Source organism: Streptomyces sp. NRRL F-5122 (genome assembly GCF_001507435.1).
Taxonomy (GTDB): Bacteria; Actinomycetota; Actinomycetes; order Streptomycetales; family Streptomycetaceae; genus Streptomyces; species Streptomyces lannensis.
The window spans coordinates 56,779-110,060 of the sequence record NZ_LMWH01000217.1 but is presented as its reverse complement, the minus strand read 5'-3'; the positions used below and the strand labels follow the sequence as shown (position 1 = coordinate 110,060).

Here is a 53,282-nt window from a genome sequence, read left to right as displayed (position 1 = left end):
TCGGTGGGCTGCTGCTGTGCGGAGCCCTTGCCCATGTCGGACAGCCCCTCCAGCATCCACGCCCGCAGCCGGCTCGCGGGTGGTGGGTGTTCGGTGGTGGCCATCGGCGCGCTCTCCTGTGTACGGCTCGGTGCGGGAATCGGCCATCACACGGACGGCCGCACCAGCGTATGCAGAGAGTGACGCGCGGGCCCACGGATGGCGGGGCCGTAGGCGTCAAGCTTCCGTTAAGAACGATCGTGTCGGCATCAATGTCACATCAAACCGGCATCAATGGCCCATCAAAAGGCCAGGAAGCCGACGCACACAGGAGCAGAGCCGGTGAGCCCGGCCGCCCGACCCGAGGCGAACACACAGCGTCACACCGCGAAGCAGGGGCCCGCCTCCGGTGAGGAAGCGGGCCCCGGTCAGCGAGAGCCCCGTGCGGCTGCGGTCTCCCCGGAGGGTCGCCCGCCGGGCGTGGGGAGCCCGTTCCAGATGGGGCTTCCGGCCGCGTGATGCACGTATTCGCGTACCAGTCGGAAGCCGGCGGTCCAGGCCAGCAGTCTGCTGGCGCGGTTCAGCGTCGAGCAGTTCCAGCTCGGCTGGTGGCCGCGCGCGGTGATGTCCGCGCACAGGGCGGTGACACAGGCCAGGCCGAGGCGGAGGCGGCGGTGGTCGGAGCGGGTGAAGACGGACACGTCCTCGTAGCGGGTGCCGCGGAAGTGTGTGCTTGCGACCGCCAGCAGATCACCGGCGCGGTCCACCGCCGCCCAGCCGTGACCGGAGGAGGCGAGTCCCGCCGGGCCGCCCCAGGCGTCGTGGATCCACGACGCGTCCGGGTCGAGCGCCGCCAGGGCCGGGGCGTCGCGCGGCTCGAGACGACGGACGGTCAGGCCCCGCGGGGTCGGCGTGGGGTGAGGCTTGTCCTGCAGGGTCCACACCATGCGCTCCCAGGGCGTGAGCCGGTGGAAGGCCGAGTGCAGAGCGGGCAGGAACCGGGCGGGGGCGTCGATGTAGTGGTGCGCCAGGGGTGCCAGGGCCTCCGGGGTGAGCGCGTCCGGCGTTCCGCGCAGGACGGCGTATCCCGCGCAGGACACGGCCACCGCGCGTGGGTGGTCCGCTCTGTCCGCCCACCAGTGGCCGATGCCGGTGCCCAGTACGTGTTCGCCGACGACGGCGGGGCCCGGGGCGCCGGTGGGCAGCCAGCGGATGAGTGCCGGAAGCCGGTCGGGTGCGAGTTCGATCATTTTGACGCCTCCACGTCGGACGGTGAAGACGCTTCGACGGTCGCGGAGCCTTGACGGTGAAGACGCTTCGACGGTGAGTGAGAACAACGGGGACGGGGGAGCGTCCGTCGGGGGACGCCCGCCCCGCCCTCCGGCCGGCGTTACGCCTGGCCGGCCTTGGTGCCGTGGTTCGCCTTCTTCCTGCGACGGGCCCTCTTCTTGCGGGCACGCTTGGACATGCGGGTCAACTCCCTTTCTTCATGGGTGGTTCAGGCGGCCCGGCCGACCAGCAGGTCCGCCAGCTTGTTGAGTCGCTTGACGGTGCGCTCCTCCTGAGCGGCCGGCGCCGGGTCGACGCGCTCGGCGCGGTCGTAGTAGGCGCCGTTGACGATTTCCACCGCCGGGTCGCACAGCCGGACGATGTGGGCGGCGCCCTCGGCGGGTTCGGCACCCTCGAGCGCGTAGAGCGGCAGAAGAGCCGTGTCGCAGATGCCCGGGTGCACGGAGACCGCGGTGACGCGCGGGTCGGCCGCGAAGACGGTGAGGGCGAGCTGGGACTGGGCATAGGCGGCGAGCCGCGAGTAGCGGCGGGCCCGGTTGGGGTCCGCCCACTGGATCGACGCCGTGCGGTGCAGGGTGGACGAGACGTTGACGACACGGCCCCCGGGGTCGCTGGTGAGCGCCGGCTCCAGCAGACAGGTCAGCAGATAGTGCGCGAGGAAGTTGACCTGGAAGGCGATCTCGTTGCCGTCCGCGGTGACGGTGTGGCGTTCCGGTGCCGCCATCCCGGCGTTGTTCACCAGCACGTCCAGGTGCGGGTGTTCCCGCACGACGTGCTCCGCCAGGGCCTCGACCTCCTCGAGGCGGGTGAAGTCGGCGGCGCAGGGCCGCAGTCGGGACTCGTCGATCCCGCTCATGGCGACGAGACGGTCGACGGCCGCCCGCGTCTCCTCGGCGGTGCGGCCGTGCAGCAGCACGGTGGCGCCGCCATCGGCGAGCAGTCGCGCGGTCTCCAGTCCGATGCCGGAGGTGGCTCCGGTGACGAGGACGGTACGGGACGAAAGGTCGGGCATGGTCCATCCAGGGATGCGGGCACGCCGGCTCGGCCCGTGCAGGGCGGCCGGTGACGTGCGAATACGAGAAGGGGCGCCGGACGTGGGTCACGGCGCCCCGAGGGCTACGGAAGACGCGTCGACGTCAGAAGGCGGACGCGGGCGATTCCGGGCAGCGAGGCGCACGACGGGTCGCGCCGGGACTCGGCGGCCGGTCGAAGAGGAGCCATGCGCTGTTCACGTGGTCCATCGAAGTCGTTCCTCGGGCCCGGAACAAGACCGCCACACGATCCCATACGCCACTCTGACGTGCGCATACGTGTTCATGACGGTGTGTCGGGCCCGGCACGGGTGCGGTTCAGCCGAGGCCGGGCACCGCCGAGATCACCATGTCGATCAACTTGATGCCGACGAAGGGCAGGACCAGCCCACCGAGCCCGTACAGCAGCAGGTTGCGGCGCAGCAGGTCGTGGGCCGACGCAGGCGTGTAGCGCACGCCGCGCAGGGCCAACGGGATCAGCGCCACGATGATCAGCGCGTTGAAGACGATGGCCGAGGTGATCGCTGACTTCGGGCTGTGCAGGCCCATGATGTTCAGGGACTCCAGACCCGGGTACGCACCCGCGAACATCGCCGGGATGATCGCGAAGTACTTCGCCACGTCGTTGGTGATGGAGAACGTGGTGAGTGAGCCGCGGGTGATGAGGAGTTGTTTGCCGATCTCGACGATGTCGATGAGCTTGGTCGGGTTGGAGTCGAGGTCGACCATGTTGCCGGCCTCCTTGGCGGCCGATGTGCCCGTGTTCATCGCCACGCCGACGTCGGCCTGTGCCAGGGCGGGGGCGTCGTTGGTGCCGTCACCGGTCATCGCGACGAGCTTGCCGCCCGCCTGCTCCCGCTGGATCAGGGCGAGTTTGTCCTCCGGCGTCGCCTCGGCCAGATAGTCGTCGACGCCCGCCTCTTCGGCGATCGCCCGTGCGGTGAGCGGGTTGTCGCCGGTCACCATGACGGTGCGGATGCCCATCCGGCGCAGCTCGGCGAAGCGTTCGCGGATTCCGTCCTTGACGATGTCCTTGAGGTGGATCAGTCCGAGGACGCGTGGTCCGTCCCAGTCGTACACGGCCACCAGCAGCGGGGTGCCGCCCGAGGCGGCCACCGACTCCGCGAGGCTTCGGGCCTCGGGCGGGACCGTTCCTCCGTACATCCGCACCCATTCCAGGACCTGTGTCGCGGCGCCCTTGCGGATCGACTGCGCCGCTCCGTTGTCCCAGCGCAGATCGACGCCGCTCATCCGGGTCCGGGCGCTGAACGCGACCCATCGCGCCTGACTCAACTCGCCCTCGGCGGGGGCCCGCACACCGTGCCGCTCCTTGGCGAGGACGACCACCGAACGGCCTTCGGGCGTCTCGTCGGCGAGTGACGACAGTTGTGCTGCCCGGGCCAGGTGGCTCTCGGGGACACCGGGCAGCGGCACGAACTCCGTGGCCTCGCGGTTCCCCAGCGTGATGGTGCCGGTCTTGTCCAGCAGCAGCGTGTTCACATCGCCCGCGGCCTCGACGGCACGTCCCGACATGGCGAGGACGTTGCGCTGCACCAGCCGGTCCATGCCCGCGATGCCGATCGCGGACAGCAGGGCGCCGATCGTGGTCGGGATCAGCGTGACGAGCAGCGCGACCAGAACGGTCGTCGACTGGGCGGCCTTCGCATACTCGGCCATCGGCTGGAGGGTGACCACGACCAGAAGGAAGATGACGGTGAGCGAGGCCAGCAGGATGTTCAGGGCGATCTCGTTCGGCGTCTTCTGCCGGGACGCGCCCTCGACCAGCGCGATCATCCGGTCGAGGAAACTGTGCCCGGGGCGCGCGCTCACCCGTACGACGATCCGGTCGGAGAGCACGGTCGTACCGCCGGTGACGCCGCAGCGGTCGCCGCCCGACTCACGGACCACGGGCGCGGATTCACCGGTGACCGCGGACTCGTCGACCGCCGCGACCCCGTCGATCACATCGCCGTCGGACGGGATGGTCTCGCCCGCCCCGACCAGAACGACGTCGAGCGGCCGCAGAGCGGTGGCCGGGACGGGCTCCGTGCGTGCCAGGCGCGGGTCGGTGCCGTAGCGCCAATCGAGCAGCCGCATCGCCACCGTGTCCGTGCGCGACCTGCGCAACGAAGCGGCCTGTGCCTTGCCGCGGCCCTCGGCGACCGCCTCCGCGAGATTGGCGAACACCACCGTCAGCCACAGCCACACGCTGATGACCCAGGTGAAGACGGTCGGGTGCAGGACGGAGGAGAGGGTGGTGAGCGCCGCGCCGACCGAGACCACGAACATCACGGGGTTCCTGACCAGCACCCGGGGATGCAGCTTGCGCAGCGCGTCCGGGAACGAGCGGGCGAGCTGGGCCGGTTCGAACAGCCCGCTCGGGGCGCGACGCCCGGCGGGAGGTGCCGCTGCGCCCAGCGCGGAGCGGGAGGTCGGGACCTGCGGAGGAGCGGCGGGGAGCATGGCCACCTTCGTGCCTCGGTGGAAAGCGGAGTCCACGCACCTAGGCACGCGGACGTACCGTTCGGACTGACAGAAACGGGCTGGTCGCGGGGCCCGTGCGGGACCGGGGCCCCGGTCCCGCACGGTTGCGCGCAGGGCCGGACATGGGACGACGGGGCACGCGCGCTCGGCCGACCCGAGGCGCCTTGGAATGGAGCTTCCGCTGGAGGGACGTCATGCCAGTGACGTCCGCGGCCTCTTGGTCGGACCGCTGGTGACTCTAGCCGCGTCCCGCAGTCGAACTACCCGGATGTGCCGGGAATTTGCGGCACTCATACGGGGCGCGCGCGAGGGTCGTAAAGGTCCCGTCAATGCCGCCTGAGAACGCATCAGGGGCGCGTCAACGCAGACAGTGCGTGGCCGGAACCGGTCGCAGACTGAGCGGCAACGGGGGACGGGCGACCGTCCGTGGTCCGACGTTGGAGGGACCGTGACGATCACGGCCGGAACAACACGCGCCCCAGAGGGGGTGGGCGCGGAGCCACGGCAACCGGCGGTCGTCCCGCCCGAGGGGGACAACGGCTCGCGGCCGAGAGGGGGACCGCGGCCGGGTGGGCGGAGGCGTCACCTCCGCCGCGAGACCGTGGCCGCGCGGGCCGCTCTGCGCCGCCGCTACTGGGCCACGTTGCCCGCGCGTCTGCGCTTCCTGCGCGCGGTCACGGTCTCGCTCGCCGCCGCACTGGCGCTGCTGCTCCTGGTGGCCGGTCAGGCCGCCACCGGCACCTGGGACTCCGTCGCCGACCGCGACGCGCCGCGCACCACCAGCGCCGCCGATCTGAACCTCGCCCTGAACGACATGGACGCCCAGGCCGCCAACATGCTGCTGTCCAGCGGGAACGCGGGCCAGGGACGTCTGGTCACGCCGTACGAGAAGGCCGTCGGCTTCTACGGGGCCGCACGCCGCGAGATCGGCCACGATCTGCGCACCCTCGCCGTCGCGGCCCAAGGGGATCGGGCCGACGAGCGGACCGTCGAGTCGCTGACCGACGACTTCGCCGAGTACCAGGAGCTCCTCGGCCGCGCACTGGAGAACGACGGTCACGGCGGCGGCAAGACGGCAGCGCTGGCCGACTACCGCCGGGCCACGGATCTGCTCCAGCAGCATCTGCTGCCCGATGCGCGAGCCCTGGTGGAGTCCAACGACAGGGCGTTCGACGGGCAGTACGCCCGCGCCCGCTCGGGCCTGTCCGCGCAGCTCATCGCCGTACTCGCCCTCGGCGCGCTGCTCCTCGCCGTGCTGGGCCTGCTCCAGTGGTGTCTGGCCCGCCGCTTCCACCGGGTCCTCAATCCCGGTGTGCTCGCGGCCACCGTCTGCACCCTGGTGGCGGTGGTCCTCGGAGCGCAGATGCTCTCCTCCTCCGCCGCACATCTGCGGGTCGCCCGCCGGGACGCCTTCGACTCCGTCGTCGCCCTCTCCCGTGCCCGAGCCATCGCCTACGACGCCAACGCCGACGAGAGCCGCTATCTGCTCGACCCCGAGCGCCGCGACCGGTACGCGCGCTCGTTCCTCGCCAAGTCCCAGCAGCTGTACGGCATCGAGGGCGCTGCTCTGGCGACGTACGACGCCGGGCTCGCCGCCACCTGGAGGGCTTACCGTAATGACCGGAACGACCTGCGCTTCACGGGCGAGTTCCGGCGCGAACTGGACAACATCACCTTCCCCGGTGAACGGACCGCGGCCGAGCAGACCGTGGACGCCTACGCGGTCTACGAGCGCGACGACCGAACGATCCGCGCGCTGTTCGCGGCCGGCAAGGAGCACGAGGCGGCGGAGTTCTGCATGGGCTGGGAGCCCGGCACGTCCAACGCGCACTTCGGGCAGTGGATGGCCGCGCTGGACCAGGTGACGGGCATCAACCAGGCCCACTTCGAGTCCTCGGTGCGGGAAGGCCGCTCGGCCGTGGGCGTACTGCTGCCATGGGCGGGCGGACTGCTGGTCGCCGCGGCCGCCCTCACCGCCCTCGGGCTGCGGCCCCGGCTCGCCGAGTTCCGCTGAGCCCCGCGCTCACACGTCCGCCAGCCGGGCCTCTTCCAGGTCCAGGGAGCGCTGGAGGCGTCTGCGGGTCGTGTCGCTGATGGCATGGTCGTCGTACAGGCGCCGCAGCTCCGCCGACTCCACGGCTATCAGGTCGCGGCGCAACTGGCGGTAGACCAGGTCGGCGGATTCCTGTGGCATCCCGCCGTTGGTGTCCGTGAGCCGGTCGCGGGCGTCCTCGAGGCGGGCGTTCAGACCCCGGCGGAGCCGGTCGATGACCACGTCGGGCGCCGCCTCGAGTTCCGCCAGCTCGTCCAGACGCCGGATCCCGGCCCCCGCCAGGCTGCACCGGGCCGCGGCCTCCTCGCGCTCGGTGTGGTCGGGCTCCAGGGCGATGCCGGAGCGCCGGACGACCGGGGCCAGGGTGAAGCCCTGGACGACAAGGGTGACGACGACGACCGAGGTGGTCAGGACGAGCACGAGGGGCCGCTGTGTGAGCGCGGCGCCGTCCGCCGTGGCCACAGGGATCGACAGGGCCGCCGCCAGCGGGACGACCCCCCGGGTGCCCGCCCAGGTCAGCACCATCGGCACCCGCCAGTTCATCCGCTGGATCCCGCCCTTGCGCTGTACGACCGCGGACAGGGGTGCCAGCCACAGCAGGCGTACGGCGATCAGGGTCCCGGCGACGGCCAGGGCGTACAGCGGCCAGATCCGGTCACCGTCGGACAGCGCCCGCACCTGTGCGGGCAGGGCCAGGCCTATCAGGCTGAAGACGACGCTCTCGAGCAGGAACACCACTGTGCCGTACACCGCGTGCAACTGGAGCCTGATGCGGGCGTTGGTGAGCCGGTCGCCTCGCCCGCCGAGGACCACCCCGGCGACCACGACGGACGTGACGCCGGACGTGTGCGCGGCCTCTGCGAGGACGTAGGCGGCGTACGGCGTGACCAGGGCGATCACCGTCTCCAGGACCGGGTCCTCGGTACGCCGCCGGATGAGGGCGACCACTCCGGCCAGCGCGGCCCCGATGACCGTGCCACCGCCGGCCAGCACCATGAACTCGCTGCCCGCCGAGCCCCAGTCGGCGGCGGCGGAGGCCACGGCGACGCCCACCGCCACCCGGAACAGCACCAGGGAGGTCGCGTCGTTGAAAAGGCTCTCCGCCTGGACCAGCACCTGGACCTTGGGCGGCAGCGCGAGCCGCCGGCCGAGCGCCGTGACCGCCACGGGATCGGTGCTCGCCAGCACGGCGCCCAGTACGAGCGCCATCTGCCACGGCAGGGGCGTCACCAGTGAGGCCACCGCCGCGACCGCGGCCGCCGAGGCGAGCACCAGGCCGACGGCCAGTACCCCAACCGGCTTCCACACCGCGCGCAGCTCACGCCAGGACATCTCCTCGGCGCTCGCGTAGAGCAGCGGAGGCAACACGACGAGACCGATGACGTCCGGGCTGATCTGGATCTGCGGGGCTCCCGGCAGCAGCGCGACGGTGAGGCCTGCCACCACGAGCAGGGAGGGAGCAGGGATACGCCATCGGCGGGCGAAGGTCGCCACGACGGTGGCCAGTACGACGAGTGACAGAACCGTCCCTACGCTGCGCATGCCGTCCCCTGGGCTCGAACGGAGCCACCTTGGCTCCACGCCGACCAGACTTCCCGGCACACCGCGTTCACCCTATCGGTCCAGGACGCGTCAAGACAGTGTCAAGGTCCACGTGAGCGACGCCAAGGATCCGCTAACGGCCGTGCTGACGGCCTCGGGACGGGCTTCCGTTGGGAGCAGTGAGTGCGAGAAGTGACCCGTCCCCGTGTGGGAGTTGAGCCAGTGAGCGGAGCGCCTCGGCTGCGATGAATGACGTACGGCCCGGACGACTCAAGGTGTACCTCGGTGCCGCCCCCGGAGTGGGCAAGACTTTCCGGATGCTCGACGAAGGGCGGCGTCGGGCCGTCCGGGGCGCGGACGTGGTGGTCGGATTCGCGGAGTGCCACGGTCGTCGGCAGACCGAGACGATGCTGGAGGGGCTGGAGATCGTGCCCCGCGCGCGGTGCGAGTACCGCGAGGGGGTGTTCCCCGAGATGGACCTGGACGCGGTGCTGGCACGCCGGCCCGACGTGGCGCTGGTCGACGAGCTCGCTCATACGAACGTGCCCGGCGGCGGCCGCAACCCCAAGCGCTGGCAGGACATCGAACGGCTGCTCGCGGCCGGGATCGACGTCATCACCGCGGTCAACATCCAGCATCTGGAGTCCCTGAAGGACGTCGTCGAGAAGATCACCGGGGTGCCGCAGCACGAGACGGTGCCCGACGAGGTCGTACGGCGCGCCCATCAGATCGAACTGGTCGACATGCCGCCGGAGGGGCTGCGCCGGCGTATGGCGCACGGCAACATCTACGCACCCGAGAAGATCGACGCCGCCCTCGCCAACTACTTCCGGACCGGGAACCTGACCGCGCTGCGTCAGCTGGCGCTGCTGTGGGTGGCCGACCGGGTCGACGAGGCGCTCCACACGTACCGGGCCGAACACGCCATAGGCCGGGTGTGGGAGACACGTGAACGTGTGGTCGTCGCCCTGACCGGCGGGCCCGAGGGCGACACCCTGATCCGCCGGGCCGCGCGGATCGCCGCCCGGTCCGCCGGAGGCGATCTGCTCGCCGTGCACGTGGCCCGCAGCGACGGGCTCGCAGCGGGCGTGTCGCACGCCTCCCTCGCCCGGCAGCGCCGGCTGGTGGAGGACCTCGGCGGAAGCTACCACTCGGTCGTCGGCGACGACGTCGCCACCACTCTCGTGGAGTTCGCCCGTGCGGAGAACGCCACCCAGCTCGTCCTCGGAACCAGCCGCCGGGGCCACCTGGAGCGGTTCCTCACCGGTCCGGGCACCGGAGAGACCGTGACGGCACTCTCCGGTGACATCGACGTCCACCGGGTCACGCACGAGCGTGCCGGACGGGGGACGCTGCTGCCCTCACGTCGCCGCACCCTGTCGACGGCCCGGATGATCGCGGGACCGGTGGCCGGTCTGGTGCTGCCGGTGCTGCTCACCGTGGCCCTCGCCCAGGTGCGCGGCACCCTCAACCTCACCAGCGAGGCCCTGCTCTTCCTGCTCGCCGTGGTGGGCGTGGCGTGCATCGGCGGGGTCACGTCGGCGGTCATCGCCTCGGTGACGGCGTCCCTGCTGCTCAACTACTGGTTCATCCCGCCCATAGGGCAGTTCACCCTGAACGATCCGAACGCGCTCCTCGCCCTCGCCGTCTTCGCGGTGGTCGCCGCCATCGTGGCAGCAGCGGTGGACCGCTCCCTGCGTCTGTCCAGGCGCTCGGCGCGCGCTGCGGCCGAGGCGGAGACCATGTCCTCACTGGCGGGCAGCATCGTGCGCGGGGGCCAGACGATTCCCGCCCTGCTGGAGCGGACTCGGGAGACCTTCGGCATGGAGTCGGCCGAACTGGTGGACGAACCGCCGGATGCCGAGGGTGTCACCGCCGTCCCGGCGGGCCCGGGCGCCTTCCTGGCGCTGCGCGGCCGCAGCCTGTCGTCTTCCGAGCGGCGCGTGCTCGCCGCCTTCGCCGCGCATGTGGGATCCGCGGTCGAGCGGGCCAGGCTCGCCGAGGCCGCGGCCGAGGTCGAACCGGTCAAGGCCGCCGACCGGATGCGCACGGCGCTGCTGCGGGCCGTGGGCCACGACCTGCGCACCCCGCTCGCGGCCGGGTGGGCCGCCGTCACGTCGCTGCGCAGCCGCGATGTGCAGTTCTCGGCCGAGGACCGGGACGAACTGCTGGCGACCGCCGACGAGTCCATGGCGAAGCTGAACCGGCTGGTGGAGAACCTTCTCGACCTCAGCCGCCTGGAGGCGGGAGTCCTCACGCTGAAACTGCGGGCGACGGCGCTGGAGGAGGTGCTTCCGACGGCACTGGCGGACTTCCCGGAGGCCGAGGCGGGGAACCTGGAGGACATCCCGGTGGTGCTGGTGGATCCGCCTCTGCTCGAACGAGTGATCGCCAACCTGGTCGGCAACGCCGTCCGCCACACCCCGTCCGGCTCCAAGGTGCTGGTGACCGCCAGCGCGCTGGCCGGACGGGTCGAGGTACGTGTCGTGGACCGCGGCCCCGGTCTTCCGCCGACCGGCCGTGACCGGCTCTTCGAGCCGTTCCAGCGGCTCGGCGACACCGACAACACCACCGGTCTGGGCCTTGGTCTCGCCCTCTCCAAGGGACTGGCCGAAGCGATGAACGGAACCCTCACCCCGGAGGACACGCCCGGCGGCGGCCTGACCATGGTGCTCTCGCTGTCCGTCGCCGAGGCGGCCGAGCACGGGTGTCCGCAGAGTGCGCACAGCGTAGGAGGTGGGTCATGAGCACCGAGACCGGTATCCGGAGGCAGCACCATGTGGAGGGCCCCGGTGCCTCGATCGCAGCATGGTCCATGCGCGACGGGCCGGCGGCCGCCGCGGCTGCGACGGGACGGGAGCCTGACGCACGGCGGGCGCCGCCGTGACCTCGATGCGGACGGCTGGCCCGAGGGAGAGACCGAACTGCGCGTCTACGGCAACGGCCGTTATCAGGGGCGCTTCATACTCACCCCGGGTGAGGGGCCCGTACCCCCGCTCCTGGCCCGTCTGGTCGCGGTGACCCTGGCCGGCGAGACGGGGGCGGTACTCGACGCGGCGGGGCCGGCACGCGAGGGCTGACTCCGGTCGAGCGCCGTGGACATGACCGGCCACCGCGAGCCGGGTGCCGCATTGCGTACGAGGCGTTCCCGAGGAACGGGTGGAGGGTGCCTGCCGCCGCGGTGCGGGGGCAGGCGGCATGGGTGGGACACCTTCGCCGGACCCGGTCCGGAGCGGCCCGACTTCGACCGGCGTTCGCAGTGGGGGAGTGAGTGTCCTGCGAGCCGGGGACCGGGTGGCCCTGGCGGCACGCGGCGGGGCCGCGACAACGTGGCGCCCGCTTCAGCTTGAGGCAGGCGGCCCGAGGGACCGGGCTCGGCGGGGCTGTGGAGGCGTCATTCCATCCCGGACATCTTGAACACCGTGTGGGCGGTCTCGCGTTCGATCCGTTCCTGGATGCGGCGCAGCGCGGTCGCCCCGCACAGCAGGGAGCCGAGCTCGGCGGACTTCCGCACGTCCTCGTGGAGGCGGTACCAGAGGTCGGGGTTGTTCACCAGCACCTGGGGATCGAGCTCGACGCGGTCGCCGAACGCGTCCCGCAGCACCAGCCGCTGGGAGACGCCCTCCAGGCTGCGCAGCGACACGAGCATGTCGGTGCGGACCCGCTGTGTGCCGTTCAGTCCGCGCGAGGCCAGCCAGCCCTCGCCCGCCGACACCCGCCGTGGGTGGAGCACCAGGAAGAGCAGTACCGACAGCGCGAGCCACAGTGCGGTCCGCCACCACGTCCGGTGGCCGGAGCCCCAGTCGATCAGGAGTAGCATGCCGAAGAGCAGGGCCGCACAGCGAATCGAGCTGTGCAGGTCCCCGGTCCAGCGCCGGTCGTACACCGCGTGGCCGGCCTCCTGCGCGTGCGCGCCCGCAGTGTCGTCTCGCGCGTCGTTGCGGCGTCCCATACCGCTGACGATATGGACCGGGTGAGCCCGGGCAACGCACCTTGATGCGACTCTGACGAGGCATCGGCCGTTCTTGACGCCGTCGCAGCGAGGTGTGCCGGTTACTCACGTCACATGGGCGTCAAGGCGCTGTCAAGGTCGGCCGGTTCGGCGCGAAGAACGCGCAAGGAGCGGTCGGTCACGACGGGCCCCGCACACGACCATGGGTGCACCGCGCGGTCCCTGCGCGCGCGGACGTTCATCCAGCGCGAGGGAGTACCCGCCCATGCCCCTTCTCACCGCCGAACCGGGTGCCGTCCCCGCCGGCGAGGAGCCGCCCGATACCGGCGAGCGGCACCGGCTCACGGCCGTCACGGGTCTGGCCGCGCTGTCCCTGGACGCGATGGCGTCGGTGGCGTACGGCCCCGAGGCGATCGTCCTCGTGCTGGCCGCCGCCGGGGCGCACGGCCTGGGGTTCACGCTCCCCGTCACGTTGGCGATCGCGGGGCTGCTCGCGGTGCTCGTCGCCTCCTACCGGCAGGTGATCGCGGCCTTCCCGGACGGCGGCGGTTCGTACGCCGTCGCCAAGCGGCATCTGGGTGCGCGCACGAGTCTCGTGGCGGCCGCCTCACTCGTGCTGGACTACGTACTGAACGTCGCCGTCGCCGTCACCGCCGGTGTGGCCGCTCTGACGTCGGCCTTCCCGGCCCTGTACGGAGACCGCCTGTGGCTGTGCCTCGCGGTGCTCGCGCTGATCACGGCGGTGAACCTGCGCGGCATCGTGGAGTCGGCGAAGGCGTTCGTCGTGCCGACCGCGGTGTTCGTCGGATCGATCTTCGTGCTGATCCTGGTGGGCCTCTTCCGCTCCCACCCGGTGACCACGGTCACCGCGGCCGGTCATGCCTCGGTTCTCGCCGGCAACGCCTCCACCGTGGGCGCACTGCTCCTGCTGAAGGCCTTCGCGTCGGGCTGTGCCGCGCTGACCGGCGTCGAGGCCATCGCCAACGCCGTCCCCTCCTTCCGGGTCCCCCGCGTCAAGCGCGCCCAGCGCGCCGAGGTCGCCCTCGGCGCTGTGCTCGGCGTGATGCTCGTCGGCCTGTCGGTGCTGATCTCCCGCTTCCACCTCCAGCCGGTCGAGGGCGTCACCGTCCTCGCCCAGCTCGCGGACGCCTCCCTCGGCCACAACTGGGCGTTCTACGTCATCCAGTTCGCCACGATGATCCTGCTGGCGCTGTCCGCGAACACCTCCTTCGGCGGCCTCCCGGTGCTGTTGAAGCTGCTGGCCCGCGACAACTACATGCCACACGTCTTCACCCTGAAGGCCGACCGGCAGGTCCACCGGCACGGCGTGCTGGCCCTGGCCCTGGCCTCGGCCGCGCTGCTGGTGTTCTCCGGCGGCGATACCAACACCCTCGTGCCGCTCTTCGCCATCGGTGTTTTCGTCGGCTTCACCATCGCCCAGATCGGCATGGTCCGGCACTGGCACGAGGAACGGGGCCCCGGCTGGCGCGGCAGGGCGCTGCTCAACGGCTTGGGAGCCGTCCTCACCGGGGCGTCGACCGTCGTCGTCACGGCGAGCAAGTTCGCGAACGGCGCCTGGCTGATAGTGATCGCACTACCGCTGCTGGTGCTGGCCTTCGCGACGGTGCACCGTGCCTACGGCCGGATCGGCGCGCGCCTGCGCCTGGGCCTGATCCCCGAGCCCCCGCACCGCAACCGCTCGGTCGTGATCGTCCCCGTCTCCTCGCTGTCCCGGCTGACCTCCGAGGCGCTGACGGCCGCCGCCTCCCTCGGCGACGAGGTCCGTGCCGTCACCGTGTGTCACGCCGACCCCGAGGACCGCGCCCAGACGTACGCCCTGGAGCGTGCGTGGGCCGAATGGGACCCCGGTGTGCCGTTGGTCCGCCTCCCCGAGGAGCGGCGCTCCCTCGGCCGCCCCATCGCCGCCTACGTCCGTAACGTCAGCGTCAACGAGCCGGCCACACGCGTCACCGTCCTGATCCCGGAGACGGAACCCGAGCGGCTCTGGCAGCGCCTGCTGCAGAACCAGCGGGGAGCCGTCGTGGCGCGCGCGGTGCGGCGGGAGACCGATGCGGTGATCTGCAGACTGCGCTTCCGGCTGTTCTGACGAATATCCGGGCCAGACGGCCATGCCTCCCCGCAGGTCCTCCCGGGGGCCGTAAGAGTCCCGTCAAAGGGGCGCAGCGTGCCGTAAGGGAGCCGTCAACGAGCGTCGAATCCGGACAGGAAGGCTGTTTCTCTTAACCGTCCTTGTTCCAATCCGAACCTCATTCCAGGAGCTCACGATGGCCGATCTGGCCTTCGTCGTCACCACGATCGCGTGCTTCGCGCTGGTGATCTTCGTCGCCAAGGGGGTGACGAAGCTGTGACCGCCGAAAACATCGTCGGCCTGGTCGTGGCCGTCGCCCTGCTGGGCTATCTCGTCCTCGCCCTGATCTTCCCGGAGAGGTTCTGAGACACGACATGGGTCCCGTACTTGCAGGCGTGCTCCAACTGCTCGCCCTGATCGCCGCTCTGGCGCTCTGCTACGTCCCCCTCGGCAACTACATGGCCAAGGTCTACACCTCCGACAAGCACTGGCGTGTCGAGAAGTGGATCTACAAGGGCATCGGTGCCAACCCCGACACGGAGATGCGCTGGCCCGCGTACCTGCGCGGTGTGCTCGCCTTCTCCGCGGCCGGCATCCTCTTCCTCTACCTGCTGCAGCGGCTCCAGGGCGTTCTGCCCGGCTCGCTCGGCTTCCAGGCCATCGACCCGGACCAGGCGTTCAACACCGCCGTGTCCTTCGTGACCAACACCAACTGGCAGTCGTACTACGGCGAGCAGGCCATGGGCCACGTCGTGCAGACCGCCGGTCTTGCCGTCCAGAACTTCGTCTCCGCGGCCGTCGGCATCGCCGTCGCCGTGGCGCTGGTGCGCGGCTTCGCGCGCTCGCGCACCGGTGACCTCGGCAACTTCTGGGCCGACCTGGTGCGCGGCACGATCCGCATCCTGGTGCCGCTCGCCGCGGTCGCCGCGATCGTCCTGGTCGCCCTGGGCGCCATCCAGAACTTCTCCGGCATCCACGAGGTCGGCCAGTTCATGGGCGGATCGCAGCAGTGGAACGGCGGAGCGGTCGCCTCGCAGGAGGCCATCAAGGAGCTGGGCACCAACGGCGGCGGCTACTTCAACGCCAACAGCGCCCACCCCTTCGAGAACCCGACTCCGTTCTCGAACCTGCTCGAGATCTTCCTGCTCCTGCTGATCCCGCTCGCCCTGACCCGCACCTTCGGCGTCATGGTCGGCTCGGTCAAGCAGGGCTACGCGATCCTCGCGACCATGGGCACCATCTGGCTCGGCTTCACGGCCCTGATGATGTGGACCGAGTTCGCCCACCACGGCCCGGCCTTCCAGATCGCCGGCGGCGCCATGGAGGGCAAGGAGGTGCGCTTCGGCGTCGGTGGTTCGTCGATCTTCGCCGTGGCGACCACCCTCACCTCGACCGGTGCGGTGGACTCCTTCCACTCCTCGTTCACCGGCCTCGGCGGCGGCATCACCATGCTCAGCATGATGCTGGGCGAGATCGCCCCCGGTGGTACGGGCTCCGGTCTGTACGGCATCCTGATTCTCGCGATCATCGCGGTGTTCATCGCCGGTCTGATGGTCGGCCGTACGCCCGAGTACCTGGGCAAGAAGATCGGCTCGCGCGAGATCAAGCTCGCGGCCATATACATCCTGATCACCCCGGCGCTGGTCCTGGTGTTCACCGCGTTCGCGATGGCCCTGCCCACGCCCGGCAACTCGATGACCAACAGCGGGGCGCACGGATTCTCCGAGATCCTCTACGCCTACACGTCCGCCGCCAACAACAACGGCTCGGCCTTCGCCGGCCTGAACGCGGACACCCAGTGGTTCAACACCACCCTGGGCCTCGCGATGCTGTTCGGTCGCTTCCTGCCGATGGTGTTCGTCCTGGCGCTGGCGGGCTCGCTCGCCGAGCAGAAGCCGGTCCCGGTCACCGCGGGCACCCTGCGCACCGAGAAGCCGCTGTTCACCGGTCTGCTGGTGGGCGCGATCCTCATCATCACCGGTCTGACGTACTTCCCGGCCCTGGCACTTGGCCCGCTGGCCGAGGGGCTGGCGTCATGACCACTCGCATAGAGAAGCAAGAGGACACAGTGTCCACAGCCACTCCGACCCGGGCGCCGCACAGCGACGTACCCTCCGGGCACAAGACCGCAGAGGGCCGTGTCGGCGCGGGCCTCTTCGACCCGAAGCAGCTGATCAAGTCACTGCCGGACGCCTGCCGCAAGCTCGACCCGCGGGTGATGATCAAGTCCCCCGTGATGTTCGTGGTGTGGGTCGGCTCCATCCTGACCACGGTGTTCTCCTTCAAGGACCCGAGCGACTGGTTCGGCTGGGCGATCAGCGCCTGGCTGTGGCTGACCGTCATCTTCGCCAACCTGGCGGAGGCCGTCGCCGAGGGCCGCGGTAAGGCGCAGGCCGACACCCTGCGCAAGGCCAAGACCGACACGGTGGCGCGCCGACTGCTGCAGGACGGCAAGTCCGAGGAGCGCGTTCCGGGTACCGACCTGAAGATCGGCGACCTGGTCGTCTGCGAGGCCGGCGACATCATCCCCGGTGACGGCGACGTCATCGAGGGTGTCGCGTCCGTCGACGAATCGGCGATCACCGGTGAGTCGGCGCCCGTCATCCGTGAGTCCGGCGGTGACCGCTCTGCGGTGACCGGCGGTACGAAGGTGCTGTCCGACCGCATCGTCATCAAGATCACGACGAAGCCCGGCGAGACCTTCATCGACCGGATGATCAGCCTCGTGGAGGGCGCGGCCCGGCAGAAGACGCCGAACGAGATCGCGCTGAACATCCTCCTCGCGTCGCTGACGATCGTCTTCCTGCTGGCGTGCGCCACGCTGCCGCCGCTCGCCGAGTACGCGGGCACGCACCTGACCATGGTCGTGCTGGTGGCCCTGCTGGTCTGTCTGATCCCGACCACCATCGGCGCGCTGCTGTCGGCGATCGGTATCGCGGGTATGGACCGCCTGGTCCAGCGCAACGTCCTCGCGATGTCGGGCCGTGCGGTCGAGGCCGCCGGTGACGTCTCCACGCTGCTGCTCGACAAGACCGGCACCATCACGCTCGGCAACCGCCAGGCCTCCGAGTTCCTGCCCGTCAAGGGCACCACCGAGGCCGAGGTCGCGGATGCCGCCCAGCTGTCCTCGCTGGCCGACGAGACCCCCGAGGGCCGCTCCATCGTCGTCCTGGCGAAGGAGAAGTACGGGCTGCGCGAGCGCCACCAGGGCGAGCTGTCGCATGCCGAGTGGATCGCCTTCACGGCCCAGACCCGTATGTCGGGTGTGGACGTCGACGGCAGGAAGATCCGCAAGGGCGCGTCCGGTTCAGTCATCGCCTGGGTGCAGGAGCAGGGCGGCACGGTCGCCGAGGACGCCGACGCGATCGCCAACCGCATCTCCGAGGCGGGCGGCACCCCGCTGCTGGTCGCCGTCAAGGACGAGCAGAGTGCCCGTGTCCTGGGTGTCATCCACCTCAAGGACGTCGTCAAGGAGGGCATGCGCGAGCGGTTCGACGAGCTGCGCCGCATGGGCATCAAGACCGTCATGATCACGGGTGACAACCCGCTGACGGCCAAGGCGATCGCCCAGGAGGCGGGTGTCGACGACTTCCTCGCGGAGGCCACTCCCGAGGACAAGATGGCGCTGATCAAGCGGGAGCAGGCGGGCGGCAAGCTCGTCGCGATGACCGGTGACGGCACCAACGACGCCCCGGCCCTGGCGCAGGCGGACGTCGGCGTGGCGATGAACACGGGTACGTCGGCCGCCAAGGAGGCCGGCAACATGGTCGACCTCGACTCCAACCCGACCAAGCTCATCGAGATCGTGGAGATCGGCAAGCAGTTGCTGATCACCCGTGGTGCACTGACGACGTTCTCCATCGCCAACGACGTCGCGAAGTACTTCGCGATCATCCCGGCGCTGTTCGCGGCCGTCTACCCCGGCCTGGACAAGCTGAACATCATGCACCTGGCCTCGCCGGACTCCGCGATCCTGTCCGCGGTCATCTTCAACGCGCTCATCATCGTCGCGCTGGTGCCGCTGTCCCTGAGGGGCGTGCAGTACCGGCCGGTGAGCGCGGACAAGCTGCTCCGCCGCAACCTCGGGATCTACGGCCTCGGCGGCCTCATCGCCCCCTTCATCGGTATCAAGATCATTGACATGATCATCTCCCTCATCCCCGGGATCGGCTGATCGCCATGAACAACTCCGTTTCGACCACCGCCCGGTTGCTCGGGGCGGGCCTGCGGGCCCTCCTCGTGCTGACCCTGGTGACCGGTGTCATCTACCCGCTGGTCGTCACCGGCATCACCCAGGGCCTGTTCAACAACAAGGCGAACGGCTCCGAGATCAAGGCGGACGGCAAGGTCGTCGGCTCCTCCCTGATCGGCCAGGCCTACAACCTGCCGCTGAAGAAGGGCCAGGAGACCCCCGACCCCGACCTGAAGTGGTTCCAGGGCCGTCCCCAGAACGGCCTCGGCTCCAACAGCGTCAACACCCAGTACAAGCTGATCCTGTCCGGCGCCACCAACCGTTCCGGTGACAACGCCGACCTGATCAAGTGGGTCAAGGACGCCAAGGCCGCGGTCGTCAAGGACAACTCGGTCGCCGGCTACACCGTCAAGCCGTCCGACGTCCCCGCCGACGCGGTGACGTCGTCCGGCTCCGGACTGGACCCGGACATCTCCCCGCAGTACGCGGACATCCAGGTCCACCGGGTCGCCGACAAGAACGGCCTGTCCGTCGCCCAGGTGGAAAAGCTCGTCAAGGACCACACCACGAGCCGCACCCTCGGCTTCATCGGTGAGCCCCGCGTCAACGTTCTCGAGCTCAACATCGCGCTCAAGGGACTCGTGACCAAGGGCTGAGGCACCACGCGGTTCGAGCGGGAGTCGGCGGTCCGGGAGGCAATCCGGACCCGCCGACTCCCGTCGCCATGAGGCCGGTTGCGCCGCCTGCGGCGCGCACGGCCCACGCACGACACGAAAGGCGCACACCCATGACCAGGGTGCTGGTGGTGGAGGACGACCCCCAACTCGTAAGGGCCCTCGTGATCAACCTGCAGGCGCGCCGGTACGGAGTGGACGCGGCACCCGACGGTGCCACGGCCCTGCGCCTGGCGGCCTCACGCCAGCCGGACGTGGTGATACTGGATCTCGGCCTGCCCGACATGGACGGCGTGGACGTCCTGAAGGCCCTGCGGGGCTGGACCCGCGTGCCGGTCATGGTGCTGTCGGCCCGTCAGGCTTCCGACGAGAAGGTCGCCGCGCTCGATGCCGGCGCCGACGACTACATCACCAAGCCCTTCAGCATGGACGAGCTCATGGCCCGGCTGCGGGCAGCGGTCCGCCGCACCGAGGACGTGCCGCTGGCGCCCGAGACGACGCGGGTGGAGACGGGGGAGTTCAGCATCGACCTCCTTGCCAAGAAAGTCATCAGACACGGCCGGGACGTGCGTCTGACGCCGACCGAGTGGCACCTGCTGGAGATCCTGGTCACCAACCCCGGCCGGCTCGTGACGCAGAAGTACCTTCTCCAGGAAGTGTGGGGGGTGTCCCAGAGCAACAAGACGAACTACCTGCGGGTGTACATGGCCCAGTTGCGCCGCAAACTGGAGGCGGACCCCTCACACCCCCGCTACCTGATCACCGAACCCGGCATGGGTTACCGCTTCGAAGGATGAACATGACACGCGGCAAGCTTCGGATCTACCTCGGTGCGGCACCGGGTGTCGGCAAGACATACGCGATGCTGTCCGAGGCGCACCGCCGTGTCGAGCGTGGCACGGACGTCGTGGTCGCGTTCGTCGAGCACCACAACCGGCCGCGTACCGAGGTGATGCTGCGCGGACTCGAGGAGATACCGCGCAAGGAACTGGACTACCGGGGCAGCACTTTCACCGAGATGGACATCGACGCCGTCCTGGCGCGCCGGCCCCAGGTGGCACTCGTCGACGAGCTGCCACACACGAACATCCCCGGTTCCCGCAACGCCAAGCGCTGGCAGGACGTCGAGGAGCTGCTGGCCGCCGGTATCGACGTCGTCTCGACGGTCAACATCCAGCATCTGGAGTCCCTCGGCGACGTCGTCGAGTCCATCACCGGGATCCGGCAGCAGGAGACGGTTCCGGACGAGGTGGTGCGCCGCGCCGACCAGATAGAGCTGGTCGACATGTCGCCCCAGGCGCTGCGCAGACGGATGGCGCACGGCAACATCTACAAGTCGGACAAGGTCGATGCGGCGCTGTCCAACTACTTTCGGCCCGGAAACCTGACTGCTCTGCGGGAGTTGGCCCTGCTGTGGGTGGCGGACCGGGTCGACGAGTACCTGAACGAGTACCGCAGCGAGCACCGGGTGTCGAAGATCTGGGGTTCGCGTGAGCGGATCGTGGTCGGTCTGACCGGTGGCCCCGAGGGGCGCACGCTGATCCGCCGGGCCGCGCGGCTCGCGGAGAAGGGCGCCGGCGGTGAGGTGCTGGCCGTCTACATCTCCCGCAGCGACGGCCTGACTTCCGGCTCGCCCAAGGAACTCGCCGTCCAGCGCACCCTGGTCGAGGACCTGGGCGGCACCTTCCACCATGTCGTCGGGGACGACATCCCGGCGTCGCTGCTGGACTTCGCGCGCGGCGTCAACGCCACGCAGATCGTGCTGGGCGTGTCCCGTCGCAAGCCATGGCAGTACGTCTTCGGGCCCGGCGTCGGTGCGACGGTCGCCCGGGAGTCGGGGCCCGACCTCGATGTCCACCTGATCACCCATGCCGAGGCGGGCAAGGGGCGCGGGCTGCCGGTGCCACGTACAGCGCGGCTGGGGCGCGTCCGGATCATCTGGGGCTGGCTCGTCGGTGTGCTCGGCCCCGCGCTGCTCACGTTCTTCCTCACCAGCCTCTCGCCCGAAGTCGGCCTCGCCAACGACATGTTGCTGTTCCTGGCGCTGACGGTGGCGGCGGCCCTGCTCGGCGGGCTTGTGCCCTCGCTCGCCTCGGCGGTGGTGGGGTCGCTGCTGCTGAACTGGTTCTTCACCCCTCCGGTGCACACGCTGACCATCGCCGATCCCAAGAACATCGTCGCGATCGTGATCTTCGTCGGAGTCGCGGTGTCGGTGGCCTCGGTGGTGGACCTGGCGGCCCGGCGTACCCATCAAGCGGCCCGCCTGCGCGCCGAGTCGGAGATCCTCTCGTTCCTCGCGGGCAGCGTCCTGCGCGGCGAGACCAGTCTGGAGGCCCTGCTGGAGCGGGTGCGCGAGACCTTCGGCATGGAGTCGGTGGCGCTGCTGGAGCGGGAGAGCGACGTGGCGCCGTGGACCTGTGCGGGAAGCGTGGGGCCGCGGCCTTCGGAGTGCCCGGAGGACGCGGATGTCGACATGCCGGTCGGGGACCATATGGCCCTCGCTCTGACGGGTCGTGTGCTGCCCGCGGAGGACCGCCGTGTGCTGGCCGCCTTCGCCGCGCAGGCCGTGGTCGTGCTGGACCGGCGACGACTGCAGGAGGAGGCCGAGCGGGCCCGGACGCTTGCCGAGGGCAACCGTATCCGTACCGCGCTGCTGGCCGCCGTCAGCCATGACCTGCGTACTCCGCTGGCGGGCATCAAGGCGTCGGTCTCCTCGCTGCGTTCGGACGACGTCGAGTGGTCGGATCAGGATCGGGCGGAGCTGCTCGAGGCGATCGAGGAGGGTGCGGACCGTCTGGACCATGTGGTCGGCAACCTCCTGGACATGTCGCGCCTGCAGACCGGCACGGTCACGCCGATCATCCGGGAGATCGACCTCGACGAGGTGGTGCCCATGGCGCTGGGCGGGGTGCCGGAGGACAGCGTCGAGCTCGACATTCCGGAGACGCTGCCGATGGTTCTGGTGGACAAGGGCCTGCTGGAGCGCGTTGTCGCCAACCTCGTGGAGAACGCGGTCAAGTACAGCCCCCAGGACCAGCCCGTACTGGTGTCGGCGAGTGCCCTGGGCAACCGCGTCGAGCTGCGTGTCGTGGATCGCGGGCCGGGGGTGCCGGACGAAGGCAAGGGGCGCATCTTCGAGCCGTTCCAGCGCTACGGCGATGCCCCGCGGGGCACCGGCGTGGGCCTCGGTCTCGCCGTGGCGCGCGGCTTCACGGAGGCGGTCGGTGGCACGCTCAACGCAGAGGACACCCCGGGCGGCGGCCTGACCATGGTGGTCACCCTGCGGGTGGCGGAGGAGCGGGTGGTGCGGCCCGTGCCTTCCACGATCGCCATGACATAGGACCGTGGGGCGGCTTCGTCCACGGCGTGGGGCCGCGCATGCGCTCCTCCGGCCGGCCTTCCGTGCAACGGGCGGCCGGCCCCGGACCCGCACGCCGCCTACGCGCCCCTCTCGGCGCCTGATGCGGTGTCCTCCTTCAGCCGCCCGACGTCCAGTCGCTGCCGCCGGAACCGGTGGCGCCGCGCCATGGCCAGTGCGGCCTCGAGTTCGGAGGGCGGCACGGCGAGGACGGGACAGCCGGCGTGGGCGAGGCAGTAGCGGCTCACCGGGCGGCCCAGGGCTCGGCGCAGACGGCCGCGGCGTCCGGAGCCGACGACGAGCACATCGCTGTCGCGATCGGCGACCTGTACCAGGACCCGGCCGGCCGGCCCGCGGCCGACCACCAGATGGACGGGTACGCCCGGGCCGTCGTCGCCGAAGAGCCGGTCGATGAGGTCGAAGAGTTCCAGGAAGGCGCGTTGCTCGCGCTGTTCGACCAGGAGGGGCGGGGCGGGGTTGTCCTGCGCCGTGATGTCACCGCCAGGTACGTTCCAGGCGGACACCGCCCACAACTCGGCGCCGGTGCGTCGCGCCTCGTGGACCGCCCTGCGCAGGGCGGTGATGCTGCCCGGTGAGCCGCTCACGCCGACAACCACCCGAGGGCGGCGGGGTGGTGGGGCGGAGGCCGAATGCTTCATGGCTCCTGTCGTCTCCTCACACGGTACGGAGTCCGCCCCTCCCATCTCACTCCCGTTCCGGGATCGGCGGGCACCTCGGCAGCGCATCTTGGCGTTCCTCTGACGTGTCGGCGGACCGGCCGCCACGAGTGAGCCGTGTCGGGGAGCGGCCTTCGGGGTTCGTCCGGTGGGTTTCACCGGCAGTCGGCTCCCGGGCCCGTCGGCTGCGCTTTGCGGTGAGGGAGTCCCCACGCCGCGGTCGCCGGCGGCCGGGTGCTCAGGAGTCGGACCGCTCCTGCGTGACCCGGAACACCTCCTGGTCCAGGCAGCCCGTGTCCAGGCCGAGTCCCAGGACGTTGCGACGGTGGGCCGCGGCGAGTTCGGCCTCCAGGGGCGACGGAGGCACCGCGAAGACCGGGCAGGTGGCATGCGTCAGGCAGTAACGGCTCACGGAGCGGGAGCAGGCGCGGTGCCAGAGGCTGCGCCGTCCGGCCCCGACGACCAGTACATCGCTGTCGCGGTCGGCGATCTCCACCAGTGCCAGCCCAGGGGCGCCCCGTGCGACGAGGGCACGCATGGCCACACCGGGTCCTGCCTTGCCGAAGACGTCGGCGAGGGCGGTGAGGATCTTCTCCCGGGCCAGGTTCTGCCAGGTCTCGACCATCACGGTCGTGCCGGGGCCGTGGCGGGATACGAGGTCGCCTGCGGGCGGTTCCCAGGCCAGCACAGGCCACAGCTCGGCCTCCCGCCGGCGGGCCTCGTCGGCGGCCCGGCGCAGGGCGGTGAGACTGCCCAGGGAACCGCTCACGCCCACCAGGACGCGAGCAGGGGCTGTGGGGGCGGCGCCGGCAGCGGGCATGACTCCACCGTTCCTCGTACGCGCCCGCGGGCGTGTCCCGTGGGCCGCCCTTGAGCGGGCCTGTCCATCACACCCCTGGTCCCGGGCCTGCGAACAGCCTGTGGGGGGATTTCTTGGCGCCGCCTTGATGAGCTGCCCGAAGGGTGTTCCGCCCTCGTGTCAGCATCCCGTCAGCGTCATCCCGATCGCCGTCAGCATCGCGTCATGAAGCATCCGAACTCCCGGGTGGCGGGGCATAGCGTCTTGTGCAAGCCCCGGTACGCCTCCCCGCTGTCGGGGCCACCCCCATCTGACGAAGCACCCGGATCCTCCAGGAGGCATCCCATGACAGACATCCTGAGCGGTGAAGACCCGGAACCTTGTGAACGGTTCCCGGCCGGACCCTTGTTCGTCCCGGTCCGGCCGGGTCCGGTCGGGTGTGCGGCCCGCATCTTCCGCACCCCCCTCGGCGACCGTACGGCCGTCGGCTTCACCTCCGAGGAACGCCTGATCGCGACGCTCGGCTCCGACCAGCAGTGGATCCGGCTGGCCGAGCCCGCACTGCGCGCTCTCACCACGCCGCTGGGTGTCACCACCGTCACGGTGGACCCCCAGTTCTCCGCACCGGCCCCCACGCCGACCCGGGCCGCGGAGCTGCCCCGGGTGCCGGAGAAGCCCCCTGTGAGGAATTCACGCACGAGCATCTGGGATCCGCAGGCCGTCGGTGTGCTGCGGGTGACCGGTGCCGCCGCGCTCGTCTCGGCGCTGGCGCTCTGGATAGGTTGAGAGGGGAAGGCATCATGACCACCGTCCGCGAACCCGCGGTCACCACTTCCGAAGAGCTGTCGGTCTGGCCGGCCTCGACCGCCGAGCACCACCGCGGAGACCTCGCGGTGGGCGGCGTCCCGCTGACCGAGGTCGCCGAGCGCTTCGGGACCCCTGTCTACGTCATGGACGAGGCCGAGGTGCGCGAGCGCTGCCGCACCTATCGGCACGCCTTCCCGGAGGCCGAAGTCCTCTACGCGGCCAAGGCGTTCCTGTGCCGGGCCATGGTCCACTGGATGGCCGAGGAGGGCCTCGGTCTGGATGTCTGCTCGGCCGGCGAGCTGGAGCTCGCGGTCACGACCGGATTCCCGGCGGAGCGGATCGTGCTGCACGGTAACGCCAAGTCCCCGCGCGATCTGGAGACCGCGCTGCGCCTCGGTGTCGGCCGTATCGTGATCGACAGCCCGTCGGAGATCGCGCGGCTGGCCGCCGCCGTCGGACCCGAGGGGCACCAGAAGGTGATGGTCCGGGTGGTGCCCGGCATCAGCGCCGGCGGTCACGAGAAGATCCGTACCGGCACGGCGGACCAGAAGTTCGGTCTGTCCATCGCCGATGGTTACGCGCAGCACGCCATCGGCCGCATTCTGGACCAGCCGCAGCTCGAACTGACCGGTCTGCACTGCCACCTGGGCTCGCAGATCACCAGTGTCAAGCCGTATCTGCTCGCGGTGCGCCGCATGGTGGGGCTGATGGCCCGGCTGCACGAGCAGCACGGGCTGGTCCTGCCCGAGCTCAACCTGGGCGGTGGTCACGGAGTGGCCTACCGTCCCGGTGAACAGGCCCTGGACCTCACCACGCTGGCGCGTAAGGTCCGTGCGGAGCTGAGCGAGGCGTGCGCCGCCGCCGGGCTTCCCGTGCCGCGTCTGATCATCGAGCCGGGGCGCGCCATCGCGGGCCCGTCGGGGATCGCGCTGTACCACGTGCTGTCGGTCAAGCGCACCGGCGACCACACGTTTGTGGCGGTCGACGGCGGCATGAGCGACAACCCGCGGCCCGCGCTCTACGGTGTGCGCTACGCGCTGCGGCTCGTCGGCCGCCAGAGCACCGCGCCGACGGCGCCGGTGACCGTCGTGGGCCGCCACTGCGAGGCGGGCGACGTCATTGCCGCTGACGTGCAACTCCCCGACGACGTCCACCCCGGGGACCTGCTGGCCGTCCCGGTCGCGGGCGCGTACCACCTGTCGATGGCCTCCGGTTACAACATGGTCGGCCGGCCGCCGGTGGTGGCCGTGCGTGACGGTCACGCCCGTCTCCTGGTGCGCCGCGAATCCCTGGAGGACATCCGCAGCCGGGACGTCGGGCTGTAGTCGCCCCGTCCCCATCCGATCCACCTCCGGGCGAGTCGACGGCCCGGCCCTCGCCCGGAGGTGCTCCCAAACCCTGTCCGAACTACGAGTGAGGTCCTTGTGACGGCCGAGAACATCGTGGGGCTGATCGTCGCGATCGCCCTGCTGGCCTACCTGGTGGTGGCCCTGATCAAGCCGGAGCGCTTCTGATGGCCGCCCCCGCCCCCGTGAGGGAGAAACCCGCGGAAAGCGTGCCGGCAGGCGCCCCGGGCCCCTCGCGCCGCATCGGCGCCGGGCTTCTCGACCCTCAACAGCTGTGGCTGGCCCTGCCGGCCGCGTTGCTCAAGCTCAACCCGGTGACGTTGGCCCGCAACCCGGTCATGTTCGTCACCGAGATCGGTGCGGCCCTGACGACGGGCCTCGCCATCGCCCATGCGTCATTGTTCGGATGGCTGATCACCGCCTGGCTGTGGCTCACGGTCGTCTTCGCGAACCTCGCCGAGGCCGTCGCCGAAAGCCGTGGCCGGGCCCAGGCCGACACCCTGCGCGGGATGCGCCGTCAGACCGTCGCCCGTCGTCTCGTCGGATGGCAGCCCGGCGCCGGCGCCGGCTCGTACATCGAGGAGAGCGTCAGCGCGGGGGAGTTGCGGCGCGATGACATCGTGGTCGTCGAGGCCGGGGAACTGGTCCCCGGCGACGGCGACGTCATCGAGGGCGTCGCCAGCATCGACGAGTCGGCCATCACCGGCGAGTCCGCGCCGGTGATCCGCGAGGCGGGCGGTGACCGCTCGGCCGTCACCGGTGGCACGCGCGTGCTGTCGGACCGGATCGTCGTCCGCGTCACCCAGGAGCCGGGCGCGTCCTTCCTGGACCGGATGATCTCCCTGGTCGAGGGCGCCAACCGGCAGAAGACGCCGAACGAACTCGCGCTCAACCTGCTGCTGGTCATGATGACGTTCGTCTTCCTGGTGGCGGTCCTCACGCTCCAGCCGATGGCGATCTTCTCCAAGGACTTCATGGCCGCCGCGCCCGACGGTCAGGCGCTCACCGCCGACGGTGTCACCGGCATCGTCCTGGTCTCGCTGCTCGTCTGCCTGATTCCGACGACCATCGGCGGTCTGCTGTCGGCGATCGGTATCGCGGGCATGGACCGGTTGGTGCAGCGCAACGTGCTCGCCATGTCGGGCCGCGCGGTCGAGGCCGCAGGCGACATCAACACCCTGCTGCTCGACAAGACCGGCACCATCACCTACGGCAACCGGCGTGCGAGCGACCTGCTCACGGTCGACTCCGTGACGGGTCGTCGGCTCGCGGACGCCGCGGCTCTGTCCAGTCTCGCCGACGAGACGCCCGAGGGCCGCTCCATCGTCGCGTACGTGCGTGACAAGTTCGGCCTGGAGCCCACCGTGCCCGGGGACGCCGCATGGGTGCCCTTCAGCGCCACCACCCGGATGTCCGGAGTGGACCTGGCCGGGGACGCCTCCCGGGCGGACGGGGGAGCGCGACGGCTGCGCAAGGGCGCCGCGTCGGCGGTCGCGGCGTGGGTGAAGGAGAACGGCGGCACCGTACCCGCGGCCCTGGACGTGTGCGTGAAGCAGGTCTCGGCCTCCGGCGGCACCGCGCTGGCGGTCGCCGAGCAGTCGGCGGACGGCCCGGCGAGGGTGCTGGGTGTCGTCCACCTCAAGGACGTGGTGAAGCCCGGCCTCAGGGAACGCTTCGCCGAACTGCGCCGGATGGGCATCCGCACCGTCATGGTCACCGGTGACAACCCCGTCACCGCGAAGGCCATCGCGGACGAGGCGGGCGTCGACGACTTCCTCGCCGAGGCCACGCCCGAGGACAAGCTCGCGCTCATCAAGAAGGAGCAGGCGGGCGGCCACCTGGTCGCCATGACCGGCGACGGCACCAACGACGCCCCGGCCCTGGCGCAGGCGGACGTCGGCGTGGCGATGAACACGGGCACGTCGGCCGCCAAGGAGGCCGGCAACATGGTCGACCTCGACTCCGACCCCACGAAGATCATCGACATCGTGGAGATCGGCAAGCAACTCCTCATCACCCGGGGCGCGTTGACCGCGTTCTCGATCGCCAACGACATCGCCAAGTACTTCGCGATCCTCCCGGCCATGTTCGGCGGGGTCTACCCGGCGCTCGACGCGATCAACATCATGCGGCTCCACTCACCGACGTCGGCGATCCTGTCCGCGGTCATCTTCAACGCGGTGATCATCGCCGTGCTGATCCCGTTGGCCCTGCGCGGAGTGCGCTACCGGCCCAGCAGCGCGGACTCCCTGCTGACCCGCAACCTGTGGATCTACGGAATGGGCGGGCTCATCCTGCCCTTCCTCGCCATCAAGTTCATCGACGTCGCCGTCGTCCAGTTCATCCCCGGGATCTGACCATGACCTTCCTCTCCAGGATGCCCGCCTGGATCGGCCACCATGTGGCGGCGATCCGGGTGGTCATCGTGCTCACCCTGCTCGTGGGCCTCGCCTACCCGCTGGGCATGACCGCCATCGCCCAGATCCCGGGTCTGGACCGGAGCGCGCAGGGCTCCGCACTGATCGGCGCCGGCGGCAAGCAGGCCGGCAGCGAGCTGATCGGGCAGTCCTTCCTCGACAAGAAGGGCAACCCGATCCCGTACTACTTCCAGCCCCGGCCTTCCAACGCGGGCACCGGATACGACGCCTCGGCCTCGGCTGCCGGCAACCTCGGCCCCGAGTCGACCGTCGACGTCCTGCCGGTGAAGGGGGAGCCGGACTCCGGCAAGCAGAGCCTGCTCACCCAGGTCTGCGCCCGCAGCAAGGCGGTCGGCGACCTCGAGCACGTAGACGGCTCACGCCCGTACTGCACGGCCGACGGTGTCGGCGCCGTGCTCGGTGTCTTCCGCGACGGCGGGACCACGGGCAGGGCCACTCGTGTGGTCAGCGTCAACCAGGCCTGTCCCGCGCAGCCGTTCGTCGCCACCTACGAGAGTGTGACGGTCACGTGCGCCACGCCGGGGGAGGACTACGGCACGGCCGTGGTCACCCCGGTCCGCGGTGACGCGCCCGCCCACCCCGAGGTCCCGGCCGACGCGGTCACCGCGAGCGCCAGCGGACTCGACCCCCAGATCAGCCCGGCCTACGCCGAGCTCCAGGCTCCGCGTGTCGCCCGTGAGCGCGGTATGGACGAGGACTCCCTGCGCAAGCTGATCGACCGCTACACCAGCGGCCGGGGACTCGGAGTGCTCGGCGCACCGGCTGTGAACGTCGTCCAGTTGAACGCGGCGCTCGACCGCACGCATCCCGTGAAGGGGGCCTGACATGTACGCCTGGCTCCAGGCCACCCTCATCCTCGCGGTCGTCGTCGCACTGCACGTACCGCTCGGCGACTACATGGCGAAAGCCCTCGACGGCGGCCCGCACGGGCGCACCGAGCGCGTCCTTTACAAGGTGTGCGGGGTCGACCCGGACCGTGAACAGGACTGGCGTCACTACCTGTTCGCCCTGCTCGCCTTCAGCCTGATGAGCATCGCGGCGCTCTTCGCCCTGTTCACCCTCCAGGGCAAGCTGCCCTGGTCGACCGGCCACGAGGGGATGCCCTGGCGGCTCGCCCTGCACACCGCGGTCAGCTTCACCACCAACACCAGCTGGCAGAACTACGCGGGCGAGTCCACCACCGGTCACCTCGCGGTGATGGCCGGCCTCGGCGTCCAGGCCTTCGCCTCGGCGGCCGTCGGCATCTGCGCCGCGCTCGCCCTCATCCGGGGCCTCGTGCGCCGGGACACCGCCCAACTGGGCAACTTCTGGGTCGACCTGAACCGTACGATCTTCCGGGTCATCCTGCCCCTGTCGATCGTCTCCGGGATCATCCTGATCGCCCTGGGCGTCCCCCAGAACCTGGGCGGCGCGCACACCGTCACCACGGTCGCGGGCGGACAGCAGACCCTGCTCGGCGGTCCGGTCGGCTCCTGGGAGCCGCTGAAGCTGATGTCCGGCGACGGCGGCGGTGTCTTCAACGCCAACAGCGCGCACCCCTTCGAGAACCCGTCGGCGTACACCAACGCCATCGAGATCGTGCTGATGCTGCTGATCCCTACCGCCTTCATCCGCACCTACGGCCGGATGATCGGTTCGCTGCGGCAGAGCTGGACGCTGCTCGCGGTCGTCGGCATCCTCTTCGGACTGCTGCTCGCGGCCGGCAGCCTCGCGCAGAACGTCCACTCCGGCACCGTGACGGCGGCGGTCGGCGGGCAGTACGAGGGGACCGAGACCCGTGTCGGCATTCCCGGGTCCACGCTCTTCGGCGTGGCGGCCACCGGTTCGGCGGACGGCGCGGCCAACTCCGCCTACGACAGCTTCTCCAGCTTCGGCGGAGGGGTGCTGCTGTCGGCGATGATGCTCGGCGAGATCGCCCCTGGCGGCACCGGCAGCGGACTGTACGGCCTGATCATCGCGGTGATGATCGCCGTGTTCATCGGCGGCCTGATGGTCGGCCGGACGCCCGAGTACCTGCGCAAGCGGATCGGCTTCCCGGAGATGCGTTACGTCGTCCTGTACGCGCTGGTCGCGCCGACGGCCATCCTGGGCTGCTCGGCCCTCGCCGTCGCGCTGGGGCAGGGCCAGTCGTCCATGGGCAACCCGGGACCGCACGGCCTGACCGAGCTGGTGTACGCCTACACCTCCAACGTCAACAGCAACGGAAGTGCCATGGCAGGCTTCAACGGCGCCACCGACTTCCACAACCTGCTGATGAGCGCGGCCATGCTGATCGGGCGCTATGTGCCGATGGTGTTCCTGCTCGCCCTCGCCGGGCGGCTGGCCCGTCAGCAGCCCGGCGTGGTCACCGTCGGCACCCTCCAGGCCCGTGGCGTCAACTTCATCGCCCTGGCCACCGGCGCCGCCCTCATCCTGGCGCTGCTCAACTTCCTGCCGGCCCTCTCGCTCGGGCCGCTGGCGGAGGGACTCCTCTAGTTTCCATGAACCCCGGGCGGGCCAGTGCTCCTCACCACTGGCCCGCCCGGCCGCATCCGCCGGGACGCGCCCCAGGACACCGCAGAGGAGACTGTGGGGGACCGTCCGACCGGCCGTGGTGAGGTCCCGATGGCGTATGGCCTGGCACGTCGTGAGCTGAGACCGAGAGTCCCCCTGCGTCCGGGTGAGGGCGAGAAGCATCATCTGACAAGCCTGGAGGGTCTGGCCGCGCTCTCCCTGGACGCGCTCAGCTCGGTGGCCTACGGACCCGAGGCGATCGTGCTGGCTCTGGTCGTGGCCGGGACGGGGGCGTTGACCGCCACCCTGCCCATCACCCTCGCGATCACCTTCCTGCTCGCGGCACTCGTGGTGTCCTACGGCCAGGTCATCGCGGTACACCCGGATGGCGGAGGGGCCTACGCCGTCGCCAAGAAGGACCTCGGACGGACCACCAGCCTGCTCGCGGCGGCGAGTCTGGTCGTCGACTACGTGCTCACCGTCGCCGTCAGCCTCGCGGCAGGGGCAGACGCCTTCGCGTCCGCGTTCCCGGCGCTCGCCGACGACAAGCTCGTCATCTGCCTGATCGGACTCGCAGTTCTCACCGCGGTGAATCTGCGCGGAGTCACCGACAGCGCCCGCGTGCTCATGCTGCCCACCGTGCTGTTCGTCGTCGCCATCCTGGGCATCGTCGTCCTCGGTCTGATCCGCTCGCATCCGGTGGCCGTCGTCGGCACCCAGCAGTCCTTCCCGGTCCATGAGTCGCTGGGGCTGCTGCTCATCCTGAAGGCCTTCTCGTCCGGGTGTTCTGCGCTGACGGGCGTGGAGGCCATCGCCAACGCCGTACCGACCTTCCGCACCCCGCGGGTCAAACGGGCCCAGCGCACCGAACTCATGCTGGGCGCGCTGCTCGGGATCATGCTCATCGGCATCGCCCTGCTCATCCGCCGCGACCATGTCGCCCCGCGCGGGAACGTGACCGTGCTCGCCCAGCTCGCCGCAGGCGCCTACGGCACCGGCTGGCCCTACTACGCCACCAATCTGATCGTCACTCTGGTCCTGCTTCTCGCGGCGAACACCAGTTTCGGCGGACTGCCCGTGCTGATGAGCCTGCTCGCCCGCGACCACCGCCTGCCCCATCTGTTCGGGCTCCGGGCCGAACGGCCGGTCTACCGCTACGGCGTGCTGGCCCTGGCCCTGCTGGCCGCCGTGCTGCTCATCGCCGTCGACGCCGACACGCACCGGCTGATCCCGCTCTTCGCGATCGGTGTCTTCATCGGCTTCACGCTCAGCCAGATCGGTCTCGTGCGGCACTGGACGACCCAGCGCCCCGCCCGGTGGCTGCACAGGGCCCTGATCAACGGCACCGGCGCCGTGCTGACCACGCTGGCCGGGGTGATCCTCCTCGCCACGAAGTTCCTGGAGGGCGCCTGGGCGGTCGTCATCGCGGTCCCGCTGATGATGCTGCTGTTCGCCCGTGTGGAGCGCTACTACACGGAAGTGGGGGAGGAACTGGGCCTCGGCCGCATCCCGGATCCCCCGGACAGGTGGGCCGGAAGTCTGGTGATCGTTCCGCTCGGCGAGGTCAGCAAGCTCGCCCGGCACGCCGTCAGCGCCGCCCTCGCCCTCGGCGACGAGGTGGTCGCGGTGGCCGTCCATGCGGACCCGGAGAAGACCCGCGCCCTTCAGGAGGCTTGGGACCGCTGGAATCCGGGCGTACGGCTGGATGTCATCGACAGTCCGCACCGCTCCCTGGTGATGCCGATCGTCGAGTACGTGCAGCGCATGTCCCGGGACGGACGGCAGATCGCCGTGCTGATCCCCGAGGTGGAACCCCGTCACCGCCGCTACGAGATCCTGCAGAACCAGCGTGGCCTGCTGCTCGCCACCGTGCTGCGGGCCCGTACCGACGTCGTGGTCTGCATGCTGCCGTACCGGTTGACCTTGTGAGCCCGGCTGTTGCGACCCCCGCGCCGCCGACCGGGTGACCCGTCCGGTCGACGCCGTCAACCTCACGTCCCGGTTACAGAACCCTCAACCTCTGGTGTCGAGGCAGTAAGGGGACGACGATGGGGGCATGACTCCGGCCCAGCGTGCCCTCCACAGACTCGACGCCTGGCCCGACCTCTCCACAGGTCCGGCGAGTTGCGGCGTCGGGCGGGCGCTCCGCTCGCCGCACAGCGAGATCGTCCACTTCCACACCGACCACGAGGCGGACCTCCATCTCACCACCAGGGCCATCCAGCGCATCTCCGGCGACCTCGCCGGGTCGACCGCCATCCGCATGGTGCCCGGATCGCGATGGGTGACCGTGCACCTCGACTGCAACGCCGACGTGGACCTGCTGTTGAGCCTGGTCAGCGTGGCGCTCCAGGCGCACCAGACGCGTCCGCCGTCCGGCGGCGCGCCCGAGGCGTGCAACTTCCGTCGTGTGACGGTGCTTCCGCGCGACCGCCAGGGCGCCGGTTGCTGAGGGGCGAAGGGGCCTTCGCCCCGCCGTCATGGGTGTCCGGTCCCGCCGCGGCCGAGCCGCCGTTTCCGCGGGACCGATACGCCGTTTTGTGATCAGCCCTGCCCGGTGTCGGTCCGGTCCGCGGGCCCCGACACCGCGATCGTGCCCTGAGCGACCGCGCACAGCGTCTCCACGCCCGCTTCGTCCACGGCGAACAGATCGCACCGGCATACGACACGCGTGCGGCCGGCCCGGACGACCTGTGCGCGGGCGCGCAGGATCGCACCCGTGGCCGGGCGCAGATAGTCGATGGTGAAGCCCGACGTGATCACTCCGCCGCCGGCCGCACTCCCCGCCGCGAAGGTCAGCGCATTGTCGGCCGCGTAGCCGAGGACCCCGCCGTGGACGAAGCCGTACTGCTGGCGCAGTTCCTCGCGGATGTCCAGCTCGAGCGTGGCCTCGCCGCCGCCGAAGGCCACCAGCCGGGCGCCGACCAACACACTGAATGGCTGCGCCTGAAGCACCTTCCGGGCCAGCTCCAAGTCCAGGATGTCGGTCACCTCTACCTCACTTCGCCAGTGAAGTGAGAATGGCGCCCGTCGCGAGCGTCTGTCAACATCGGGCCATGGCCGAGCCGGACGACCGTCTGTTCTTCCTCCTGCAGCGGGCGGCGCACCAGCTGCGCACCACCGTGGACCGGCGGCTGCTGACCGCCGCCGGGATCACGACCGCGCAGCTCGGCGCCCTGTTCGCCGTCCACGACCAGCCGGGCCTCACCCAGCAGGAGCTCGCCCGGGTCCTCGGGTTGCGCGAGTCGGCGGTCACCGGGCTCGTCGGACGGCTCACCGCGGCGGGACTCGTCTCCAGAGGAGCGCATCCGCGTGAACACCGGGCGGTGGTCCTGGAGTTGACCGAGGCGGGGAGCGGGGCGCTGCGGGCGGCCCGGCCGGAGATCGACCGTTTCAACGCGGAACTGCGCACCCTGCTCGGCGCCGACGGGTTCACCAGGACCGCGCTGGCGCTGCACGATCTGGCCCACTGGCGGCCATGAGCCCGGCCGGGCGTCCGCAGGTGCCGTCGGCGCGGGGCACGGGCCGTACCCGCAGGCCGCTGCTCCGGGTGCCTGCTCCCGGCAGTGGGTGAGACGGTGTAAAGGGGACGATACCGGGTACCCGCGAGTGCCGGAGCAGGACAGACACCGGACGGGAGCGGGCACGGCGCCGACGTCATCGACCCGGGAGGAGGGCCGACAGTGCCGCGGATGGCAGAGGGCGAGGCGCGGCGGCGATTCGCCGGGTCCCCGGTCGCACGGCTGGCCACCGTCGATCCGCAGGGGCACCCCCATCTCGTACCCGTCGTGTTCGCCGTCCACGGCGACGCCGTCGTGACGGCCGTCGACCGGAAGCCGAAGAGCTCCCCGCGGCTGAAACGGCTGCACAACATCGCCGCCCGTCCGGCCGTGTGCCTGCTGGTGGACGTCTACGACGAGGACTGGGGCCGGCTGTGGTGGGTACGGGCCGACGGCGACGCCCACACCGTGCTGCCCGAAGCCCCCGGGGAGCGGGACCGCGAGGAGTACCGCAGTGCCCTCGCGCTGTTGACGCGCAAGTACCCCCAGTACCGGGACTGGCCGCCGGACGGACCGGTGATCGTGGTCGCCGTCCACCGCTGGAGCGGCTGGGAAGCGGCGTCCGGCTCCCGGGCGCAGGGGTGACGGGGCCGGACGACAGCCTGACAAGACGATTCCGGGAGGTTCCCATGAGCAGGATGGTTCGTGATGTCATGTCCCTCGACGCGATCGCCGTCGAGCCGATGACCTCCGTGGCGAGGGCGGCCCATCTGATGCGCGACCAGGACGTCGGCGGTGTGCTGGTGAGCTACGACCGCGATCTGTTCGGGATGCTCACCGACCGGGACATCGTGGTCCGCACCGTCGCCGAGGACCGCGATCCGCACACCACACGCGTGGGTTCGGTGTGCACCCGTCCTCCCGTGGTGACCCTGGCGCCCGAGGACACCACCGACCACGCGGCCGAGCTGATGCGCCGCCACGCCGTGCGCAGGCTTCCCGTCGTCGAGGGGGACGGCAGCCCGGTCGGCATCGTCAGTCTGAGCGATCTGGCCGCCACGGAGGAGCCCGATTCGCCTCTCGCCGACATCAGCAGGGCTTCCCCGGACCGCTGAGCCGGGTCGCCTCCCCGGGCGTCCGAGGGTGCGTGTCGCCGAGCTCTCCGACCGGTTCTGCCGAAGTCGCGGACGCCGTGATCAACAGACGGCACAATGGCGGCGAACGACGGGCACTGCGACGGTCCGGACACCGGGGGCGGCCTGCCCCGGCGCCCGAAGAAGGGGAGAGCGACGTGAGCGAGCACCAGCGTCCGTCGGGGGCGGCGCCCCGGCTGAACACCGGGGTGGCACACAATGCGCGGGTGTGGAACTACTGGATCGGCGGGCGGGACAACTACGAGGTCGACCAGCAGGTCGGCGATCAGGTCGCGGGGATGTTCCCGGTGATCCGGGACGTGGCCCGCGCCGACCGTGAGTTCCTCGGGCGCGCGGTGCGGTTCCTCGTCGGCGAGTGCGGCGTACGGCAGTTCCTGGACGTGGGCACCGGGCTGCCGACGTTCGACAACACCCATGAGATAGCGCAACGCATCGCGCCCGACTCCCGGATCGTGTACGTCGACAACGACCCCGTCGTGCTCGCCCACGCCCGCTCGCTGCTGACCAGCGCGCCCGAGGGGGCGACCGACTACATCGACGCCGATGTCCACGACCCGGAGACCGTCGTGCGCGGCGCGGCGGACACCCTGGACCTGAAGCAGCCGGTCGCGGTGATGATGCTCGGCATCCTCAACTTCGTCCTCGACATGGACCGTGCCCAGGAGATCGCTCGTACCCTCATGTCGGCGGTGCCCTCCGGCAGTTACCTCGTGCTCACCCACCCCACCACCGATGCCGACCTCGGCGGCCAGGGCAACGTCGAGGCCATGCGGTTCTGGAACGACAACGCGACGCCGCCGATCACGGCCCGCACCCGCGAGGAGATCTCGACCTTCCTCGACGGCCTGGAGATCCTGCCCCCCGGCCTTGTCTCATGTGCGCAGTGGCGGCCCGACTCCGACTCCGCGGTCACGGTTCCGCAGTTCGGCGTGGTCGCCGTGAAGCCCTGAGCGACGCCCCCGGCCGGCCGCGCGCTCACAACGGCGTGCGGCTGGCCGTCAGCAGATAGGACCCGTAGGCCAGCGATAGCACGGCAAGGACGGTACCGATCAGCAGTACGTGTTTCGGGCGCACCCGCCAGCTGCGCGCGAAGGCGAGCGCGATCGGGAACAGCAGGGGAAACGCGGGCACCAGGAAGCGCGGTTTCGACGCGTACGGTCCCGAGCCGCCGACCGTGATCAGTACGAGCATCCCGGCGTAGACGATGAGCGCCAGTGGGGCGCGGTCGAAGCACAGCAGGCAGAACAGCACGACGGCCGCCACGACGAGCACCAGTGCCAGCGGATAGACGACACGGCCCCCGTACAGCAGCAGTGCCTTGAGGAAGCGCACCGAGCCGGCACCGAAGTCGAAGCGGGAGTCCCAGGCGTGCTGCACCTTGAAGTAGCCGTCCAGTAGATCGCCCGTGCGGTGGCCGACCCACAGCACGAAGCCCGCCCAGCCCAGCGGGGCGATCGCGGTGCCGATCCACAGCGCCGGTGGAACGCGCCCGCGCCGGACGACGATCTCCCGCACCGCCACGGCGGCCACCGCCGCGGCCACGGCGAACCCGGTGGGCCTGGCCAGACCCGCGAGGGCCGCCAGCACCCCCGCCCACATCCACCGGCCGGTCATCACGGCGTACAGGGACCAGGCGGCGAGCGCGGTGAGCAGCGACTCCGTGTAGGCGATGTCGAGGACCACGGCGTGCGGCAGGGCGGCCCACACACCTACGAGCGCGGTCGCGACGGCCCGTCCGTACACATGGTGGCCGATGGCGTAGATGCCGTATGCGGCCACGACGGCGGCGCTCCAGGCGACCAGCAGGGCGACGACGTTCCAGGAGACGGGCAGCAGGGTGTGGACGGCGCGGATCAGCCCCGGGTAGAGCGGGAAGAAGGCCCAGTCCCGTTGGACGGCACCGGTGGTGGCCAGCACATGGACGCGGGTGCCGTAGCCGTGCTCGGCGATGTGCAGATACCAGCGGGAGTCCCACGAGGTTGCCAGGCCCTTGAGCAGCGCGTGGCGGTCGAGGTGGTTCGCCAGGGCGATCGCGCCGATGCCGGCGAGGCGGATGGACAGGAACAGGGCGAGCGCGGGCGCGGCGCCGGGCAGAAGCCGTCTGCCGAAGGGGAGGCGGACGCGACGGGCGACGCCCCCGGCGCGTTCGGGGACGACTGTGGGCGTGGACGTGCCCACACCGTGCCCCTGCGGCACCGAAGCACGATCCGCAACGTGAAGTTTGGCCATGATTGGGTCATATACCACCGCTGTACGAGAATCTTCCGTGAGTCGGTGCCGAACTCGGTGAATCGCGCCCGCCGCACGGGCGAGAACGGGCGCGGGGTGGGTGAACAGCGCGTAGAACACCGCCACTCCAAGGGGCTCGCTCAGGAGGCGGAACAGGTTGACACTTCGCCGGGGCATCGATGGGACCGCCGTCCGCGGCGCCGTCCCTAGAGTGGGCGGGTGACGAACAGCAGCCGGCCGCTCGCCGTATTCGATCTGGACAACACCCTTGCCGACACCGCGCACCGGCAGCACTTCCTGGAGGCCCGATCGCGTGACTGGGGCGCCTTCTTCGCCGCCGCGCCGCAGGATCCGCCGCTGGCGGAGGGGGTCGCGCTCGCACTGAAGAGCGCCGAGGAGTGCGAGGTCGTCTATCTCACCGGGCGGCCCACACGCTGCCGCAGGGACACCGTCGACTGGCTCGCCGCCCCTGGGCTGCCCCAGGGGCGTGTGTACATGCGGGCGAGCGGCGACTACAGGCCGGCCCGTTCCACCAAACTGGAGATTCTGCGCGAGCTGGCCCGCGGCAGGGAGATCCGCATGCTCGTCGACGACGACGAACTGGTCTGCCAGGACGCCCGACGGGCGGGGTTCCAGGTCGTGCACGCCGATTGGGCGACGGCCTCAGCCGCACTGAAGGACGCGCAGGAGCGGGAGGGGCGGACCTGAGAGGGTCCGGCCACCAAACTAGTCCAGTCGGAAGCCCACCTTCAGGCCGACCTGGTAGTGCTCGATCTGCCCGTTCTCGATGTGACCCCTGACCTGTGTGACCTCGAACCAGTCCAGATTGTGCAGGGTCTGCGAGGCGCGGTCGATGCCGTTGCGGATCGCCTGGTCGATGCCCTCGGTCGAGCTGCCGACGATCTCGGTGACCCGGTAGGTGTGGTCGGTCATGCGGGTGCTCCTCTCCGCGCGACGGCGGTGTCGCACGTCATTCCACGGTGCCGTACGGTGCGCCGGACCGCGAGACGTGGCATCACCCCTTGACCCCAGCATTGGTCCATACCAAAATCCCGGAACACCCGTACGAGCCTCACGCTCGCCCCCCACGTCGGGCCCCGTCCCCTGTCCGCAAGACAGAACAGGAGCCACCGTGAGACGCCGTCTGCTCGCCCTCGGCTGTGTATGCGCCTGCCTTCTGACCGCGTGCGGAGTGCTGCCCGGTGGAGGCGGAACCGAGCGGCGCACCGTGACCGTGTGGCTGATGAAGGACAGCGCCTCGCCCGCGTTCCTCGAGCGCTTCACCCGGGCGTTCGAACGGACCCACGACGACCTGCGGCTCGACATCCGCATCCAGCAGTGGACCGGGATCGGCACGAAGGTGCAGTCGGCGCTCGGGCGGACCGACGGCGCCGGCCCCGACGTCATCGAGGTGGGCAACACCCAGGTCGCCCAGTACGTCGACGGCGGTGGGCTGCTCGATCTGACGCTGGAGTCGATGCGCGACTGGGGCATGGACCACTGGCTGCCCGGCCTCGCCCAGCCGGGCAGGTTCGGCGGACACCAGTACGGCATCCCCTGGTACGCGGCCAACCGCGTGGTGATCTACCGCAAGGACCTCTTCGCCAGGGCCGGCATCACCGAGCCGCCGAAGACCCGTGAACAGTGGCTCGCCGACACCGCCAAACTCGACTCCCGAGGCACCCAGGGCATCTACCTGCCCGGCCAGGACTGGTACACGCTCTCCGGATTCATCTGGGACGAGGGCGGCGACCTCGCCGAACAGACCTCGGCGGGCAGGTGGGAGGGCACACTGCAGACGCCCGCGGCGCTGCGCGGCATGGCGTTCTACCAGCGGCTCCAGGCCCTCGGTTCCGGGCCCGTCGACGCCGACGAGGAACACCCCCCGCAGGCCGGGGTCTTCGCCGAGGGACAGGTCGCACAGATCGTGGCCGTACCGGGGCTCGCGCAGGCCATCACGGAGAAGAACCCCGAGCTGGAGGGGAAGTTGGGGTACTTCCCCGTACCGGGCAGGACGGCGGGCCACCCCGGGGCGGTCTTCACCGGCGGCTCCGACCTGGTCGTCCCCAAGAACACCGACGACCGCCCCGGCGCGACCGCGGTCGTTGCCGCACTCGCGGGCACCACCTGGCAGACCGATCTGGCCCGCACCATGAACTACGTGCCCAACAAGACCACCCTCGCCCGGGCGGTGGCCGACGAGGAGGGTGCCGCGGCGATGGCGGCGGGCGCCGCACGGGGCCGGGCGACGCCCGCCGCTCCGGCCTGGGCGGCCGTCGAGGCGGACAACCCCATCAAGACCTATATGACCAAGGTGCTGGAGGGCGCGGACCCGGCCACCGAGGCGGCCCGTGCCTCACGCAGCATCACCCGGGCACTGGCCGACGGCTGACAGCGGGCCCCACCAGGGTGCCCGCTGCCGGCCAGGCCTCACCGGGGTGCCGTCACTGCGCCATGCTCAGGGACAGCGCGAACCTCGCCTCCTCGTCCGTCCACCAGTGCGCCAAGGCCATACCGGCCGCGGCCAGTTCGCGCCGCACACCGTCCTCGCGGAACTTCGCCGACACCTCCGTGCGCAGTTCCTCGCCCTCCGCGAAGTGGACCGCCAGATCGAGCGCGGGAATCTTCACGGTCTGCTCCCTGCGCGCCCGCAGCCGCATCTCGATCCACTCGTTCCCGGCGTCCCACAGGGCCACGTGAGTGAACGCGTCCGGGTCGAAGTCGGCGCCCAGTTCGCGATTGACGACGGCGAGCACGTTCTTGTCGAACTCGGCCGTCACACCGGCCTTGTCGTCGTACGCCGCCACGAGCACCGACTCGTCCTTCACCAGGTCGGTGCCGAGCAGCAGCGCGTCGCCCGGTGCCAGCAGGGAACGCACGGACGCGAGGAACGCCGCACGCTCGGCGGGCAGCAGATTGCCGATCGTGCCGCCGAGGAACGCCACGAGCCGCGGCCCCGGCGTGTCCGGCAGGGTGAGACCGGCGGTGAAGTCCGCGACGAGCGCGTGGACGTCGAGCCCCGGCCGCTCGGCGATCAGCGCCTGTCCCGCCTGGGTGAGCGCGCTCTCGCTCACGTCGACCGGCACATAGGTGCGCAGGCCGGTCAGCGCGTCCAGCAGGTACCGGGTCTTCTCGGACGATCCGGAGCCCAGCTCGATCAGGGTGCGGGCGCCGGTCGCCGCCGCGATCTCCCCGGAGCGCGCGATCAGGATCTCCCGCTCGGCGCGCGTCGGGTAGTACTCGGGCAGCTCGGTGATCTTCTCGAACAGGTCGCTGCCGTGGGCGTCGTAGAACCACTTGGGCGGCAGCGTCTTGAGTGCCGGGGTGCCCTCCGCCCGGGAGGCGTCGGGACCTTGGGACGGGCCGAGGCCGCGCAGCACATCGGCACGCAGCGCCGCGTCCGCGGCGTCCTCGGCAAGGGTGCGGGTCAGATGGAACGGGCTCACGTGCTGGGCTCCTCGTGGGGTGCGGATGCCAGGTCGTCGTGAAGGTCCTTGAGCGGGGTCAGCAGGACGTCGGTGGGCGTGGCCGCGAGCAGCGTGCGGTCCGGTACCTCCTGCCACTGCGGGTCGTCGTCGTACGGCTCGGAGGCCACGACGGTGTACCGGCCGGGCTGGGAGAGATACCAGAGCGTGTCGCCCCACGCCGTCGCGGTGATCGTCCTGCCGTCGGTGAGCAGCAGGTTGAGCCGCGAGTCGGGGGCCGACGCGGCGACCTCCAGCACGGTGTCGGCCAGTGCCTGGGCCCCTTCGTCACCGGCCCGCAGCCGGTTGAGGACCAGTGCCCAGACGATCGCCGAGTCGGTGCGCGCCTCCAGCGACAGCAGTTCGGCGGGCGGCAGGGTACGGGCGAGCTCGGCGACCGAGCGGGGCCACCCCGCCACGGCGCCGTTGTGGCTGAACAGCCATCGGCCCGCCGCGAACGGCGCCGCGGAGGCCTCCCCGGCGGCACATCCCTCGGTCGCGTCGCGCACGGCAGCCAAAAGCGCGCCCGAGCGCACGACCCGTGCCAGATCGGCGAAGGACGGGTCGGCCCAGATGGGGCCCATCCGGCGGTACCGCGCCGGCACCGGATCCGCCTCCGCGTACCAACCGACCCCGAAGCCGTCGGCGTTGACCGTGCCGTACCGCTGTCTGCGGGGTGCCCACGACTGCCGGTACAGACTGTGGCCGGGCTCCACGAGGAGCCGGCCGAGCGGCTCCTCGGGGCCCAGATAGGCCAGGTGGCGGCACATCAGGCGTCCCTCGCAGTGCGGAAGCCGGAGAAGATCTGGCGCCGGATCGGATAGTCCCAGTTGCGGAACGACCCCCGGCAGGCCACCGGGTCCACGGCGAACGAACCGCCGCGCAGGACCTTGTGCTCCGACCCGAAGAACACCTCCGAGTACTCCTTGTACGGGAAGGCCGTGAAACCCGGGTACGGCAGGAAGTCGCTCGCCGTCCACTCCCACACGTCACCGATCAGCTGCCGTACCCCGAGCGGCGAGGCGCCCGCCGGGTAGCTACCGGCCGGTGCGGGCCGCAGATGCCGCTGGCCCAGGTTGGCGTGCTCGGGCCCCGGGTCGGCGTCACCCCAGGGGTAGCGCCGGGAGCGGCCGGTCTCCGGGTCGTGGCGCGCCGCCTTCTCCCACTCGGTCTCGGTGGGCAGCCGGCGCCCCGCCCAGCGGGCGTACGCGTCCGCCTCGTACCAGCACACGTGCAGGACGGGCTCGTCGGGCGGTACGACCTCGGTGACACCGAAGCGCCGCCGCAGCCACTGCCCGCCGTCCCGGTGCCAGTACAGCGGGGCCTCGAGACCGTGGGTGCGGATGTGCTCCCAGCCCTCGGGGGTCCACCAGCGCTCGTCGCCGTAGCCGCCGTCCTCGATGAAGGCCTGATAGGCGGCGTTCGTCACCGGAACGGCGTCGATGCGGAAGGCGGGCACCAGCCGCTCGTGCGCGGGCCGTTCGTTGTCCAGCGCCCACGGCTCGGTCGAGGTGCCCATGGTGAACGGACCGCCGGGGACCAGGATCTCGGACGGCCCCGCGTACGGCGGCACGGGCTCGGGATCGGGGGCGGTGAGCGCCTGCGGCCCCCTGCGGAGCTGGTGCGTGATCAGCATCGTCTCGTCGTGCTGCTGTTCGTGCTGGGCGATCATGCCGAAGGCGAAGCCCGCCTGCGTCAGCCGCCGGCCCTCGAACCGCGTGTTCTCCAGCACGTCCAGGGCTCGGCCGCGCACCTCGGCGGCGTAGCGGCGCGCCTCGTCAGGTGCCAGCAGCGGCAGTGTGGGCCGCTCGGAGCGGGGGTGCTCGAAGGCGTCGTAGATGCCGTCGATCTCGGGCCGTATCGCGTCGCGGCCCGCGACCGTGCGCAGCAGCCACAGTTCTTCCTGATTGCCGATGTGCGCGAGGTCCCACACCAGCGGCGACATCAGCGGGGAGTGCTGCGCCATGAGGTCGGGCTCCTCGACACACGTGGTCAGCAGCGCGGTGCGGTCGCGGGCCGTGGTCAGAGCGTCCAGCGCGCGCTCCTTGAGCCGGTCGGGGTCAATCGGTGACCGCTCGTCGGTCATGTGTGCATGTCCTTCCCGTGGAACCGGGTGTCCTGCCCGCCGGAACGGGCGTCCTTCCCGTGGAACTGGAGCAGCAGATCGTCGGCGGGGCAGCGGCCCCGGGCCACGTAGTGTTCGGTGAACCGGGCGACGGCACTTCGGACTTCGTCCGTGGCGCCGAGCCGGGGCAGTGCCTCGGCCACGGCCGCGAAACAGGCGGTGGCGGCCTCGCGAAGTTCTGGATCGGTGAGACCGTCGCGAGTGGCGGCGATCCACAGCTCATTGCACGGAGCCGGCTGCGAACCCGCGCGCTCGGCGAGGGGTTTCACCGTCCGGTAGGCGGTCTCGGCGGCCTGGGGGTCGTCGAAGAGCGCGGTCGTCACGGCGAGCGGCACGATCCACCCGTCATCGCCCGGCTGGGCGTCGATCATGCGGAGTTCGAGATGGCCGCGTGGCCGTATCGGCGGGAACAGGGTGGTGAGGTGGTAGTCGAGATCACCGCGGTCCGGCGGATCGGCGGACCGGGCCCAGTCCCGGAACGTCATACCGGTCGGCACGCGCCAGGGACCCTTCTCGGCCCGGATGCACATCACGGGCGCGTCCATCACATGCCGGGCCCATGCGACGCGCGGGTTGCCGTCGAGCGGCGGAGCGCTGCTGCGACCCGGCTCCATGGCGGCCCAGAGGGACTGCCGCGTGGAGCGCCAGCCCGTGGGCCGGCCCCGGGACAAGGGCGAGTTGGCGAACGCGGCCAGCAGCACCGCGCCGAGGTGATGCGCCAGCCACCAGCGCCGGCCGTGCCCCAGCGGGCCCGGCTCCTCGTATCCGGCGTCCAGGCACACCTGGACCGACGCGGACGAGCACATCATGGAACGGCCCTCGGGGCCGGTGCGGTCGAGATAGCTCTCCATCGCGTCGTAACGCGGTTCATGGAGGTAACGACGCGGAGGGTTCCAGGGATCGTGGCCGATGCCGCTGATGCCGATGTCCATCTCGCGCAGAACTGCGCGGACCGCGTCGAGGTCGGCCGAGACGGCCCCTATGCACTCCATCAGGGAGGCGGCCGGAGCGGAGCTGAGCTCCAGCTGGCCACCGGGTTCGACCGTGAGGGCCGATCGCAGGGGCAGGGACCGCAGTGCGGCGTAGGCCTTTCGGAGACGTTCGGGTGGTACCAGGAGCCACGGTTCGCGCAGCTCGTGGACGAGCCATTCCACCTCGACACCGAGCGTGCGGGGCGGTCCGGTCTTGAAGCAGATGCCGCGGACCAGTGCCTCCACCTCGGCGTCGGTGACGGCGGAGCGCTGCTCCGGACAGTCACTCACCGAATCTGACATGTAGGGATCCTCCTGAGATTCCACCATGCCGCCGACCGGGCCCCGGTTGGGTCAAGTCGGCACACACTCGTCCCACCCAAGACCCTCGCGCCGATTCGCACAAGAGTACGCAGTGGTGCTTTTACGGCTTCTTGCTCGCCGTTCCTCGGTGGGAAATCAGTTGTTCTCGGGGCCGGGAAACTCTGTTGCGGCTCACGACCAGCATCGCTCAGGATGCGTTCATGAGCACGACGGGGGAATCCGGCGCCACGCCGGGGGAGGCCGTGCGCCGCGCGCTCACGGCGCCCACGGGGGTGGCGCCGTGAGCGCGCGTCTGCGCCGGATCGCGCAGCGGACGGAGTCGATCGTCGCCGCGGGGGGCTACGGCACTTCCAGCGGGCGTACGGTGACCATCGCCGCGGCCGTCGACGCCGCGCGCACCGGCACCCGGATGTTCGGACCGGACCCGGTGCGGACGCCGCAGGTCGCCGCGGTCAGCACGCGGTTCGAGGTCACCGGGGAGAGCAGCCTGGAGGCAGCCCGGCGACTGGTGGGCCGATCGGGTGATCCGGTGGCCGTGCTGAACTTCGCCTCCGCGCGCAACCCGGGTGGCGGTTTCCTGAACGGCGCCCAGGCCCAGGAGGAGGCCCTGTGCCGGTCCTCGGCGCTGTACGCCTGCCTCCGTGAGGTGAAGGAGTTCTACGATCACCACCGGGCGCACCGCGATCCCTTCTACTCGGACCGTGTGATCCACTCACCCGGCGTGCCCGTGTTCCGCGACGACCGCGGCAGCCTGCTCGACGAGCCGTACACGGTCGGCTTCCTGACCTCCCCGGCACCGAACGCCGGCGTCGTGCTGCGCAGGACACCGGAGCGCGCCGGCGAGCTGTCGGGCGCCTTGGCGGCCCGGGCCGAACGGGTCCTCGAGACGGCGGCCGCCAGTGGCTACCGGCGCCTGGTCCTGGGCGCCTGGGGCTGCGGGGTGTTCCGCAACGACCCGGCGCAGGTGGCCGCCGCCTTCCGCACATTGCTGGTCGGGGGGCGCTTCGAGGGGCACTTCGGCGACATCGTGTTCGCCGTGCTGGACCGCACTGCGGGGGCAACGACGCGGGCGGCGTTCACCGAGGCTTTTGCGGACGTGTGCTCTGCGTGAGTTCCTGCCGGGTTTTGGCGGAGTGCCGGGGGCGGTCGGGTCTGCGCTTGCCTGATCATGTCGGGATGGCTGCGGACCCGGGCGCGCTGCCCCTCTGTTCGGCGGGTGCGCGCCCTCGGTAGGTGTGGGCACACGTACGCCCCGGCCCGTGCGGCGAGGCCGTACGGGCCGGGGCGGCGGTCGGTCCGGTCAGCCGGTCACCGGGTCGGCGGCCGTGGCAACGGGCGCCTTGTCCGTGTCCGTGCCCGAGCCGCCGGTGAAGCCGCGCAGCGGCACGTGGCGGATGAACAGGGCGATCACGATGCCGAGGACGGCCGCGGAGGCGCCCCAGGTGAAGGCGGTGTCGATGCCGTCGCTGACGGCCTTCGCGAAGGCGTGCCGGACGGTCTCGGGCAGGGCGCGCAGGGCCTCGGGCGTCATCTGCGCCACCGTGCCACCGGTCTTCCCGGCGTCGGCGGCGGGGCCGGCCGCCGAGGCGAAGGAGTCGGCGAGGGTGTGGGTGTAGAGGGCGCCCAGCACCGAGACACCGAGGGAACCGCCCATGTTCCGCAGGAAGGTGGCCGCACCGGTGGCGGCGCCCATGTCCCGCAGCGGCGCGCTGTTCTGGGCGATGAGCATGGTGGTCTGCATCAGGCAGCCCATCCCCGCGCCGAGTACGACCATGTAGAGCGCGGTGATGGTGCGGGAGGTGTCCGGGCCCATGGTGGCGAAGAGGGCGAGCCCGACCGCCATCAGGAGGCTGCCCGCGATCGGCAGCGCACGGTAACGGCCCGTCCGGCTGATCACGGCACCGCCCGCAAGGGAGAGCGCCATCGCGGCGATCATCATGGGCATGAGCAGCAGTCCGCTGTTGGTGGCCGAGGAGCCCTGGACGTACTGCTGGAACTGGGGGAGCAGGGTCACGCCGCCGAACATGGCGAAGCCGACGACGAGGCTGAGGGCGCCTGCGAGGGTGAAGTTGCGGTTGGCGAAGACCGACAGCGGCATGATCGGTTCCGCGGCGCGGCGCTCCACCACGACGAAGGCGGCGAAGGCGGCGACGGTGATCACGGCCAGACCGATGATCATGGCCGACCCCCAGTCGTACTCGGTGCCGCCCCAGCTGGTGATCAGGACCAGCGTGGTGATCCAGACGGTCAGCAGCGCGGCACCGGACCAGTCGATGCGCACCTGACCGGAGCTGCGCGGCAGCTTCGCGAGGACGAACCAGCAGACCGTCAGGGCGACGACGCCCAGCGGGAGGTTGACGTAGAAGGCCCAGCGCCAGGAGAGGTGGTCGGTGATGAAGCCGCCGGCCAGCGGGCCGCCGATCATGGCGACGGGCATGACCGCCATCATCACGCCCTGGTACTTGCCGCGGTCGCGGGGCGGGACGATCTCGGCCAGCACCGACATGACGCCGACCATCAGGCCGCCCGCGCCCAGGCCCTGCATCGCGCGGAACCCGATCAGCTCACCCATGTTCTGCGACATACCGCACAGCGCGGAGCCGATCAGGAAGATCGCGATGGAGGAGAGGAAGGTGATCCGGCGGCCGATGAGGTCGCCGAGCTTGCCCCAGATCGGAGTGGCGGCGGTCGAGGCCAGGATGTAACCGGTGGTGACCCACGCCAGGTGGTTCAGGCCGCCGAGATCGCCCACGATCGTGGGCAGCGCGGGCGCCACGATCATGTTGTCCAGCATGGCGAGCAGCATGGCGATGACCAGGCCGCTCATCGTCACCATGATCTCGCGGTGGGTGAAGCGAGCCGGCGGGGCCGTCTCGGCGCCGGCCGAGGCCGGTGCTGTCTGCGTCACGGGCGGATGCCTTTCAGCGGAGTAGGCGGAACGTTCGGATGCGCGAAAGACCGAGGAGTGAAGGAGGCGGGACGGTTGCGGTGAGAGCCGCGTCCGCGCGATGCCTCATCCAAGAGAGAGGCGGATCACTTACCGGCCGGTTAGTAGATTACTTGCCGACCGGTAAGTTGGCAAGGGAGGGCCACCATGGCCACGATCGAGCCAGGCACTCGAGTGCGGTAGTGCCGCATGCGAAGGGAAAACATGGCGATGGCAGGGGCAGGGCACCGGCGGGGCAGCGACACGAAGGCGCAGATCCGCAAGGTGGCCATCGAGCTGTTCACCGAGCAGGGCTACGAGGCGACCTCGCTACGGGAGATCGCCGAGCGCCTCGGCATCACCAAGGCCGCCCTCTACTACCACTTCAGCAGCAAGGAGGACATCGTCCGCTCCCTCTTCACCGAGCATCTGGACGCCCTGGACTCCCTGGTCGCCTGGGCCCGGGAGCAGCCTCCCGGCCCTGACCTGCGCACCCGCGCCGTGGACCGCATGGTCGACATGGTCACCGGCAGCGGTATGTCGGTCATGCGGTTCGCCCTGGCCAACCAGCGTGTCGTGCGCGACCTCCACCCCGGCCGGGAGAACGCCTTCGAGCGACTCACCGAACTCTTCGAGATCGTCGCCGGACCCGACGCCTCGCTGGAGGAGCAACTGCGGCTGCGGGCCGCACTGCTCAGCGTCAACACCGTGCTGCTGGCCGCACAGGGACTGAAGATGTCCGACGAGCGTGTCGCCGCGGTGGCCCGCGACATCGCACACCAACTCGTCCCGCCGGTCACCGAGGACGCTTCGGCCGAATCAGGGCCCTGGCTGACGTAGGACCTCTTGTTCGCGGTCTCGTGCACAGGTGCGGCTTCCGGGATGCGGGAATGGGCCGCCGGGACGCCGGTCGGGCGGGTGTGATGGGTCGGGCGGCCGTGTTCGGTCGGGTCCGGGGGCCGATGACGTGTCCGGGACTGATCCGCCGGGCGTCGTCTCCGGTCCGACCCGCTGGGGGCGTCGTCGGTGGCGGAGGCGATGAGCGACAGACGCGACGAGAGGACGGAGAAGGGACGATGATCCAGCGGGACCGCACGTCGGCCCGCCGGCTCCGCCGGCTTTCGGGCCAGCTCACCTGGCACTGGGAGTACCAACTGCGCCCCCGGCTGTCCGGGCTCGAGGACGCCGAGTATCTCTGGGAGCCGACCGACAACTGCTGGTCCCTCCGCGCCGGGCGTGACGGCACGATCGCGCCGGACTGGGCGTTTCCGGCGCCGGAACCGCCGCCTTTCACCACCATCGCCTGGCGAATGGCACACATCGGCCAGACGCTCGCCCAGCGCGCCGACTTCCACTTCGGCGACCGGACGTTGACCCTCGACCGAGTCCCATGGCCCGGGTTGACCGCGGCCGAGGGCCTGGCCTGGATCGACAGGGGATATGCGGACTGGTGCGCCGGTCTGGACTCCGCCGACGACACCCTGCTGAGCAGACGCAGCCAGGGCCCGCCGGGCACGCTCGACGGCAGCTACCCATTCGCCGACGTGATCCTGCACATCAACCGTGAGGTCATCCATCACGGGGCCGAGGTGGCTCTGCTCCGCGACCTCTACCGGAGCCGCAAACAGTGACAAAGCGTCATGTGGAAGGAGCCGGATCACGCTGCTTCCGCCCGCTGACGGATGTTCGCAACTCCTCACTGGGCCCGCGACGGCGTACGCGGTCCGCTTGCTCCATAGGGCCGACGCGGCGGCGGTGACCGTCCACTCGGACGGGGCAAAATGTTGGCCGGAAGGCCTGCCTCTGCTGCACACTGGCCGCCACGTCGGCCCGCTGGGTAGGAACCGCGCATGCCTGAAGACCTGACCGCCGAACACGAACGCGCCTACAAGGGGCTCGAGGCCCTCGCACGCCTGGTCGAGGACTCCAGCGGAGCACTGCAGCCCGCAGGTGAGGACGTCCGCCCGTTCTTTGTGGCATGGGGCATGCTGGCCAACGTCCACCGTCAGGCCGCGGCTGTTGTCCTCCTCCATCGCCAGGGCCTAGGCCATGAGACCGCCCCCAACCGGCGCAGCATGCTCGAACACGCGGCTCAGGTCTGGTGGCTGGCCGAGGACGGGCCGGACGCGGTGGACAGCATGAACCACGCGCTCCAGTACAAGCAGCGGAAGCTGCGGGAGGCGACCGACAGCGCAGGCATCACCTACGACACGACCATCGCCGACGCGGCCGTGGTCCTGCCTCGGAGCCGGGCGCAGACGTACAACAACATCGGGCACCTGCTGCAGCGCATCGGAGCGCCCCTTCACGCCATCTACGCCGGGGAGAGCCTGCTCTCCCACGCCACGCTCACGTCCGCGGAGCGCTTCTACGCGGGCATCGACGCCGAGACCGTACACCTGTTGAGCGAACCTCAGTACCCACAGCACGCCCCGAGCCCGGACGGCCGGGCGCCGTACATCGCGCTCGTGCTCACATGGTTTGCGATGTCCTGCTTCAACCAGCTGCTGGCCGGCCAGCCGTGGAGCGCCGAGCTGCAACTCGTCGCACGGGAGACCGGCATCGAGGACATCGCAGCGCACACGAACGGTGCCCACTGACCGGGTACAACGGCGACCGTGACCGTGCCGGGCGTGACGACGGGATGCTCGGCGGACTGTGATAGCCGCGGGGCCCACGTCCGTAGCGAGTCCCATGCCGTTGCCGAGCACGCGAACGCCGCCCCCGACTGGCTCAGGGGACCAGCACGATCCTGCCGAACACCCTGCCCGCGTCCATCTCTCGGTGGGCCGTCACGGCCTGGTCCAGTGGCAACACCTGGTGCACGACCGTGCGCAAGTCCCCATGCGCTGCCTGCGCGAACTGGGCCGACCGTACGGCCTGCCGGTCCGGGACGGGCACGGTGTCCAAGCTGAACGTGGCGAACGACAGCGACTTGCGGAAGGCCTCCATGAGCCGCATCCCGAAGTCCGCCGGCGGGTGCCCGCCGACCACGCCGACGGCCACGAACCGGCCGTTGGAGTTCAATCTGTCCAGCACAAGGGGAAGCTGGGGACCGCCCACCACGTCGATGACCACGTCGAAGCCGGCAGGCGCGTCCGGGCGGCCGCCATCGCCGGAGCGGTCGAGGACATGGGTCGCTCCCAGGTCCTTCAGGCGGGCTCCGCGCTCCTCCGATGAGGTGGTGACCACCACGGCGCCCGCGCCGCCCCTGGCGGCGAGCTGGACCGCCGTGATCCCGATGCTGCCCGCCGCACCGCGAACGAGCACCGTCTCGCCGGGCGTGAAACGGGCGCGCTCCAGGGCGAAGTGTGCGACCACGCCGGAGCTGCCGAGCGTCACCGCTTCGGCTCCGGTCAGGCCATCGGGCAGCGCAATGACATCCTCGACCGCCGCGACGGCCTGCTCGGCGTAACCACCGGACAGGCCGGTGAACGCCCATACCCGCCTGCCGATCCATGTCTGGTCGACACCTTCTCCCACCGCGGTGACGTTTCCCGCGACCTCGCTGCCGAGGAGATGGCCTTCCTTGAAACCGTAGGTGGCGAGCGTTCCCCGGCGGATCACGGCGTCCACGCCTCCTACGCCGATCGCTTCCGGGGCGATCAGCACCTGTCCCGGTGCAGGGGCGGGAACGGGCAAGTCGACAACCTCCAGGCCGTCGGGGTCTCCGAACGTCCTGATCACTACGGCTTTCATCTCGGTTCCTCGAGTCAATGGAAGGATGGGACACAGCGGCGGGGCCGCGGGCGGCGAGCCGGCCCCTGAGCCGAGGCGTCACCGGCAGAGTGCCGGTGCGGGGCGGCGCCACCGCCATCGGAACGTAACGGACGCACCCGTCCGATTGGCTGAAGTGAGAAACGATGACCGACCATTTGCCTCACGTGGCTCGCTCCGACGCCCGCGACAACCGGGCCCGCATCCTGGAAGCTGCCCGCGCGGTGTTCGGCGAGGAAGGTCTGAGTGTGCCCATGCGAGAGATCGCCCGGCACGCGGGGGTCGGCCCCGCCACGCTGTACCGGCACTTCCCGACCAAGCGGGACCTGATCGGGGAGACCTTCGCCGAGCAGCGGCGAGCCTGTCACGGCATCGTCCGCGACGCCCTCGCCGACTCGGACCCGTGGCACGGGTTCCGGAGCCTCGTCGAGCAGATCTGCGAACTCCACGCTCACAGCCGGGGATTCGCCGACGCCTTCATGACGGCCTACCCCGAGGCCATGGACTTCGCCGCCGACCGTGAGCCGGTTCTGCGCGCGGTCGCCGAGCTGGCCCGCCGGGCCCAGGAGACCGGCCGACTGCGCTCCGGCTTCGTCGTCGACGACCTGATCCTGATGCTCATGGCACACCGAGGCGTCCAGGACGCGCCACGTGACGCCCGCCTGGTCGCCTCCCGCCGCTTCGCCGCCTATGTGATCGAGGCGTTCCGAGCCGTCCCGGGGACGGCGCCGTCCCCGCCACTGCCTCAGGCTCCACACCTGCGGCTCACGTTTTCGCCCGTCACGCCCTGAACGCGTCAGCAGGAGGCCGGTCACGCCGGCAGTCAGACGCGTCGGCCGAGGGGGCGGCACGAGGCCTCTGGACTCGCGCAACGGAGCCAACCTCTACGTCCTTGCAGCCTTCAGAGCGGACGCGCACAACCGCCACGAGACGCTTGGACAGCACAGCCCGTTGCACCGAGCGGATGTCTCCCCCCTCGGCAGGTTCTTCCGGGGCTGGCACGACTACTCGGAAGGGGATGTCTGGACCGATCTCTGACTACGCGGATGACGCTCATCGGGGCAGGGGCCAGGCGTCGTGGACCACGAGTGTGCGCGGCCTGCCCGAACGCTGCGGGGCTGCCTGAGATTATGGCCCTGCCGGGTCAACGTGACTCGGCGCCGTTATGACCTGGCGGGTCAGTGACAGGGCCTTTGGCGTGGTGATCGCGGATGGTGTCCAAGACCTCGGGGAGCCGGCCGCGGGCCGCAGCCGAGCGCAGGTGGTCCAGGTAGTCGCGGGATTCGACGATCTTTCCGTCTCTGACACGCATGATGAAGACGCCTGGGATGGTGAAGGGTTCGCCTGTCTCCACCACAATGCCTTCGTACTGGAATTCAGCCACGATGACCTCGGGGTCGACGGTCTCGTGAACGTTGATCCGGGTCGGCCGGCGCCTCAGGGTCGGACCCTGGTGCGACTGCGGTCCGTCGCCGAAGTGGGCTCGCAGTGCCTCGTGGGAGAGAAGCGGCGCTGCCCCCAGCGGATGGAACGGGTGCGAGACGTCGGTCTGCTCGGCGTAGAGGTCCACCACGTCCGTCCATCGCTCTTCACAGACGCCGTGCACGAGTTTGAGGAAGACTTCGCGAGGAGTGTCGGTCACCAACTCACTTTAGTTCGGCCCGTTCT

47 protein-coding genes are annotated in these 53,282 nt (G+C 70.6%); 29 read left to right on the top strand and 18 right to left on the bottom strand.

All coding sequences use genetic code 11. From position 1 onward, the window contains the following. Positions 1-407: 407 nt before the first annotated feature. From ADL25_RS20885 to kdpB (ADL25_RS20875), 4 genes are all read right to left on the bottom strand, one after another. Positions 408-1,229 carry a GNAT family N-acetyltransferase gene (locus tag ADL25_RS20885; protein ID WP_063805695.1) on the bottom strand — a complete coding sequence of 274 codons (822 nt, stop codon included), beginning with the start codon at positions 1,227-1,229 and terminating at the stop codon, positions 408-410. Positions 1,230-1,369: 140 nt separating this feature from the next. Then, positions 1,370-1,447 carry a 50S ribosomal protein bL37 gene (locus ADL25_RS52230; protein ID WP_374203157.1) on the bottom strand — a complete coding sequence of 26 codons (78 nt, stop codon included), beginning with the start codon at positions 1,445-1,447 and terminating at the stop codon, positions 1,370-1,372. 30 nt (positions 1,448-1,477) lie between these two features. Continuing rightward, on the bottom strand, positions 1,478-2,281 hold the full coding sequence (locus tag ADL25_RS20880; RefSeq protein ID WP_059129272.1) for an SDR family NAD(P)-dependent oxidoreductase: 804 nt from the start codon (positions 2,279-2,281) through the stop codon (positions 1,478-1,480). Positions 2,282-2,618: 337 nt separating this feature from the next. Next, positions 2,619-4,763 carry a potassium-transporting ATPase subunit KdpB gene (gene kdpB / locus ADL25_RS20875; protein ID WP_079050494.1) on the bottom strand — a complete coding sequence of 715 codons (2,145 nt, stop codon included), beginning with the start codon at positions 4,761-4,763 and terminating at the stop codon, positions 2,619-2,621. 622 nt (positions 4,764-5,385) lie between these two features. Between kdpB (ADL25_RS20875) and ADL25_RS20870 the strand changes: the two genes are divergently transcribed. Then, on the top strand, positions 5,386-6,798 hold the full coding sequence (locus tag ADL25_RS20870; RefSeq protein ID WP_059129271.1) for a hypothetical protein: 1,413 nt from the start codon (positions 5,386-5,388) through the stop codon (positions 6,796-6,798). A 9-nt stretch (positions 6,799-6,807) separates the two neighbouring features. On the opposite strand, the gene ADL25_RS20865 is transcribed toward ADL25_RS20870, so the two are convergent. After that, positions 6,808-8,379: a Na+/H+ antiporter gene (locus ADL25_RS20865; protein WP_059129270.1), complete on the bottom strand. Its 1,572-nt coding sequence runs from the start codon at positions 8,377-8,379 to the stop codon at positions 6,808-6,810. A gap of 245 nt (positions 8,380-8,624) precedes the next feature. Here ADL25_RS20865 and ADL25_RS20860 point away from each other — a divergent pair, with 245 nt between their 5' ends. Both ADL25_RS20860 and ADL25_RS20855 read left to right on the top strand, forming a co-directional pair. Further along, entirely contained in the window at positions 8,625-11,126 is a 2,502-nt protein-coding gene (locus tag ADL25_RS20860) for a sensor histidine kinase (RefSeq protein ID WP_059129269.1), read from the top strand. Positions 11,127-11,171: 45 nt separating this feature from the next. Beyond that, positions 11,172-11,459 (top strand): hypothetical protein, encoded by a 288-nt coding sequence (locus ADL25_RS20855; RefSeq protein WP_147317884.1) that lies wholly within the window; start codon positions 11,172-11,174, stop codon positions 11,457-11,459. Between the two features lie 314 nt (positions 11,460-11,773). Here ADL25_RS20855 and ADL25_RS20850 read toward each other — a convergent pair whose 3' ends face one another. Beyond that, a complete protein-coding gene (locus tag ADL25_RS20850; RefSeq protein WP_059129267.1) occupies positions 11,774-12,331 on the bottom strand; it encodes a hypothetical protein in 558 nt (185 codons plus the stop codon). 265 nt (positions 12,332-12,596) lie between these two features. Between ADL25_RS20850 and ADL25_RS20845 the strand changes: the two genes are divergently transcribed. The 7 genes from ADL25_RS20845 to ADL25_RS20815 all read left to right on the top strand — a co-directional run bounded on the left by ADL25_RS20845 (position 12,597) and on the right by ADL25_RS20815 (position 22,626). Then, positions 12,597-14,438, top strand: coding sequence for an APC family permease (locus tag ADL25_RS20845; protein ID WP_059129266.1), 1,842 nt, complete (start codon positions 12,597-12,599; stop codon positions 14,436-14,438). Positions 14,439-14,696: 258 nt separating this feature from the next. Further along, positions 14,697-14,786 carry a K(+)-transporting ATPase subunit F gene (gene kdpF, locus ADL25_RS20840; protein WP_016434100.1) on the top strand — a complete coding sequence of 30 codons (90 nt, stop codon included), beginning with the start codon at positions 14,697-14,699 and terminating at the stop codon, positions 14,784-14,786. Between the two features lie 8 nt (positions 14,787-14,794). Further along, positions 14,795-16,459 (top strand): potassium-transporting ATPase subunit KdpA, encoded by a 1,665-nt coding sequence (kdpA, locus tag ADL25_RS20835; RefSeq protein WP_059129265.1) that lies wholly within the window; start codon positions 14,795-14,797, stop codon positions 16,457-16,459. Beyond that, on the top strand, positions 16,456-18,594 hold the full coding sequence (kdpB, locus tag ADL25_RS20830) for a potassium-transporting ATPase subunit KdpB (RefSeq protein ID WP_181923000.1): 2,139 nt from the start codon (positions 16,456-16,458) through the stop codon (positions 18,592-18,594). Before kdpA (ADL25_RS20835) ends, kdpB (ADL25_RS20830) begins: the two co-directional genes overlap by 4 nt. A 5-nt stretch (positions 18,595-18,599) precedes the next feature. Beyond that, on the top strand, positions 18,600-19,268 hold the full coding sequence (locus ADL25_RS20825; RefSeq protein WP_059129263.1) for a potassium-transporting ATPase subunit C: 669 nt from the start codon (positions 18,600-18,602) through the stop codon (positions 19,266-19,268). 131 nt (positions 19,269-19,399) lie between these two features. Further along, positions 19,400-20,083, top strand: a complete 684-nt coding sequence (locus ADL25_RS20820) for a response regulator (RefSeq protein WP_059129262.1) — start codon at positions 19,400-19,402, stop codon at positions 20,081-20,083. Positions 20,084-20,085: 2 nt separating this feature from the next. Next, a complete protein-coding gene (locus ADL25_RS20815; protein ID WP_059129261.1) occupies positions 20,086-22,626 on the top strand; it encodes a sensor histidine kinase in 2,541 nt (846 codons plus the stop codon). Between the two features lie 98 nt (positions 22,627-22,724). On the opposite strand, the gene ADL25_RS20810 is transcribed toward ADL25_RS20815, so the two are convergent. Beyond that, positions 22,725-23,303, bottom strand: coding sequence for a universal stress protein (locus ADL25_RS20810; protein ID WP_059129260.1), 579 nt, complete (start codon positions 23,301-23,303; stop codon positions 22,725-22,727). A 256-nt stretch (positions 23,304-23,559) separates the two neighbouring features. Next, complete coding sequence (locus ADL25_RS20805) at positions 23,560-24,141, bottom strand: universal stress protein (RefSeq protein ID WP_059129259.1); 582 nt, start codon at positions 24,139-24,141, stop codon at positions 23,560-23,562. A gap of 324 nt (positions 24,142-24,465) precedes the next feature. On the opposite strand from ADL25_RS20805, the gene ADL25_RS20800 reads away from it, so the two are divergent. The 8 genes from ADL25_RS20800 to ADL25_RS20765 all read left to right on the top strand — a co-directional run bounded on the left by ADL25_RS20800 (position 24,466) and on the right by ADL25_RS20765 (position 33,656). Further along, on the top strand, positions 24,466-24,906 hold the full coding sequence (locus tag ADL25_RS20800; RefSeq protein WP_059129258.1) for an SAV_915 family protein: 441 nt from the start codon (positions 24,466-24,468) through the stop codon (positions 24,904-24,906). A 14-nt stretch (positions 24,907-24,920) separates the two neighbouring features. After that, entirely contained in the window at positions 24,921-26,252 is a 1,332-nt protein-coding gene (gene lysA / locus ADL25_RS20795) for a diaminopimelate decarboxylase (protein WP_059129257.1), read from the top strand. 99 nt (positions 26,253-26,351) lie between these two features. Further along, the gene (kdpF, locus tag ADL25_RS48215; protein WP_059129256.1) at positions 26,352-26,441 is read left to right on the top strand and encodes a K(+)-transporting ATPase subunit F; all 90 of its coding nucleotides are present in this window, start codon (positions 26,352-26,354) and stop codon (positions 26,439-26,441) included. Further along, on the top strand, positions 26,441-28,630 hold the full coding sequence (gene kdpB / locus ADL25_RS20785) for a potassium-transporting ATPase subunit KdpB (RefSeq protein WP_059129255.1): 2,190 nt from the start codon (positions 26,441-26,443) through the stop codon (positions 28,628-28,630). The genes kdpF (ADL25_RS48215) and kdpB (ADL25_RS20785) overlap by 1 nt, the downstream gene beginning before the upstream one ends. A 2-nt stretch (positions 28,631-28,632) precedes the next feature. Beyond that, positions 28,633-29,535: a potassium-transporting ATPase subunit C gene (locus ADL25_RS20780; protein WP_059129254.1), complete on the top strand. Its 903-nt coding sequence runs from the start codon at positions 28,633-28,635 to the stop codon at positions 29,533-29,535. A 1-nt stretch (position 29,536) separates the two neighbouring features. Continuing rightward, positions 29,537-31,186: a potassium-transporting ATPase subunit KdpA gene (gene kdpA, locus ADL25_RS20775; protein WP_059129253.1), complete on the top strand. Its 1,650-nt coding sequence runs from the start codon at positions 29,537-29,539 to the stop codon at positions 31,184-31,186. A 129-nt stretch (positions 31,187-31,315) separates the two neighbouring features. Beyond that, positions 31,316-33,133, top strand: coding sequence for an APC family permease (locus ADL25_RS20770; protein ID WP_059129290.1), 1,818 nt, complete (start codon positions 31,316-31,318; stop codon positions 33,131-33,133). 127 nt (positions 33,134-33,260) lie between these two features. Beyond that, on the top strand, positions 33,261-33,656 hold the full coding sequence (locus ADL25_RS20765; RefSeq protein WP_059129252.1) for a luciferase family protein: 396 nt from the start codon (positions 33,261-33,263) through the stop codon (positions 33,654-33,656). A 92-nt stretch (positions 33,657-33,748) separates the two neighbouring features. Here the strand turns inward: ADL25_RS20765 and ADL25_RS20760 are convergent, their stop codons facing one another. Next, the gene (locus ADL25_RS20760; RefSeq protein WP_059129251.1) at positions 33,749-34,195 is read right to left on the bottom strand and encodes a PaaI family thioesterase; all 447 of its coding nucleotides are present in this window, start codon (positions 34,193-34,195) and stop codon (positions 33,749-33,751) included. Between the two features lie 65 nt (positions 34,196-34,260). On the opposite strand from ADL25_RS20760, the gene ADL25_RS20755 reads away from it, so the two are divergent. The 4 genes from ADL25_RS20755 (at position 34,261) to ADL25_RS20740 (ending at position 36,808) form a co-directional block, all read left to right on the top strand. Continuing rightward, positions 34,261-34,686: a MarR family winged helix-turn-helix transcriptional regulator gene (locus ADL25_RS20755; RefSeq protein WP_059129250.1), complete on the top strand. Its 426-nt coding sequence runs from the start codon at positions 34,261-34,263 to the stop codon at positions 34,684-34,686. A 201-nt stretch (positions 34,687-34,887) separates the two neighbouring features. Further along, complete coding sequence (locus ADL25_RS20750; protein ID WP_059129249.1) at positions 34,888-35,349, top strand: TIGR03668 family PPOX class F420-dependent oxidoreductase; 462 nt, start codon at positions 34,888-34,890, stop codon at positions 35,347-35,349. A gap of 44 nt (positions 35,350-35,393) precedes the next feature. Next, a complete protein-coding gene (locus ADL25_RS20745; protein ID WP_059129248.1) occupies positions 35,394-35,819 on the top strand; it encodes a CBS domain-containing protein in 426 nt (141 codons plus the stop codon). 176 nt (positions 35,820-35,995) lie between these two features. After that, a complete protein-coding gene (locus ADL25_RS20740; RefSeq protein ID WP_059129247.1) occupies positions 35,996-36,808 on the top strand; it encodes an SAM-dependent methyltransferase in 813 nt (270 codons plus the stop codon). Between the two features lie 25 nt (positions 36,809-36,833). Here the strand turns inward: ADL25_RS20740 and ADL25_RS20735 are convergent, their stop codons facing one another. Next, positions 36,834-38,087 carry a hypothetical protein gene (locus ADL25_RS20735; RefSeq protein ID WP_234380985.1) on the bottom strand — a complete coding sequence of 418 codons (1,254 nt, stop codon included), beginning with the start codon at positions 38,085-38,087 and terminating at the stop codon, positions 36,834-36,836. Between the two features lie 219 nt (positions 38,088-38,306). On the opposite strand from ADL25_RS20735, the gene ADL25_RS20730 reads away from it, so the two are divergent. After that, on the top strand, positions 38,307-38,795 hold the full coding sequence (locus ADL25_RS20730; RefSeq protein WP_059129245.1) for a hypothetical protein: 489 nt from the start codon (positions 38,307-38,309) through the stop codon (positions 38,793-38,795). A gap of 18 nt (positions 38,796-38,813) precedes the next feature. Here ADL25_RS20730 and ADL25_RS20725 read toward each other — a convergent pair whose 3' ends face one another. Further along, positions 38,814-39,020 (bottom strand): dodecin, encoded by a 207-nt coding sequence (locus ADL25_RS20725; RefSeq protein WP_059129244.1) that lies wholly within the window; start codon positions 39,018-39,020, stop codon positions 38,814-38,816. Positions 39,021-39,219: 199 nt separating this feature from the next. On the opposite strand from ADL25_RS20725, the gene ADL25_RS20720 reads away from it, so the two are divergent. Next, a complete protein-coding gene (locus tag ADL25_RS20720; RefSeq protein ID WP_059129243.1) occupies positions 39,220-40,479 on the top strand; it encodes an extracellular solute-binding protein in 1,260 nt (419 codons plus the stop codon). A gap of 52 nt (positions 40,480-40,531) precedes the next feature. Here ADL25_RS20720 and egtD read toward each other — a convergent pair whose 3' ends face one another. The 4 genes from egtD to egtA are packed head-to-tail and all read right to left on the bottom strand — an operon-like array spanning position 40,532 to position 44,950. Next, positions 40,532-41,533 (bottom strand): L-histidine N(alpha)-methyltransferase, encoded by a 1,002-nt coding sequence (egtD, locus tag ADL25_RS20715; RefSeq protein ID WP_059129242.1) that lies wholly within the window; start codon positions 41,531-41,533, stop codon positions 40,532-40,534. After that, the gene (gene egtC, locus ADL25_RS20710; RefSeq protein WP_059129241.1) at positions 41,530-42,321 is read right to left on the bottom strand and encodes an ergothioneine biosynthesis protein EgtC; all 792 of its coding nucleotides are present in this window, start codon (positions 42,319-42,321) and stop codon (positions 41,530-41,532) included. Before egtC ends, egtD begins: the two co-directional genes overlap by 4 nt. Further along, positions 42,321-43,637 (bottom strand): ergothioneine biosynthesis protein EgtB, encoded by a 1,317-nt coding sequence (egtB, locus tag ADL25_RS20705; RefSeq protein WP_059129240.1) that lies wholly within the window; start codon positions 43,635-43,637, stop codon positions 42,321-42,323. Before egtB ends, egtC begins: the two co-directional genes overlap by 1 nt. Then, on the bottom strand, positions 43,634-44,950 hold the full coding sequence (gene egtA, locus ADL25_RS20700; protein WP_059129239.1) for an ergothioneine biosynthesis glutamate--cysteine ligase EgtA: 1,317 nt from the start codon (positions 44,948-44,950) through the stop codon (positions 43,634-43,636). Before egtA ends, egtB begins: the two co-directional genes overlap by 4 nt. Positions 44,951-45,251: 301 nt before the next feature. Between egtA and ADL25_RS20695 the strand changes: the two genes are divergently transcribed. Next, on the top strand, positions 45,252-46,082 hold the full coding sequence (locus tag ADL25_RS20695; protein ID WP_059129238.1) for a TIGR02452 family protein: 831 nt from the start codon (positions 45,252-45,254) through the stop codon (positions 46,080-46,082). 189 nt (positions 46,083-46,271) lie between these two features. On the opposite strand, the gene ADL25_RS20690 is transcribed toward ADL25_RS20695, so the two are convergent. Continuing rightward, on the bottom strand, positions 46,272-47,879 hold the full coding sequence (locus tag ADL25_RS20690; RefSeq protein ID WP_234380984.1) for an MDR family MFS transporter: 1,608 nt from the start codon (positions 47,877-47,879) through the stop codon (positions 46,272-46,274). 249 nt (positions 47,880-48,128) lie between these two features. Between ADL25_RS20690 and ADL25_RS20685 the strand changes: the two genes are divergently transcribed. The 3 genes from ADL25_RS20685 (at position 48,129) to ADL25_RS20675 (ending at position 50,497) form a co-directional block, all read left to right on the top strand. Then, the gene (locus tag ADL25_RS20685; RefSeq protein WP_059129289.1) at positions 48,129-48,737 is read left to right on the top strand and encodes a TetR/AcrR family transcriptional regulator; all 609 of its coding nucleotides are present in this window, start codon (positions 48,129-48,131) and stop codon (positions 48,735-48,737) included. A gap of 236 nt (positions 48,738-48,973) precedes the next feature. Then, entirely contained in the window at positions 48,974-49,528 is a 555-nt protein-coding gene (locus tag ADL25_RS20680; RefSeq protein WP_059129237.1) for a DinB family protein, read from the top strand. 219 nt (positions 49,529-49,747) lie between these two features. Continuing rightward, positions 49,748-50,497, top strand: coding sequence for a DUF5677 domain-containing protein (locus tag ADL25_RS20675; protein ID WP_234380983.1), 750 nt, complete (start codon positions 49,748-49,750; stop codon positions 50,495-50,497). A 133-nt stretch (positions 50,498-50,630) separates the two neighbouring features. On the opposite strand, the gene ADL25_RS20670 is transcribed toward ADL25_RS20675, so the two are convergent. Then, positions 50,631-51,596 (bottom strand): zinc-dependent alcohol dehydrogenase family protein, encoded by a 966-nt coding sequence (locus ADL25_RS20670; protein WP_059129236.1) that lies wholly within the window; start codon positions 51,594-51,596, stop codon positions 50,631-50,633. Positions 51,597-51,760: 164 nt separating this feature from the next. Between ADL25_RS20670 and ADL25_RS20665 the strand changes: the two genes are divergently transcribed. Next, a complete protein-coding gene (locus ADL25_RS20665) occupies positions 51,761-52,405 on the top strand; it encodes a TetR/AcrR family transcriptional regulator (RefSeq protein WP_059129235.1) in 645 nt (214 codons plus the stop codon). 353 nt (positions 52,406-52,758) lie between these two features. Here the strand turns inward: ADL25_RS20665 and ADL25_RS20660 are convergent, their stop codons facing one another. Continuing rightward, entirely contained in the window at positions 52,759-53,256 is a 498-nt protein-coding gene (locus ADL25_RS20660) for a nuclear transport factor 2 family protein (protein WP_059129287.1), read from the bottom strand. Positions 53,257-53,282 lie beyond the last annotated feature (26 nt).

Coding starts and splice junctions, on each gene's coding strand:
- ADL25_RS20885 (WP_063805695.1), bottom strand. CDS start 1,229: ATGATCGAACTCGCACCCGACCGGCTTCCGGCACTCATCCGCTGGCTG.
- ADL25_RS52230 (WP_374203157.1), bottom strand. CDS start 1,447: ATGTCCAAGCGTGCCCGCAAGAAGAGGGCCCGTCGCAGGAAGAAGGCG.
- ADL25_RS20880 (WP_059129272.1), bottom strand. CDS start 2,281: ATGCCCGACCTTTCGTCCCGTACCGTCCTCGTCACCGGAGCCACCTCC.
- kdpB (WP_079050494.1), bottom strand. CDS start 4,763: ATGCTCCCCGCCGCTCCTCCGCAGGTCCCGACCTCCCGCTCCGCGCTG.
- ADL25_RS20865 (WP_059129270.1), bottom strand. CDS start 8,379: ATGCGCAGCGTAGGGACGGTTCTGTCACTCGTCGTACTGGCCACCGTC.
- ADL25_RS20860 (WP_059129269.1), top strand. CDS start 8,625: ATGAATGACGTACGGCCCGGACGACTCAAGGTGTACCTCGGTGCCGCC.
- ADL25_RS20850 (WP_059129267.1), bottom strand. CDS start 12,331: ATGGGACGCCGCAACGACGCGCGAGACGACACTGCGGGCGCGCACGCG.
- ADL25_RS20845 (WP_059129266.1), top strand. CDS start 12,597: ATGCCCCTTCTCACCGCCGAACCGGGTGCCGTCCCCGCCGGCGAGGAG.
- kdpA (WP_059129265.1), top strand. CDS start 14,795: ATGGGTCCCGTACTTGCAGGCGTGCTCCAACTGCTCGCCCTGATCGCC.
- kdpB (WP_181923000.1), top strand. CDS start 16,456: ATGACCACTCGCATAGAGAAGCAAGAGGACACAGTGTCCACAGCCACT.
- ADL25_RS20825 (WP_059129263.1), top strand. CDS start 18,600: ATGAACAACTCCGTTTCGACCACCGCCCGGTTGCTCGGGGCGGGCCTG.
- ADL25_RS20820 (WP_059129262.1), top strand. CDS start 19,400: ATGACCAGGGTGCTGGTGGTGGAGGACGACCCCCAACTCGTAAGGGCC.
- ADL25_RS20815 (WP_059129261.1), top strand. CDS start 20,086: ATGACACGCGGCAAGCTTCGGATCTACCTCGGTGCGGCACCGGGTGTC.
- ADL25_RS20810 (WP_059129260.1), bottom strand. CDS start 23,303: ATGAAGCATTCGGCCTCCGCCCCACCACCCCGCCGCCCTCGGGTGGTT.
- ADL25_RS20805 (WP_059129259.1), bottom strand. CDS start 24,141: ATGCCCGCTGCCGGCGCCGCCCCCACAGCCCCTGCTCGCGTCCTGGTG.
- ADL25_RS20800 (WP_059129258.1), top strand. CDS start 24,466: ATGACAGACATCCTGAGCGGTGAAGACCCGGAACCTTGTGAACGGTTC.
- lysA (WP_059129257.1), top strand. CDS start 24,921: ATGACCACCGTCCGCGAACCCGCGGTCACCACTTCCGAAGAGCTGTCG.
- kdpB (WP_059129255.1), top strand. CDS start 26,441: ATGGCCGCCCCCGCCCCCGTGAGGGAGAAACCCGCGGAAAGCGTGCCG.
- ADL25_RS20780 (WP_059129254.1), top strand. CDS start 28,633: ATGACCTTCCTCTCCAGGATGCCCGCCTGGATCGGCCACCATGTGGCG.
- kdpA (WP_059129253.1), top strand. CDS start 29,537: ATGTACGCCTGGCTCCAGGCCACCCTCATCCTCGCGGTCGTCGTCGCA.
- ADL25_RS20770 (WP_059129290.1), top strand. CDS start 31,316: ATGGCGTATGGCCTGGCACGTCGTGAGCTGAGACCGAGAGTCCCCCTG.
- ADL25_RS20765 (WP_059129252.1), top strand. CDS start 33,261: ATGACTCCGGCCCAGCGTGCCCTCCACAGACTCGACGCCTGGCCCGAC.
- ADL25_RS20755 (WP_059129250.1), top strand. CDS start 34,261: ATGGCCGAGCCGGACGACCGTCTGTTCTTCCTCCTGCAGCGGGCGGCG.
- ADL25_RS20745 (WP_059129248.1), top strand. CDS start 35,394: ATGAGCAGGATGGTTCGTGATGTCATGTCCCTCGACGCGATCGCCGTC.
- ADL25_RS20735 (WP_234380985.1), bottom strand. CDS start 38,087: ATGGCCAAACTTCACGTTGCGGATCGTGCTTCGGTGCCGCAGGGGCAC.
- ADL25_RS20725 (WP_059129244.1), bottom strand. CDS start 39,020: ATGACCGACCACACCTACCGGGTCACCGAGATCGTCGGCAGCTCGACC.
- egtC (WP_059129241.1), bottom strand. CDS start 42,321: ATGTGCCGCCACCTGGCCTATCTGGGCCCCGAGGAGCCGCTCGGCCGG.
- egtB (WP_059129240.1), bottom strand. CDS start 43,637: ATGACCGACGAGCGGTCACCGATTGACCCCGACCGGCTCAAGGAGCGC.
- egtA (WP_059129239.1), bottom strand. CDS start 44,950: ATGTCAGATTCGGTGAGTGACTGTCCGGAGCAGCGCTCCGCCGTCACC.
- ADL25_RS20685 (WP_059129289.1), top strand. CDS start 48,129: ATGGCAGGGGCAGGGCACCGGCGGGGCAGCGACACGAAGGCGCAGATC.
- ADL25_RS20680 (WP_059129237.1), top strand. CDS start 48,974: ATGATCCAGCGGGACCGCACGTCGGCCCGCCGGCTCCGCCGGCTTTCG.
- ADL25_RS20675 (WP_234380983.1), top strand. CDS start 49,748: ATGCCTGAAGACCTGACCGCCGAACACGAACGCGCCTACAAGGGGCTC.
- ADL25_RS20670 (WP_059129236.1), bottom strand. CDS start 51,596: ATGAAAGCCGTAGTGATCAGGACGTTCGGAGACCCCGACGGCCTGGAG.
- ADL25_RS20665 (WP_059129235.1), top strand. CDS start 51,761: ATGACCGACCATTTGCCTCACGTGGCTCGCTCCGACGCCCGCGACAAC.